The following is a 57671-nucleotide window of genomic DNA, read 5'->3' as shown; positions in this document are numbered from 1 at the left end:
CGACGCAGAAGATCAGCGTGCAGGCCTGAACCAACGGGAAATCGCGGTTGCTGACGGCGTCGACCATCAGGCTCGCGAGGCCCGGATAGTTGAAGATCGTCTCGACGACGATCACGCCGCCGAGCAGATACGACAGGCTCAACGCGATCGCATTGGCGATCGGGCCGATCGCGTTCGGCAACGCATGGCGCAGCACGACGCGCGCGGGGCTCGCGCCCTTCAACACGGCCATCTCGACATACGACGCGCTCAGTTGCTCGATCACCGCGGCGCGCGTCATCCGCGCCATCTGCGCGATCACGACCGCGCACAGCGTCAGCACCGGCATCGCATACGCACGCAGGAAATCGTGCAGGCTTTCGATCGGGCCGCTGTACGACAGCGCGGACAGCCAGTGCAGCTTCACCGCGAACACGAGCACGGCGACTGTCGCGATCAGGAATTCCGGCGTCGCGACGAGCGACAGCGTGCCGAGGCTGATCACGCGGTCGATCGCCGACTCGCGCTTGACCGCCGCGAGGATCCCGAGCAGCAATGCGATCGGCACCGACACCGCGGTCGTGATCGCCGCCAGCGTGAGCGACTTCGGCAGGCGCCCGCCGATCAGCTCCGACACCGGCATGTCGCCGGAAAACGACCGGCCGAAGTCGCCGTGCAGCAGCCCGCCGAGCCAGTGCAGGTAACGCACGTGCGCCGGCATGTCGAGACCGAACTGCTGGCGCAGCGCGGCGACCGTCTCCGGCGTCGCCGACTGGCCGAGCGCGGCCTGCGCGGCGTCGCCCGGCAGCAGGTTCGTGATCGTGAAGATGATCGCGGATACGATCAGCAGCGTCAGCGCGGTGACCGCGATGCGCCGGCCGATCAGCCCGAGCAAAATTCGATTCATGGAGTCGCACTCCCGGAAAAGCCGCGTGCGGCCGGCGCGATGATTCGCACCGGCCGCGCGACGGCGGCCAGCCACAATGTCATGCGTTCCACCACACGTTCTCGGCGAACGTGAAGCCCATCATCGGCCCGGTGGGGATCGAGCCGAGGCCCGCGAGCCGCTTGTCGTAGCCGTCGAGGAAGCTGATGAACGCCGGAATGCCGACGCGGCCCTGCTGCGCCACGATCACCTGCATGTCGCCGTACATCTGCTTGCGCTTCGCGTCGTCGGTTTCCGAACGCGCGGCGAGCAGCAGCTGGTCGAACTTCGCGTTCTTCCAGCCCGACTCGTTCCACGGCGCATCCGACTTGAAGAACTGCGTGAACAGCACGTCGGCGCTCGAGCGCGGGTTGATGTTGCCGAAGGTGAGCGGGTGCTTCATCCAGTGGTTCGACCAGTAGCCGTCGGGCGACGCGCGGTTGACCTGCAGGTTCAGCCCGATCTTCTGGCCGGCCTGCTGCAGCAGCACGGCCATTTCGATCGACCCGTTCGCGTCGGACGTCGCATAGACCGGCGGCAACGTGGCGCCGAGCGCGCCCGCCTTCTTGAACAGGAACTTCGCCTTGTCCGGATCGTGCGCCCGCTGCGGCAGCGACGCGTTGAAGTAGCGGTGCCCCGGCGGAATCGGCTGGTCGTTGCCGATCACCGAGTAGCCGCGAAACACCGCCGTGCGGAGCTGCTCGCGATCGAACAGGTACTTCATCCCTTCGACGAAATCGGGACTCGAGACGATCGGGTTGTCGCTGCGCATGATCAGGTCGGTATAGAGGCCCGACTTGGTTTCCTTCAGCGCGTAGCCCGGCGTCGACGAGACCCGCTGCGTCGAGCGCGGATCGATCGCGTTGATCAGGTGCACGTCACCCGACAGCAGCGCGTTCAGGCGCGCGGCGCTGTCGCTGATGCCGATCAGCTCGATCTCGTCGAGATACGGCCTGCCCGGCTTGAAGTAGCTGTCGTTGCGCACGCCGACGGTCGACACGCCCGGCTTGAACGACTTCAGCTTGTACGGGCCGCAGCCGATGCCGGTCGAGAAGTCGGTCGTGCCGTCCTTGACGATCACCAGTTGCGGCGTCGCGAGGATCACCGGCAGGTCCGCGTTCGCGCTGGCGAGCGTGAGCGTGACTTCGTCCGGGCCGCTCGCCTTCGCGTCCGCGAACTGTTCGGCAAGCGTCTTGACCTTCGACGCGGTGGCCGCGTTCTTGTGGCGCATCAGCGAAAACACCACGTCGGCCGGGCCGACCGGCTTGCCGTCGTGGAACGTGACGCCCTTGCGCAGCTTGATGATCCACGTCTTCGCATCGGTCGTCTGCAGCGACTCGGCGAGGTTCATCTGCGGCGTCAGGCTCGCATCGAGCTGCGTGAGGCCGCTGTAGAACATGAAGAAGCGCGTGTAGTCCGCGCCCGTCGAGCCCTTGGCCGGGTCGAGCGTATCGGCCGTCGAGCCGGCTTCGTTCGCGACCCGGATCTTGCCGCCGCGCTTCGGCGCGGGCGCGGCGAATGCAGAGCCGGGGGTCATCAGCAGTCCGCCGGCGCCGGCGGCCATCATGCCGCTCGCCGCCATGACCTTCATCATGTCGCGGCGCGTGAAGCCGCCCTTGCCGCCGTTGTCGATATCGTCGCTCATCCGAACTGCTCCTGGCTGTGGAAAGTGGGGTCCTGGGTCCAGCGTGGTTCTCGAATCCCGCCGCGCCCGCTTGCTGGTGGCGGGCGCAACGTCGTACACATGCAATTCATTTAAGCATCGCCAAAATGCGGTTTGTCGCGATTCGGGCGGCCCGCACGATACGAATCGACCGTTTTGAGCGGCCCGCGCAGCATGAATTGCTGCGTGCACGCACGTGTCGCCGTTGGCCCGGCGGCGTGTCGCGGTGGTTGCCGAACCCGTGTCGATGCAGGAAATCGTAAGGCCGCGGCCGCCGCAGATTGCGCCGACAAAATTGCCCGTTCGGCATCCGGCGCGCGTTTGGCTCACGCAAACCGCACGTTTGTGTCGAATGCGTGCGCGCCTGCCCACGACGGCCGAAACGAGCGGCACGTTGCGGCAGATCGCCGCATGCACGGGCGTCGACGGTGGGGATCGCGACGGGACGTCGCGCAGGAAAGTTCAGAAGAATGCCGCTCGATCGGAACGGCCTGGCGGGAAGACGGGAAGCAGGCGGGACTGCCCGGAAACCGGACGCGTGCAGCCGTCAGGCGCCGCGCCCGCGTGCGGCGACGCGTGCGTCGCCGGCATGTCGCCGCGCACGTCGGGCAGGCGCCGGCGCGACGCCCAGGAGGCAGGGTGATACGCCGGCCGCGAGCGGACGGCGCGAAGCCGTCACGCAGCGAGCCGGAATACCGATACGGCGGCCCGCAGCCGCGCGGCCTGCTCGTCCAGCGACGAAGCGGCCGCAGCCGCCTGCTCGACGAGCGCGGCGTTCTGCTGGGTGACTTCGTCCATTTGCGCGACCGCCAGCCCGATCTGTTCGATGCCGGTGCTTTGCTCGGCCGATGCCGCGGAAATCTCGCCCATGATGTCGGCCACCCGGTCGATCGACCGGACGATCTCCGTCATGCGCGCGCCGGCCGTCTCGACGAGCCGGCTGCCGCTGCCGGCCCGCTCGACCGACGCGTCGATCAATCCCTTGATGTCCTTCGCGGCCGCGGCGCTGCGTTGCGCGAGCGAGCGGACTTCCGACGCGACGACGGCGAACCCGCGCCCCTCCTCGCCGGCCCGCGCGGCTTCCACCGCGGCGTTGAGCGCGAGAATGTTGGTCTGGAAGGCGATGCTTTCGATGACGACGGTAATGTCGGCGATCCGCACCGATCCGTCCGAAATCTGCCGCATCGTTTCGACGACCGCCTGCACGGCGGCGCCGCCGAGTTCCGTCGCATCCTTCGCCTGGGCCACGAGCGCATTCGCCTGGCGCGCGTTGTCGGCGTTCTGTTTGACCGTGGACGTGATCTGCTCCATGCTCGCCGCCGTTTCCTGCAGCGATGCGGCCTGCTGCTCCGTGCGCTGCGACAGATCCAGGTTGCCTTGCGCGATCTCGCCGGTGCCGGTGGCGATCGAGTGGGTCGTGGTCTGGATCTCGGCGATGGTGTCGGTCAGCCGCGCCTTCATGTCGCCCAGCGCGACGAGCAGACTGCCGGGCGCGGCGTGCGCCGTATCGAACGGCACGTCCAGTTCGCCGGCGGCGATGCGGGCGGCGATCTGCGTCGCATGCGCGGGCTCGCCGCCCAGCGTGCGCCTGACACTGCGCAGCACGCCCCATGCGATGGCCGCGAGCGCCGCGGCGATGACGAGCGCGACGGCGCCCAGCACCATCGCGAGCCGGGCAAACGCCGCGTTGATGTCGTCGTAGAAAAATCCGGTGCCGATCCACCAGTTCCAGTCCGGAATCGCGACCACGCCCTGCAGCTTCGGCTCCAGGTCCGCGTCAGGGCTGCGCTTGATCAGCACGTCGACGAGCGCGAAATGCGCCTGCGCCATCCCCGCGCGGTACGCGTCGCTGTCGGTCAGGCCGCTGGTCGTGCGGTTGCCTTTCGCGCGCGTGCCGATGAACTTCGCGTTCGGGTGGACGAGGTTGACGCCGTCGGACGTCGTGACCCAGAAGTAGCTCTTCGAATTCGCGTTGAGCGCCGCCAGCGCGGCCTTGGCCTGCTGCTGCGCCTGCTCCTGCGTGAGCGTGCCGCTCGTCTGCATCGCGCGATACGAATCGACCAGGTGCTCGGCCTTGGTCAGCAGAATGACGATCTCTTCGCGGCGGCTGTCGATCAGCGCGTCGCGCAGCGTGTGCAGCGACAACGCGGCGAGCAGGACGACGCCGAGCAGCGCCGCGGCGACGAGCATCAGCAGTTTGGTGGACAACTTCATGCGGGGGCCTCGAAATATTAACCGTTCGGTACATATATCGGCCCGGGCGGCCCCGGCTTGAACGACTCGATATCGGTAATTACCCTCGTTTCGTGCGCTGACCGAACGCGCCGGGACGCGACGGCATCACGGCCGCGTCCCGGCGCTCGATGAATCGGCCGGCGCAGCCGGCTTACAGCCCGAGCTGCGTCGCGAGCTGGCCGATGTCCGACACTTCGTAATAGTTGTAGAACGGCGTGCCGGGCTCGTGACCGCGGTTCACGAACGCCTTGTGCTTGATGCCGAGATCCTCGGCCGTCATCAGGTCGTAGCGCAGGCTCGACGACACGTGCAGCACGTCCTCGGGCTTGCAGCCGAGCTTGTCGAACATGTATTCGAAGCCTTGCATGCGCGGCTTGTACGACTGCGCCTGCTGCGCGGTAAACACCGCATGGAACGGCGCGCCGAGCTTGTCGACGTTGCTCATGATCTGGTCGTCCATCGCGTTCGACAGGATCACGAGCTTGTACTTGCTGGCGAGCCGCGACAGGCCGGCCGGCACGTCCGGATGCGGGCCCCACGTCGGCACCGCATGATAGAAAAGCTCGGCCTCGGCTTCGTCGAACTTCACGCCGACCCGTGCGCACGTGCGGCGGACCGCGTTGACGACGACGTCGCGGTACGGCTTCCATGCGCCGAGCACCTCGTCGAGCCGATAGGCGGCGAACGCGCGCACGAAGGCCTCCATCGTGGCCGGCGACAACCGATCCGCATAGATTTCGCGCGCCGTCTCGGCCATCCGGAAATGGGTCAGCGTGCCGTAGCAGTCGAAGGTGATGTACTTCGGTTCAAACTGGATCATGGTGACGTCCTGTCGGTGTGAAGCCCCGGCAGGGCCGGGGACGGGCTGGGTTTAACGAAATTGAATCAGGGCAAAAAATCCGTCGCACGTCGTTCGATGCCGCCCGAAACGCACGATCGCCGCGTGTTGCGCGCCCTGCACGGCACGATCTGCGGTGCGCGCCTGTGCAGTGCGCGCCGGCCGGCCGGCGGGTCTCGCGACACCGCCACGCGCATGCGCGGCACGGCCGCCGCGCGGTGCGGCGCGGCAACCGCCGCCGCGCCATCCTGCTCCCATCGTACCGGCGTTCATCCAGCACAAGCTGTCGGAATGACGGGCCCGGCCGGCACGACGCGCGCGTTCGTCCGCGCCGATCGAGCCGGTTTGCATCGATCTCGCGCGGCCGCCCGCCGACGCCGGAAAACAGGCGAATCGTCCTATCCGCGCCGGTGGGTCGCTGGCAGAGTCGATAGGTCATTTCTACCCATCCGGAGTCCGGCGTGGCCGACCTCAATCCTTCCCGCACGCTTACCTATCGCCCGTTCGTCGACACCGACCTGCCCGCCGCGCACCGCCTGTCGGAAGCGGTCAAGTGGCCGCACCGCCTCGACGACTGGCGCTTCGCGTTCCAGCTCGGCGGCGGCTTCGTCGCCGAGGACGCATCCGGCGTCATCGGCACCGCGCTCGGCTGGCGCTTCGACGATTCACACGCGTCGCTCGGCATGGTGATCGTGTCGCCCGAGCACCAGGGTCGCGGCATCGGCCGCGAACTGCTCACGCGTGTCGTCGACAGTCTCGGCGCACGCACGATATTCCTGCATGCGACGCCGTCCGGCGAACCGCTCTATGTGAAGTTCGGCTTCGAGGCGATCGCCACGATCGACCAGCACCAGGGCGCCGCGTTCCAGCCGCCGCTGATCTCGCTGCCGCCGGGCGAGCGCCTGCGCCCGCTCGGCACGAACGACGGGCCGCGCCTCGCGGCGCTCGCGTCGCGCGCGGCAGGCTACGAACGCGGCGCGGTGACCGATGCGCTGCTCGACGTCGCGAACGGGATCGCGCTCGATCGCGACGGCGAACTGCTCGGCTTCGCGCTGTTCCGCCGCTTCGGCCGCGGCCATGTGATCGGACCGGTGATCGCGCCGGACGCGCTGCGCGCGCAGGCGCTGATCAGCCACTGGCTCGCGCTGCACGAAGGCATGTTCGTGCGCCTCGACGTGCCGGGCGACAGCGGGCTGTCCGACTGGCTGCAGGGGCTCGGCCTGCCGCGTGTCGATACCGTCGTCGCGATGGCACGCGGCGCGGCGCCCGCGCGCGATCCGGCGCTGCGCGCGTTCGCGATCGTCAACCAGGCGCTCGGCTGAGCGGGACGCACGATGAGCTTCCTGTACAAGGCCGACCCGGTGCGCGGCGCGCAATGGGCACAACGCTTCGCGCAACGCGCGCCCGACCTCCCGTTCCGGATCTGGCCGGATCTCGGCGATCCGCACGACGTGCGCTACCTCGCCGCGTGGCAACCGCCGGACGATCCGATCGCGCTGCTGCCCAACCTCGAGGTCGTGTTCTCGGTCGGCGCCGGCATCGATCAGTTCGATCTATCGCGCGTGCCGGCACACATTCCGGTCGTGCGGATGATCGAGCCCGGCATCGTCGAAGGGATGGTCGAATACGTGACGCAGGCGGTGCTGACGATCCACCGCGACCTGTTCGACTATGCGGCGCAACAGCGCGTGCAGGCATGGTGCGAGAAGCCGGTGCGCGCGGCCGCGTCGCGGCGCGTCGGCGTGCTCGGGCTCGGCACGCTCGGCCAGGCCGTGCTCGACACGCTGCGGCGCTTCGGTTTCCCGTGCGCGGGCTGGAGCCGCACGCCGCGCACGCTCGACGGCATCGACTGCTACGCGGGCGACGCGGCGCTCGACGCGTTCCTGGCCCGCACCGACATCCTGATCTGCCTGCTGCCGCTCACCGACAGCACGCGCGGCCTGCTCGGCGCACGCGTGTTCGACGCGCTGCCGGCCGGCGCGTCGCTCGTGCAGGTCGGGCGCGGCCCGCAGCTCGATGCGGCCGCGCTGCTCGCCGCGCTCGACAGCGGCCGGCTCGACAGCGCGATCCTCGACGTGACGGAGCCCGAACCGCTGCCGGCCGGCCACCCGTTCTGGACGCATCCGCGCATTCGCATCACGCCGCACATCGCGAGCGCGACGCGGCCCGACACCGCGGTCGACGCGGTGCTCGAGAACCTCGCGCGCCATCGCGCGGGACAGCCGATGATCGGCATCGTCGATCGCGCGCGCGGCTACTGACGCGCTCGCCCGGCCCGGCGGGGCGCGCAGCAGAAAATGCCGAAGCGCCCCGTGCAAACGCCGCGACCATACGTTTCGGGCGACAAATTGAAGACGCGTGCGGAATTCTCGCCCGGTAGCATGGACTCACCGCTGACACCCGACGAGAGTCCCGCCCTGCCATGAACCAAGCCGCGCTGATCGAAGCCGATCGTCAACACCTGATCCACCCCGTCGTCAACTATCGCGCGCACGAAGCGCGCGGCGTCACCGTGCTGGAATCCGCCGACGGCGTGTTCCTGCGGGACGGCGACGGCCATACGCTGCTCGACGCGTTCTCGGGCCTGTGGTGCGTGAACGTCGGCTACGGCCGCGACAGCATCGTGAAGGCCGCCGCCGAGCAGATGACGAAGCTGCCCTACGCGACCGGCTATTTCCATTTCGGCTCGCAGCCCGCGATCGAGCTGGCCGAACGGCTCGCGGCGCTCGCGCCGCCGTCGCTGAACCGCGTGTACTTCACGCTCGGCGGCTCGGATGCGGTCGATTCCGCGGTGCGCTTCATCACGCACTATTTCAACGCGACCGGCCGCCCGTCGAAGAAGCAGATGATCGCGCTCGAGCGCGGCTATCACGGTTCGTCGTCGATCGGCGCGGGGCTCACCGCGCTGCCCGCGTTCCACCGCCATTTCGACCTGCCGCGCGCGGACCAGCACCATATTCCGTCGCCCTACCCGTATCGCCACCCGCTCGGCGACGATCCGCAGGCGCTGATCGCCGCGTCGGTCGCCGCGCTCGAAGCGAAGGTCGCGGAACTCGGCGCGGACAACGTCGCCGCGTTCTTCTGCGAGCCCGTGCAAGGCTCCGGCGGCGTGATCGTGCCGCCGGCCGGCTGGCTGAAGGCGATGCGCGACGCATGCCGGCGCCTCGGCATCCTGTTCGTCGCCGACGAGGTGATCACCGGCTTCGGCCGCACGGGGCCGCTGTTCGCGTGCGAGGCCGAGCAGGTCGATCCGGACCTGATGACCGTCGCGAAGGGCTTGACCGCCGGCTATGCGCCGATGGGCGCGGTGCTGATGTCCGACGAAATCTACGAAGGCCTCGCGGGCAGCCGCGCGGAGTCGGCCGTGGTCGGTCACGGGCATACGTATTCCGCGCACCCGGTGAGCGCGGCGATCGGCCTCGAGGTGCTGAAGCTCTATCACGAAGGCGGGCTGCTCGCGAACGGCCAGGCGATGGCGCCGCGCTTCGCGGCGGGGCTCGATGCGCTGCGCGCGCATCCGCTCGTCGGCGACGCGCGCTCGGTCGGCCTGCTCGGCGCGCTCGAACTGGTGTCCGACAAGGCGCGCAAGACGCGCTTCGACGCGGCGCTGAACGTGCCCGACCGGATCGCGGCGGCCGCCTACGCGAACGGCGTGGTGTTTCGCGCATTCGGCGACGGCGTGCTCGGTTTCGCGCCGGCGCTGAGCTTCACGGCGGGCGAGTTCGACCTGCTGTTCGAACGCGTGCGCAAGACGCTCGACGACGTGCTGGCCGACGCGGGCGTGCAGCGCGCGCTCGACGCCGCGCACGCGCAGCCGGCCTGAGCCGGCCGAGGGAAAGCCGGGCTTGTGGCGGCCATCGTTCGACTCTAAAGTAACCGGACATTCCATTTTTCCGCTCTCACGTGAACATGACGGACAGCAAGCTGGATCGCATCGACCTGCGCATCCTCTCCCAGTTGCAGAAGCGCGGCCGCATGACCAACGTCGAACTGGCCGATGCGGTCGGGCTGTCGCCCAGTCCCTGCCTGATCCGCGTGAAGCGGCTCGAGAAGGCGGGCTACATCGGCGGCTACGGCGCGCACATCCAGCTCGAGAAACTCGGCGACGTGCAGGTCGTGTTTACCGAGGTCACGCTGGCCGACCACCGCCGCGAGGACTTCGACCGCTTCGTCGCGGCGATCCGCAACGTCGACGAGATCGTCGAGTGCCATCTCGCGAGCGGTGGCTACGACTATCTGCTGAAGTTCATCACGCGCAGCGTGAGCCATTACCAGACGATCGTCGAAGGGCTGCTCGAGCAGAACATCGGCATCGAGAAGTATTTCAGCTACGTGATCATCAAGTCGCCGTTCGTCAAACGGCACTACCCGCTCGAATCGCTGTTCGGCGAACGTCACTGACTACCGCAGCGTGCGGCACCCATGAGCGTGGCAGTTCGCTGTCCGCGCGGGGATAGTCGCGCGCCCGCGCCGCAGCCGTCGTCACCGAATCGCTTCATCCAAGGACCTGTCATGCCGCTTACGCTTTCCCGACCCGAACTCGTTCGCACCGCCAACCTGATCGACGGCGCGTGGCGCGACGCACGCGACGGCCGTCGCTTCGACGTCACCGATCCGGCCACGCTCGACACCGTTGCCCACGCCCCCGACAGCGACGCCGCCGACGCGCGCGCCGCGACCGACGCGGCAGCACGCGCGCTGCCCGCTTGGCGCGCGACGCCCGCTCGCGACCGCGCCGCGATCCTGCGTGCATGGCACGCGGCGATCGTCGCGCATACCGACGATCTCGCGAAGCTGATGTCGCGCGAACAGGGCAAGCCGCTCGCCGAGGCGCGCGGCGAAGTCGCCTACGGTGCGTCGTACGTGCAGTGGTTCGCCGAGGAAGCGACGCGCACCTACGGCGACCTGATTCCGCAGCAGCAGCGCGGCAAGCGGCTGAGTGCGGTCAAGGAGCCGATCGGCGTCGTCGCCGCGATCACGCCGTGGAATTTCCCGCTCGCGATGATCGCGCGCAAGATCGCGCCCGCGCTCGCGGCCGGCTGTACGGTCGTCGCGAAGCCGGCGGAAGACACGCCGCTCACCGCGCTCGCGCTCGCCTTCCTCGCGCAGGAAGCCGGCGTGCCGCCCGGCGTGCTGAACATGATCGCCGCGTCGCGTGAGCGCGGCATCGACGCAGTGGCCGACTGGCTCGCCGACGGCCGCGTGCGCAAGATCACGTTCACCGGATCGACGCCCGTCGGCAAGCTGCTCGCACGCGAATCGGCGGCGACGCTGAAGAAGCTGTCGCTGGAGCTCGGCGGCAATGCGCCGTTCATCGTGTTCGACGATGCCGAGCTCGACGCGGCGGTCGACGGGCTGATGGCCGCCAAGTTCCGCAACGGCGGGCAAACCTGCGTGTCGCCGAACCGCGTGTACGTGCAGGCCGGCGTCTACGATGCGTTCGCCGCCAAACTCACCGCCCGTGTCGCCGCGCTGAAGGTCGCGCCGGCGACCGACCCGGCCGCGCAGATCGGCCCGATGATCAACGCGCGCGCGGTCGACAAGATCGCGCGCCACGTCGGCGACGCGATCGAGCGCGGCGCACGCGTGCTCACGGGCGGCAAGCGCCTGCCCGAACTCGGGCCGAACTATTACGCGCCGACGGTGCTCGGCGACGCCACCGCCGACATGCAGCTGACCTGCGAGGAAACCTTCGGGCCGATCGCCGCGCTGTTCAGGTTCGACACGGAAGACGAAGCCGTCGACGCCGCGAACGACACGCCGTTCGGGCTCGCCGCGTATTTCTATACGCAGGACCTGCGCCGCATCGCGCGCGTGTCGGCACGGCTCGAAACGGGCCTCGTCGGCATCAACGAAGGCGCGCTCGCCAGCGAGGCCGCGCCGTTCGGCGGCGTGAAGGAGTCGGGCTACGGCCGCGAAGGCTCGCGCTACGGCCTCGACGATTACCTGTCGATCAAGTACCTGTGCCAGGGCGGGCTCGAGTGAAGCCGCGCCGCCGCGCTTATCCGCGGCGGTTACGCAGTCATTGCACGACGCGCCACTGGGAGGCCCCGCTCGCACACGTTTGCGGCGCCTGCGCGCAGTCATCGCCTCGCATGCCGGCCTCGATTTCCGGGCACACCTGCCGTTAACCCGGATTTGACCAGCGCCGCTGCCGTCGCAGCCCGCTTCCCGTACGAGCGCGAGCCATGCCTGCATCCCCTTCGATCGAGAAAATTGCCGACTGGGCCGGCCGCCACCACCTGATCGTCGGCGTGCTGGGCACGCTGATGTCGGTCGCGGCGCTCGGCATCAGCGCGGTGACGCTGTGGGCCGCACGCAGCGAAGTCGTCGAACATGCGCACGAGACGTCGCGCAATGTCGCGGCTGTCCTCGTCAGCGAGATCGCGCGCACCGTCGAAACGTCCAACAACGCGCTCGTGTCGCTCGCCGCCGATCTCGGCAACCCGGCGATCGTGCGCCTGAAGGCCGGCTTGCGTCACGACGTGCTGTTCGAGCGCACGGCCGCGCAATACGTGACCGGCATGGGCGTGACGGACCGCGACGGGCGGCTGATCGACGGTTGTTGCGGCCCGACCCACAACTGGGACTTCAGCGATCGCGACTACTTCAAGGTCCATCGCGATTCGGACAACGTCGGCCTGTACGTGTCCGAGGCGTACCGCGCGCGTTCGCGCGGCGGCACCGAATCGATCGCGCTGTCGCGGCGCATCGAACGGCCGGATCATGCGTTCAACGGAATCGCGGTGGTCGCCGTCGATCTCGCCTACTTCGATCAGCTGCTGTCGCGGTTGAATGTCGGACCGCACGGCGTCAGCGCGATCCTGCGCGCGGACGGCACGATCCTCGCGCGCAATCCGCCGTTGACCGATCACCAGATGGTGCGGCTGCGCCGGTCGAAGTCGTTCGAGCGGATGGTGAGCCGCGAAGCGGGCTTCTATGCCGCGCGCTCGAGCATCGACGGGACGTTGCGGCTGTACACGTACCAGCGGGTACCCGGCACGCCGCTGATCGCCGTGGTCGCGCCGGCCGAGCGCGACGTGCTGGCCGGCATCACGCGCCTGACGTGGACGGCAGGCGTGTCGGCGTCCGTGATCGGCGCGCTGTTCTGCGCGGTGGTGTGGCTGCTCGCCTTCGCGCTGCGCGACAACCTGCGCAAGCAGACGCTGCTCACGGACCTCACGCGCACCGATCCGCTGACGGGCCTGCACAACCGTCGCGCGCTCGATGCCGCGCTCGCCGACGAATGGGAACGGCTGCAGCGCGGCAGCGACGGCAGCCTGTCGGTGCTGTTCATCGACGCCGATCACTTCAAGCAGTACAACGACCGCTACGGCCATGCGCAAGGCGACACCGCACTGCGCTTTCTTGCCGAATGCATCCGCGCGCATACGCGACGGCGCGGCGATCTCGCCGCACGTTACGGTGGCGAGGAATTCGTCGCGGTGTTGCCCGACACGGACGAGCGCGGTGCGCAGCAGGTCGCCGAAGCGATTCGCGGCGCCGTGGAGCGCAACCGGCTCGACGGGTTCGACGCGACGATACCGGCCTTCACGGTCAGCATCGGCTGCGCGACCGGCCATCGCGCGCGGCCGCCGTCCATGCATGCGCTCACGCATCAGGCCGACCTCGCCCTCTATGCGGCCAAGCGCCAGGGCAGAAACCGCGTGTGCGTCGCCGACGTGGAATCGCTCGCGCAACCGGCGTGAGCGCCGCGGTTCCGGTCTGCTGATTCGACCGCGCACGCTTGCGCGGTTTGCGCGTCGCCGTCAACTATCGGGCTGCGCCGACGACCGGATCGCTTCGTCCGGCATGTTCAGCATCACGAATTCACCAAATAGTGAGAATTCGTGCGCGTCGACCGCGCGCCGCAACAAATCCTTAACCGCCACGTCACGATCGCCCACGACAATCCGCCATCTTCGACCCTCAGGATGGAGCCTTGCATGTTGGTATTACGGAGCCGTTTCCCGCTGCACGTCGCAGCGCTGTCGAGTGCGTTCGTTCTGGTCGCCTGCGGCGGCGGTGACGACGTCGCGTCGACGAACCCGACCATCGCGGCCGTTCCGGCGCCGCCGGCGGACCTCGGCTTCGTCGACAGCGCCCCCGTGCCGAGCGTGCCGGCCTTCGTCGACAACATCGCGACCAACCAGCGTGGCGACGCGCGCTATGCGACGCTGTCGACCAACGCGGCCGTACGCGTGGTGAGCCGCTTCCTCGACCTGTGGCAGCCGTCGACGATGCTGGTCGATGCGGGCGTGAGCGCGCCGGCCAACGGCGCGTTTCCGGCGATCTCTGCGTCGACCTGCTCGGGCCTGCCCGGCAGCGGCACGCCGTGCGGCACGATCCTCAACGACACGGTGCTGGCGGCCAATGTCCAGTATGTGGTCAACGCAACGACCGCACGCACGCAGCAGCAGGCCGACGCCGCCTACTTCGACGACCGGCGCGGCAAGGGCTACAGCGTGACCGACGGCATGGGCCCGATCACCAGCGCGTGGCGCACGGCCGCGCAGCAGACCACCAGCATCACCAGCGTGCCCGCCGACGCGACGACGGTGCTGTACAACGACGCCGGCAACAACGTCGGCGTCGGCAGCAGCACGAACGCCAGCTTCGGCAAGGTCGTCGACCTGCTCAACGAAATGGGCAACAACGCGTCGACCGAACCGTCGAAGCGCTTCTACAAGTATGCGCGGCCGTATCGCTGGAGTTCGAGCGTCGTCGTCGCGCCGACGCTCGTGCCGGCCGAAAGCACGACGCCCGCGACCGACGGCGGTTTCATCAGCGGCCACCAGGCCGAAGCGATGCGCGATGCGATGACGATGGCGTGGCTCGTGCCGGAGCGATTCCAGGAGATGGTGAGCCGCGGCCTCGAACTGGGCGAGAACCGGATTCTCGCCGGCATGCACTCGCCGCTCGACGTGATCGGCGGCCGCATGCTCGCGCTGGCGGTCAGCGCGGCGAACCTGAGCGCGTATGCGAGCGATGCGCAGGCCGCGTACAACCAGGCCCACCAGGCGCTTCAGCAGCTCACGGGGACGACCGGCACGACGTTCGCCGCGTTCGCGCACTCGGGCACGCCGGCCAACGACCGGTTCGCCGATTACACGGCGAACAAGGCGGCCTTCGCGCGCCGCCTGACGTACGGCTTCGGCGCGATCGAGTCGACCGACGCGCCGCCCGTCGTGCCGAAGGGCGCGGAGATTCTGCTGCAGACGCGCTTCCCGTACCTGAGCGCCGACCAGCGGCGCGTCGTGCTGAAAACGACCGAGCTGCAGTCCGGCTACCCAGTGATGGACGATGCGGAAGGCTGGGGCCGCCTGAACCTGTTCGCCGCGGCCGACGGCTATGGCGCGTTCAACGGCAACGTGATCGTGTCGATGGACGCGTCGCAGGGCGGACTCAACGCGGCCGACCAGTGGCGCAACGACATCGCGGGCGGCGGCAAGCTGACGCTGCAAGGCACCGGCACGCTGACGCTGGCGGGCAACAACCGCTATGCGGGCGGCACGCAGGTCAATGGCGGCACGCTCGCCGCGGCCTCCGCGTCGGCGTTCGGCAACGGCGACGTGTACGTCGGCGCCGGTGGCAACGTCCGGATCGCGGCGAGCGTGCCCGTCACGATCGCGACGCGCTATACGCAGCTCGACAACGCGACGCTGGAGCTCGACATCGACGGCAACGGCGGCGGGCGGCTGCGCGTGGGCGGGCAATTGACCGTTGCGGGCGGCACGCTGCACGTGAAGTTCGTGAACGGCTATGCGCCGAAGGCCGGCGATACGATCGCGCTGATCGACGGCGCGGCGGGCGCGGCGAAGTTCTCGACGGTCACGGTCGATGGGTTCAAGGCGACGCCGGTTTATACGGCGACGGGCGTGTCGGTGAGGTTGTCCGCGTCGTGATCGTTGCGCGGCGCGTACGACGTCGCTTTCATCTTGCTCTTTGGGGGTGACTTGAAAGCGGCGTTCGCCGCGTGGCTCGGCCAGCGACGGAGCGCGCGCATGCCCAGGCGTGGCACGCGCATTGCTACTTGCGACGGATATCCACGGACTTCCGGGCATCGACGTGAAAGGCACAACCGGCGAGATACACATCGGCATCTCAGGCTGGCGCTACGACGGATGGCGCGGCACCTTCTATCCGAAAGGCCTGAAGCAGGCCGCCGAGCTGCAATACGCGTCCGGCCGGATGCAGACGATCGAGATCAACGGCACGCACTACAGCCTGCAATCGCTCTCCAGTTGGCGGCGCTGGTACGACGAAACCCCGCCCGGTTTTACGTTCAGCGTGAAAGGCTCGCGCTATCTGACCCACATGCTGCGCTTTCGCGACGAAACGGCGACGACCGCCTGCGCGAATTTCTTCGCGCAGGGGCTCCTTGCGCTGAATGACAAGCTCGGGCCGATCCTATGGCAATTTCCGCCATCGCTGCGTTTCGACCCCGAGCATATGGAACATTTCCTGAGCCTGCTGCCGCCCGACACCGAAGCCGCGCTCGCCCTCGCGCAACAGCACGACCGCAGGGTCAGGACTCCGTATCTCGAGATCGACCGCAAGCGCAAATTGCGTCACGCTGTCGAAGTGCGTCACGCGAGCTTCGTGGATCCGGCGTTCGTGAAGCTGCTGCGCCGCCACAAGGCCGCGCTCGTCGTGTCGGACTCAACCGAGGCGTGGCCGCAGTTCGAGGATCTGACCGCGCGCTTCGTCTACATGCGGCTGCACGGCACGGAAACGAAGTACTCCGGCGAGTATTCCGATGCGTCGCTCGATCGGTGGGCGCGCAGGATCACGTCGTGGCGCGGCGGCGCGCAGCCCGCCGATGCGCACCTTGCAGCGCCGGACCTGGCGCCGCCGCGCGCGCAGCGGCGCGACGTGTACTGCTATTTCGACAACGACGTGAAAACGAAAGCACCGTTCGACGCTGGGCGCTTGATGGAACGCCTCGGCCTGCATCCGCACGAACCGCTGCCGGAGAAAGCGGCCGCCGCGCGACGGCAATCCGAGCGAGAACCCGAACCGCAAGGAGAAAAATGATGACTCTGCTTATCTACCTGGTCGGATGGATCATTTTCATCGGCGGCGTGGCATGGGGATTGATGACGCTGCACGTGTCGCAGCACATCATCGAGATCGTCGCCGTCATCCTGTTCGGCATCGCGGTGATTACGGGCGCGGTACGCGCACGTACCCGCGACCGGACGTAGCGCACGCGCGCCGCCGCGGTATCGCGAACCCCGCACCGCGCGCGGCGCGGTGTCACGGTTGCGCGTCGATATAGGCAGCCAGTTCTTGCGGGGTGCCCGACGGAAACGCGCTCTTGAGGTGATCGAGAAACGCGGACACGCGCGCGCTCAACAATCGCCTGGAAGGATACAGCGCCCACAGTGCGATGTCCGGCCCCGGCACGTCGCCCCAACTGACGAGGGTGCCGGCGGCGAGATCGCGGCTCACCAGCGACACCGGCAGGCAAGCGGCGCCCAGCCCGAGCCGGACCGTATCGCGCACCATGATCAGCGACGACAGCCGGGCCACCGGCTCGATCGCGATACGTGACGTCGCGGCCGGGCCCGTGACGTCCCATGCGGCGCGCCTGTCGTCGGTGCCGCGAACGACGGCCGGTGCGGCCGCATCGCCGCTCGGCCGTGCCAGCGCCGGCGTCGCCACGACGACCAGCCGGTCGCGCAGGAACACGCGTCCGATCAGGCTCTCGTCCGGGTCGGGGTTCACGCGAATCACGAGGTCATACCCTTCGTCGATCATGTCGACGGGGCGGTCTTCGGTCGTGACTTCCACCCGCACGTCCGGATATTTCAACGCAAACGTCGCCACCAGCTTGCCCATCGCGAAGTGCGAAAAGAGCATCGGCGCGCTGATGCGCAGCCGGCCGTGCGGCCGCTCGCCGCGCGATGCGATCGCCGATGCGCTGTCGGCCAGCTCGGCGAGCAGCGCACCCGTGCGCTCGTAAAGTGCGCGCCCTTCCTGCGTGAGCGTCACGCCGCGCGAGCCGCGCTCGAACAGGCGCAACGCGAGACTGTTCTCCAGTTCCGTGACGCGGCGCGACAGCGTGGCCTTCGGGCGCCCGGCCGCGCGTGCGGCTTCCCCAAAGCTGCCATGACGGGCGACGAGATTGAAATCGGCGAGGGCGAGCAGGTCCATGTGTTCCACCTGTGAGACACCGAGTCTATTTAACACATCTTCCGGATCATGTGTGGATCACCTAACTTACGTGGGCAGTCACCCCACCCTTACTCTCAGGAGCGAACATCATGACCCTTCTCGTTACCGGCGCCACCGGCCGTGTCGGCCGCCAGGTCGTCCATCAACTCGTCAAGCGCAGCGCCGACGTGCGCGTGCTGGTGCGCGAGCCGTCCAAAGCCGATTTTCCGGCGGCGGTGAATGTCGTTCAGGGCGACATGCTCGACATCGACTCGCTGCGCACCGCATTCTCCGGCGTGCGCACGCTGTTCCTGCTCAACGGCGTGGCGGGCGACGAATTCACGCAGGCGCTGATCGCGCTGAATCTTGCGCGTGAGTCGGGTATCGAGCGCGTCGTCTATCTGTCGGTCTTCGATGCCGACCGCTTCGTCAACGTGCCGCATTTCGCGGTGAAATCCGGCGCCGAGCGGATGATCGTGCAGATGGGGTTCAGCGCGACGATCCTGCGGCCCGCGTATTTCATGGACAACGAACTAATGATCAAGGACACAATCGTCGATCACGGTGTCTACCCGATTCCGATCGGCAGCAAGGGCGTCGCGATGGTCGACGTGCGCGACATCGCGGAAGTCGCGGCGATCGAGCTGATCCGCCGCAACGACGCGCCCGGCAAGCTGCCGGTCGAGACCATCAACCTGGTCGGGCCCGACACGCTGACGGGCCCGGAGCTGGCGTCGATCTGGTCGGCGCTGCTTGGCCGTCCGGTGGCCTACGGCGGCGACGATCCCACGGCGTTCGAAAGCAATTTCGCGACTTTCATGCCGAAATGGATGGCCTACGAGATGCGCCTGATGGCCGAACGCTACGTCAGCGACGGGATGGTGCCTCAGGCCGGCGATGTCGAGCGCTTGACCGCGATCCTCGGCCGCCCGCTGCATGCGTACCGCGACTTCGCGGCCGCGCTCATCCGCTGAGCGCGGCGCGGCGCGGTGCGACGCCGTCGTGCGGCGTAACGGCGGCGTCAATATAATCGGCTGGGCCCCACATATCGATGAATCGGCAACGTGCCGGTTTCGATCCTGCCTACCACCACTGGATCTGGAGACGAGATGACCCTTCCCGCCGCTGCGTTCGCCGAATCGTTCGACCTCGAGGCTGCCTTCGCCGATGTATCCGAATACTGGTCGCCCAAGGTCGTCGCGCAGGTCAACGATCAGTACGTGAAGGTCGCGAAGGTTCGCGGTCAGCTCGTGTGGCACGACCATGCGCATGAAGACGAGCTGTTCTTCGTCGTGCGCGGGCATCTGAGGATCGAGTATGAAGGCGGCCGCGTCGTCGACTTGCCCGCCGGCTCGATGCACGTGGTGCCGCGCGGCACGCAGCATAACCCGGTCGCCGACGACGAATGCTGGATCGTGCTGATCGAGCCCGTGCAGACGAAGCACACCGGCGATGTCGAGTCACCGTTGACGCGCACGATCGACGAGCAACTGGGTCAGGTTCGCTGAATTCAGCGGCCGGCGCGGACGCAGCGGCCGGACGATGCGATGTACGACGCCCACGCCCGCGTCAACCGCGAGCGGCCCCGACCCCGTCGAGTTCGCGCACCGCGTCGTCCGGCAACACCAGCGCGCCGGCAGCGAGATTCTCGCGCAGATGCGCGACCGACGACGTTCCCGGAATCAGCAGGATGTTCGGCGCGCGGCGCAGCAGCCATGCGAGCGCGGTCTGCATCCGCGTCGCGCCGAGCCGCGCGGCCACCGCGTCGAGCGTCGACGACTGCAACGGATTGAAGCCGCCGAGCGGAAAGTACGGTACGTAGGCAATGCCGTCGCGACCCAGCGCATCGATCAGCTCATCGTCGTCGCGATGCGCGAGGTTGTAATGATTCTGCACGCATGCGATGTCGCAGATCCGCCGGCCTTCGGCGATCTGCGCGGCCGTGACGTTGCTCAGGCCGATGTGTCGCACGAGGCCCTGCCGCTGCAGTTCGGCGAGCGCAGACAGCGGCGCCTCGATCGAGCCTTCGGCCGGCCCGTGCACGTCGAACATGATCCGCAGATTGACGACGTCGAGCACGTCGAGACCCAGGTTGCGCAGGTTGTCGTGCACGGCGGCCGCCAGCGCGTCGGCGGAGAACGCCGGCAGCCATGAACCGTCGTCGCCGCGCGTCGCGCCGATCTTGGTCACGATCAGCAGATCGTCGCGATACGGATGCAATGCTTCGCGAATCAGCTGGTTGGTCACATGCGGACCGTAGAAGTCGCTGGTGTCGATGTGATCGACGCCCGCTTCGACGGCTTCGCGCAACACGGCGAGCGCCGCGTCGCGATCCTTCGGCGGCCCGAACACGCCCGGCCCGGCCAATTGCATTGCGCCATAACCGAGGCGGTGAACGCGGCGGCCCGCCAGGGAAAACGTGCCGGATTGAATGACGGGGGACATGATCGTGCTCCTGTATGAACGGGTGAATCGCAGGTTACGCCGCGGGGCGCTGCACGATAAGCGGTCATAATGCGCACAACCTGTACGAAAAGGCGAACAATGCAAGTCGATCTCGGCGATCTGAACGCGTTCGTGGCGGTGGCGCGCGCGAAGGGCTTCCGCGAGGCTGCGCGCGTGGCCAACGCCAGTGCATCGGGGCTCAGCGAAGCGGTGCGCCGGCTGGAGGCGCAACTGGGTGTGCGGCTGCTGCACCGCACGACGCGCAGCGTGTCGCCGACCGAAGCCGGCGCGCGTCTGTTCGCGCGGCTCACGCCGGCGCTGAGCGAGGTGGAGGCGGCGCTCGACGTGGTGAACACGTTCCGCGAGAAGCCGGTCGGCACGCTGAAACTCAACGTTCCGATGAGCGCGGCGCGGCTCGTGCTGCCGTCGATCGTCCCGCGCTTTCTCGATGCGTATCCGGAGATCCGGCTCGAGGTCGTGGCCGACGAAAGCTTCGTCGATATCCTCGCGGCCGGCTGCGACGCCGGCATTCGCTACGACGAGCGCCTCGAACAGGACATGATCGCCGTGCCGATCGGCCCACGTTCGCAACGCCTCGCGACCGCCGCGGCGCCCGCCTATCTCGACCGGCGCGGCCGCCCCGCCCATCCGCGCGACCTGCTCGATCACGCATGCCTGCGCGGCCGCTTCGCGAGCGGCGCGATGCCGGCGTGGGAATACGAGCGCGACGGCGAAGTGGTGCGCGTGGAGCCGTCGGGCCCGCTCGTCGTGCAGATCGGCGGCGCCGTCGATCTCGTCGTGGACGCGGCCTGTGCGGGGCTCGGCATCGTGCATCTGTACGAAGACTGGCTGCGCCCGTACTTCGCGAGCGGCGCGCTCGAGCCCGTGCTCGACGGCTGGTGGCGGCCATTCTCAGGCCCGTACCTGTACTACCCGGGGCGGCGCTTCGTACCGGCTCCGCTGCGCGCGTTCGTCGACTTCATCAAAGCCGACGCGGGATAGAAGGGATAGAACCGCACCTCACCGCCGGTTCGAACGCGACACCACGTCGATCCACACCGCCAGCACCAGCACCGCGCCCTTGACGATCATCTGCCAGTACGCGTCGACGTCGAGCATCGACATCCCGTTGTCGAGGCTCGCCATCACGAGCGCACCGATCAGCGCGCCATAGACGGTGCCCGACCCGCCGCGCATCGACGTGCCGCCGATGAAGCACGCGGCGATCGCGTCGAGTTCGCCCATCGTGCCGGCCGACGGCGAGCCGGCCGCGAGCCGCGCGGTGTTGACGATCCCCGCGAACGCGCACATCAGCCCCATCAGCGCGAAGATCGCCAGCTTCACGCGATCCGTATCGACGCCCGACAGCCGCGTCGCCTCCAGGTTCGAACCCACCGCATAGATGCGTCGGCCGAACACGGTCTGCGTCGCGATCCACGAGAACGCGCCGAGCAGCGCAAGCAGCAGCAGCACGGGCACGGGGATGCCGCCGTAGCGGTCGAGCATCGCGACGAACGCGAACAGCACGGCCCCGGCGCCGACGATCTTCGCGGCGTCCTGCCACACCGGCGCGACCGCGAGCCGGTAACGGCGCCGCGTGCCGCGCTGCCGGACGACCAGCAGCGCGACGAGCGCGAACAGCAGCAGCGCGAGGCCGTCGCCCGCCACGCGCGGCAGGTAGCCCTGGCCGATGAACACGAAGCCGTCGGACACCGGCGCGATCGTCGAGCCGCCCGTCACGCCGAGCAGGATCCCGCGAAATGCGAGCATCCCGCCGAGCCCGACGATGAACGACGGCACGCGACGGTAGGTCGACCACCAGCCGTTGAACAACCCGACCAGCACGCCGAGCGCGAGCACCGCCGGCACCGTCACCGCGACGGGCCAGTGACGATTGACGTCGAGGATCGCCGCGACGCCGCCGAGCAGCCCGAGCAGCGAACCGACCGACAGGTCGATCTCGCCCGCGATGATCACGAACACCATCCCGCACGCGAGCATTCCGGTGATCGACATCTGCCGCAGCAGGTTCGACACGTTGCGCGGCGTGACGAACGCCCCATCGGTCAGCACCGAAAAGAACACCCAGATCGCCGCGACCGCGAACAGCAGCGCGAGCACCTTGTAGCGCACGAATATCTGGCGCAACGGATGGCCGTGCGTGCGGCGCGTGTCGGCGTCCGGCGGCACGGCGGAAGAGGAAGACAGTTCGGTATTCATGGGTTACTCGCTGCAATGGGTTCGGCCGGACGCCGCGCTGGTGTCAGTGCGGCGCCGAGGATCTGTTCCTGCGTGAGGCCGTCGTTCACGAAATCGCCGCGCAGCTCGCCTTCGCCGATCACGAGCACGCGATCGGCCAGCCCGAGCACTTCCGGCAACTCCGACGACACGACGATCAGCGCGACGCCGCGTTTCGCGAGCGCAAAGATCAGCCGATAGATCTCCGCCTTCGCGCCGACGTCGACGCCGCGGGTCGGTTCGTCGAGGATCAGCACCTGCGGGTCGGCCAGCAGCATCCTGGCGAGCACCGCCTTCTGCTGGTTGCCGCCGGACAGGCTCGCGATCGGCAGGAACGGATGCGCGGCGCGCACCGACAGCCGCTGCATCTCCGTGCGGATCGCATCGAGCTCGGCGGCTGCGTCGATCCGTCCGCGCGTCGCGAAACGGCGCAGCACCGACAGCGTGATGTTGTGGCCCACGCCAAGCTGCGGCACGATCCCGTGGCGCTTGCGGTCCTCCGGCACCATCGCGATGCCCGCGCGGATCGCGTCGGCCGGCGCGCGGATCGCGAGCGGCCGGCCGTTCATCCGCACGCTCGCCGTGCTCGCGCCCGGATACGCGCCGAAGATCGCCTGCATCAACTCGGTGCGGCCCGCGCCGACGAGCCCGGCGACGCCAAGGATCTCGCCGCGCCGCACGCTGAACGATACGTCGTCGACGCGCTTGCGGCGCGGGTTCGCGACGTCGTGACAGGTCACGTTGCGTGCTTCCAGCACGACGTCGCCGATCTCGTGCGGCTCGCGCGGATACAGGTTGCGGATCTCGCGGCCGACCATCATCGCGATGATCCGGTCGGTCGTCAGCGTACTCATCGGCTCGGTCGCGACATGGCGGCCGTCGCGGATCACGGTCACGGTGTCGCATACCGCGTCGACTTCGTCGAGCTTGTGCGAGATGTACACGCACGCGACACCGCGACGCTTCAGGTCGCGCACGATGTCGAGCAGGATGCGCGTCTCGGCGGCGCTCAGCGACGACGACGGCTCGTCGAGAATCAGCAGCTTCGCGCGCTTGTTCAGCGCCTTCGCGATTTCGATCAGCTGCTGGTGGCCGCCGCCGTAGTTCATCACCGGCTGCGCGACGTTGATCGCGTCGATCCGCAGCTCGCGCAGCAGCGCTTCCGAACGCCGCACCATCTCCGCATAGTGCATGCGCCCGCCGGGCAGCGTGATCTCGTTGCCGAGAAAGATGTTCTCGGCAACCGACAGCTCGGGCACGAGCATCAGCTCCTGATGAATGATCACGATGCCCGCGCGCTCGGTGTCGCGCACGCCGGATGCGACAAGCGGCGCGCCTTCCCAGCGGATCTCGCCGTCCCACGTGCCGTGCGGGTAGACGCCCGACAGCACCTTCATCAGCGTCGACTTGCCGGCGCCGTTCTCGCCGCACAGGCCGACGCACTCGCCCGGACGCACGGTCAGGTCGATTCCGTCGAGCGCCTTCACGCCGTCGAATGCCTTGACGATGCCGCGCATCGTCAGCAAGGGTTCGGTCATACGTTCATCGCCTCGCAGTGAGCACGCGGCCGCCCGTCTGGCCGGCCGCGTGCATCGCCGCCGTCGTGCCGTTACTGGCTCGCCAGCTGGGCCTGGGTGTAGAAGCCGTCCTTCACGACGACGTCGACGTTGCGCTTCGTCAGCAGCGTCGGCTGCAGCAGCACCGTGTCGACCTTCTTCTTGCCGTTGTCGTATTGCGCGTTGAACGCGGGCTTCGCGCCCTTCGCCAGATCGACCGCGAGCTTCGCGGCTTCGCTCGCGATCAGCTTCAGCGGCTTGTAGACCGTCATCGTCTGCGTGCCGGCGATCACGCGCTTGACCGCCGCGAGATCCGCATCCTGCCCGGACACCGGCACCTTGCCGGCCAGATGCTGCGCGGCGAGCGCCTGGATCGCGCCGCCCGCGGTGCCGTCGTTCGACGCGACGATCGCGTCGATCTTGTTGTTGTTCGCGGTCAGCGCGTCCTCGACGATCCGCAGCGCGGTCGACGCGCTCCACTCGGGCACCCATTGCTGGCCGACGAGCTTGATGTCGCCGCGGTCGATCGCCGGCTTCAGCACCTTCAGTTGTCCTGCGCGCAGCATCTTCGCGTTGTTGTCGGTCGGCGCGCCGCCGAGCAGGAAGTAGTTGCCCTTCGGCTTCGCGTCGAACACGCCCTGCGCCTGCAGTTCGCCGACCTTCTCGTTGTCGAACGAGATGTACGCGTCCACATCCGCATCGAGGATCAGACGGTCGTACGACACGACCTTGATGCCGGCCTTCCGCGCTTCGGCGACGACGTTGCCGAGCGTCTTCGAATTGAACGGCACGATCACGATCACGTCGACGCCGCGCGAGATCAGGTTCTCGATCTGGGAAATCTGCCGCGCCTCGCTTGCGTCGGCCGACTGCACCGACACCTTCGCGCCGAGCTTCGTCGCGGCCGCGACGAAATAATCGCGATCGCGCGACCAGCGCTCGACGCGCAGGTCGTCGATGCAGAAGCCGATCTCGGGCTTGTCCTTGCTCGCCTGCGCGGGCGGTGCGCCCAGCGCGAGGATCGCCAGTGCGGCGGCGCCGGCAAGCGAGCTCAATACGGTACGACGCGTCACGGATTTCATGTCTCCAACTCCTTGTTATTGGACAACCTCACGAACGCCGGGCGGCCGCCGGAATGCGCCGCCCGCATCGAGTCACTGCAACGCGCAGGCATTCAGCACGTCATGCGCCCGTTGCAAACACCGGTTCGAGCGCGCGGTAAAGCGCGCGAAACGTCGGACGCCGCACGTCGCGATACCACGCATGCCGCGCGAGGTCGGGCTCGCGCACCGCGACGATTGGCGGCTGCGGGCACACGTCGTCGAGCGACGCATCCGGTTCGAGCGCGAGACGCGCAAGGCGCGCGGCGCCCAGCGCCGGCCCCACTTCGCCGCCCGCGCGCAGCGTCAGCGCGCGGCCGCTCAGGTCGGCGAGCATCTGCGTCCAGTACGCGCTGCGCGAGCCGCCGCCGATCACCGTGATGCTGTCGGGCGCGAGCCCGGCCGCATGCAGCGCGTCGATGCCGTCGAGCAGCGCGAAGCCGACGCCTTCGAGCGTCGCGTTCGCGAGATCCGCACGCTGCGTGTCGGGCGTGAGCCCGTAGAACACGCCCTTCGCATTCACGTCGTTGTGCGGCGTCCGCTCGCCGCTCAGGTACGGCAGGAACCACGGGCGGCTCGTGCGCGCGTTCGTCTCGGCATCGTCGAGCAGCGCCGCGACGCCGCCATAACCGGCCAGCTGCGCGCTGAAGTCGAGGCAGCCGGCCGCGTTCAGCATCACCGACATCAGGTGCCACGTATCGGGCAGCGCGTGACAGAAGCTGTGCACCGCTGATTCCGGATTCGCGCGAAACCCGTCCGACACCGCGAAATAAACGCCAGACGTGCCGAGCGACAGCAGCGCATCGCCAGGCCGCACGATGCCGACGCCCACCGCGCCGGCCGCGTTGTCGCCGCCGCCGGCCACCACCGGGATCTCGCGCAGCCCGAGCGCGCGCGCGACGGCCGGCAGCAGCGTGCCGGTCACGCGGTTGCCCTCGAACACGGTCGGCATCTGCGCGCGCGACAGCCCGCATGCGGCCAGCAGCGCGTCGTCGTAGTCGCGCTTCGCGACGTCGAGCCACAGCGTGCCGGCGGCATCCGACGGATCGGTTGCGAACGCACCGGTCAGCCGGTAGCGCAGATAGTCCTTCGGCAGCAGCACGTGCGCGATGCGCGCGAACACGTCGGGCTCGTGACGGCGCACCCACAGCAGCTTCGGCGCGGTAAAGCCGGGCATCGCGATGTTGCCGGCCACCGTGCGCAGCGCGGGCGCGCGCCGCTCGAGTTCCGCGCACTCCGCATCCGCGCGGCCGTCGTTCCAGAGAATCGCGGGGCGCAGCACGTCGCCATGCGCGTCGAGCAGCGTCGCGCCATGCATCTGCCCGGTCAGCCCCAGCGCGGCGATGTCATGCGGATCGATGCCGGCCGCGCGTGCTTCATCGACGAGCGCGGCGAGCGCGCCGGATGCCGCGTCCCACCAGTCGCGCGGCGCCTGTTCGGACCAGCGCGGCCGCGGCCGGCTCACCGTCAGCGGGCGGCTCGCGCTCGCGCGCACCGCACCGTCGCGGTCGAGCAGCACCGCCTTCACGCCCGACGTGCCGAGATCGAGTCCGATATACATGGCGTCAGCGCAGCCCGTAGATCGCCTGGTTCACGATGTTCTCGAGCCGCTCCTGCGCGCCGCTCGCATGCCGCGGGTCCACGCCGCGCGCGAGCGCGTCGTCGGCGAGCGACTGCAGCGTATAGCCGCCCGACAGGATCTTCTGGCCGAACGCATCGTCCCACTGCGCGTAGCGCTGCCGGCGCAGCGCGTCGAGCCGGTCGTTCTCGACCAGCACCGCCGCGCGTTCCAGCGCGAGCGCAAGCACGTCGATCGCGCCGACGTGGCCGTAGAACAGGTCTTCCGGATCGACGCTCTGGCGGCGCACCTTCGCGTCGAAGTTCATCCCGCCGGTGGTAAAGCCGCCGTGGCGCAGGATCTCGTAGAACGCGAGCGTCAGTTCCTCGACGCTGTTCGGAAACTGGTCGGTGTCCCAACCGTTCTGCGGGTCGCCGCGGTTCGCGTCGACGCTGCCGAACACGCCGAGCGCGAACGCATTCGCGATCTCGTGATGGAACGAATGACCGGCGAGCGTCGCGTGGTTGGCCTCGATGTTCACGCGGATCTCGTTCTGCAGTCCGTACTGCACGAGAAAGCCGTGTACGGTCGCGACGTCGTAGTCGTACTGGTGCTTGGTCGGCTCCTGCGGCTTCGGCTCGATCAGCAGCGCGCCCTTGAAGCCGATCCGGTGCTTGTGCTCGACGACCATCGACAGGAAGCGCGCGAACTGCTCGCGCTCGCGCTTCAGGTCGGTATTGAGCAGCGTCTCGTACCCTTCGCGGCCGCCCCACAGCACGTAGTTCTCGCCGCCGAGCCGGTGCGTCGCGTCGAGCGCGTGGCACACCTGGGCCGCGGCCCACGCGAATACATCGGGGTTCGGGTTCGTCGCGGCGCCCGCCGCGAAGCGCGGGTGCGAGAACAGGTTCGCGGTCCCCCACAGCAGCCGCACGCCGCTCGCCTGCTGGCGCTCGCCGAGATAGTCGACCATCCGCGCGAAATTGGCCGCGTACTCGCGCAGGCTGTCGCCCTCCGGCGCGACGTCCGTGTCGTGGAACGTGTAGAACGGCGTACCGAGCTTCGTGAAGAATTCGAATGCCGCATCCGCCTTCAGCCGCGCCCGCTCGAGTGCGTCGCCCGGTTGCTGCCAGGGCCGCTGGAATGCGCCCTGCCCGAAGATGTCGTGCCCCGGCCATACGAACGTGTGCCAGTAGCACACGGCAATCCGCAGATGCTCGGCCAGCGTCTTGCCGAGCACGCGCTTGTCGACGTCGTAATGGTGGTAGGCCAGCGGGTTGTCCGACTGCGGACCTTCGTAACGAATCGCGGGAATGTGTTCGAAATACGACATGGTGTCTCCGTGCAGGCTCTTGTTGCAGCGCAACGCGCGTCGCGGCGACGCACGCGGCCGAATTCGGTTGACTGGATCGTGCCCGTGCGCCTGCCGGCCGGCAATTGCGAAATTGCGCAGCATGCTTAACGTTTCTTGCCAGTTGCTGCGCGCGACGCGCGTTCCGTCCTACAATCGCCGGACACCAGAACAACACGCGCCGCCGCCCCGGGCGCGCCCCCGGAGACAACGGCACGACGCGCCCGGCGCGCGTGCCCCGACACCAGATGAACCGCGCCCCTTCCGCCCAGACACCGCACCGCATCGCGCTGCTGTTCAACGCGAACAAGGTCTACGACCGCGAGATCATCAGCGGCATCGGCCAGTACCTGCACACGACGCGCGTCGTGTGGGACCTGTTCCTCGAAGACGACTTCCGCTGCCGGCTCGCCGGCATCGAGCGCTTCGACGGCGACGGCATCATCGCGGACTTCGACGATCCGGCCGTCGCCGACGCGCTCGCCGGCTCGCCGCTGCCGATCGTTGCGGTCGGCTCGTCGTACGAGGATCCGGCGCAGTATCCGGACGACGTCCCATATATTGCGACCGACAACCCCAAGCTCGTGTCGCTCGCCTATACGCACCTGATCGGCGCGGGGCTCGCGCATTTCGCGATGTACAGCCTGCCGGTCGCCCAGGAGAACCGCTGGGCGCAGCAGCGCGAGCTCGCATTCGACCGGCTCGCGCGCGCGGACGGGCTCGACGCGCCGATCTACCGCGGCGTGTCGACGAGCGCGTCGGGCTGGGATCACGCGATCGAGCAGCTGATCGGCTGGCTGCATGCGCTGCCGAAACCCGTCGGCGTGATCGCCGTCACCGATGCGCGCGCGCGGCACCTGCTGCAGGCGTGCCTGATCGCCGGCATCGCGGTGCCGGAACAGGTCGCGATCATCGGCATCGACAACGATCCGCTCACCCGCACGCTGACGCGCATTCCGTTGTCGTCGGTGATCCAGGGCACCGAGGAAATGGGCCGCACCGCCGCACACCTGCTGCACCGGATGCTGCGCGGCGCGCGTTTTCCGGGGCAGCGCATCCTCGTGCCGCCGGTCGGCATCAACGTGCTCGAATCGACGCGCCACCAGCCGCTCGCGAGCCCGCACGTGATGCGCGCACGGCATTTCATCCGCCAGTACGCGTGCCAGGGGATCAAGACCGAACAGGTCGCCGACTATGTCGGGGTGTCGCGCTCGCTGCTCGAAGAACACTTCCGGCGCGAACTGCAGCGCACCGTGCACCAGGAAATCCTGCGTCACAAGCTCGAGGCCGCCCAGGCGCTGCTCGCGGCCCGCAATGCGTCGAGCGCGGAAGTCGCGATCCGCTGCGGCTTCACGTCGCTGCAATACATGTATGCGGTGTTCCGCCGCGAACTCGGCTGCACGCCGCGCGAATACCAGGAACGCACCGCGCCCGCCCACTGAATTCACCGCCCACGAGCGAACCCACTCATGCACATCGATACCGCCACTTCCCGCCCGGCAGCCGAGCTCGGCCGCATTCCGTCCGAGCCTTGGGGCACGCCGCCCGGCGGCGATCCGGTGCGGCGCTATACGCTGCGCAACGCGCACGGGATGCGCGTCGTCATCAGCGATCTCGGTGCGACCGTCGTGTCGTGGCTCGCCCCCGACCGCACCGGGCGCTTCGCCGATATCGTGCTGGCCCATGACACGCCGGCCGATTACATCGACTCGGGCGCGTACCTCGGCGCGACGGTCGGCCGCTGGGCGAACCGGATCGCGGCTGCGCGCTTCACGCTCGACGGCGTCGACTACACGCTCGACCGCAACGAGAACGGCAACCTGCTGCACGGCGGCGCGAGCGGCTTTCATCGCGCGCGCTGGGACGTGATCGACGACCACGGCGGGTTGACGCTGCGGCTCGATTCGCCGGAAGGCGATGCCGGGTTCCCCGGCAACGTGCGCGTGCAGGTGCGCTACACGCTCGACGACGACGGCACGCTGACGATCGACTATACGGGCGTGACCGATGCGCCCACGCCGTTGAACCTGACGAATCACAGCTACTTCAACCTGAGCGGACGCGCGGGCAGCGACGTGCGCGGGCATCTGCTGCAGATCGATGCCGATGCGTTCGTCGAAGTGGACGACGCGCTGATCCCGACCGGCACGGCCGACGTGACGGGCAGCGCGTTCGATTTCCGGCAGAGCGCGCCGATTGGCGCGCGCCTCGACTGGCCGCATGCGCAGCTCGCTCGCGGGCGCGGCTTCGACCACTGCTACGTGCTGCGCGACCCCGGGCGCGGCGTGCGGCCCGTCGCGGCGATCTACGATCCGGAAAGCGGCCGGGAGCTCGCCGTGTCGACGGATCAACGCGGGCTGCAGCTCTATACGGGCAACTATCTGGACGGCGTGCGCGCAAGCGGCGGCGTGTCGTGCGTGCAGCACGCGGCGCTGTGCGTCGAAGCCGGGTTCTTTCCGAACCAGGTGAACATGAACGCGTTGCGCGACGAAACCATCCTTCAGCCGGGCGACACCTATCGCCAGACGACGCGGTATCGGGTCGGCGTGCGGGGGTAGTAGATCCATCGGACCGCATCGCTTACGAACGCCGCAATCTCCAGACAACCATGCACACCCGTCAACATGCCTGCTCCGAGACCGATCCCACCGCATGCACCGATAACGCTGATTCGGGCCTATTTGAGCTTGGGTCGGTGGGTCGAGGATGAAATGCGGTCGACATTGCAGTTCTCAAATGTTCGCCGACACGCCGCCAATAGGCCAGCGTCATGGTTTCGTTATTGTTGAAATCGGCCGCGAAGAGGGCAGAATCAACGATCTTGGCCAATTGGACTTCGCCGTCTTGCAATGCCTTGACATAGGGTTTCGCCACTTCAGCCAGGGTAAGGATGCGCTGGAAGTATTGTTCGCCCGCGCGAGGATTGCCTGGTTCGAATCCCTGTGTGACCGTATGCTCCAGAGCGCTTTCCCAATCGATCGTGCCGGCCAGCAACAACAGGAAGCCGTTCAGATGCACGTCGCGAAGATAGTGATCGCGCTTATCTTCCGTGAAGGTACGGAATATCCGCTCCCGGATACGGCTTCCTTGCAGCAGCGCCAAGGACTGCCGGCGCCCGAGTTCGGCGAGATGGATTTGCAAGGCCTTTTCACGCTCTGCTCGCTTCGGCAAGTATTCCTCTCTAAGCGAGTCCGTCGCGGCCATGACGTACAACAGCGTGTCCAACGCTTCCGAAAGAAAAGACGGCCCCCCCGATCGGGAGATAATCGGGAGAATATCGAAAAACGACTGCTGGTTGGGCCACCTATACATATTGGATAATGCCTGTGTCATCACGTCCGGCTTCAGCCGCCACAGTCCCAGGCCCTTCTGATAAAGCGCTTCGATAGACCCGCACCGATCGTCGATTGCGACCTTACCGAGCTTTTCCCAAAGCAAAATATAGTTACCGCCATTCAGCGAAAGCTCGGGCCCTCGATTTATCGCCATTTCTTCCATGAACTGAGGCAGCAATAAAAGCTCGGCAAGTTCTTGGACATGAACCTCCTCAACCGGCTCATATCTTCCAAGGGCATCAACGGCTTCCTTCCGGGCCTCGGGATTCGGCGCCCGCCGCGCTTCCGTAATCACGAAATACGCACGGAACCACTTGACCAGCGAGCGATCGTTGCTAGGCTTCGGAGTACTGGTTCGCATCACCTTCACGATATTCGTTGCGATGACGTTCCAATTCTCACTCCTGCTCAACGGCAGCAGGGAGTCTGGTGCCCCCCGTCTCATCGCCTTCGCACGCAGGATGGCCAGCACGCGGAAAGCGTCAGAGGATGTGGCACTACCCATCCAGCGCGTGAATTCCAGCGCGAACATTTTCAATGCGCTGATGCCGCTGGCATTGCGCAAGAGTTGCAGCGCCTCGCCCAACGAGCCCGACTCGAGAATCCGTTGCCACTGCGGCACGAGCAAATGATTCATGGCCAGGTCCGGATTCGACGAACCATAGCGAAGTTGCGCAAAGTACGTCATCAGGCTCAGTTTGCTGCTTTCGTTCGCGGTAACGTGCTTCTTGCTTCCGCTGCCCAGTTGATCGATCAAGTTCTGGTGTTCGGCAAGTTCATCACTCTTTTCGGACACCGATATCACGCCGTCTCGACCCCCAGACACCACAAAGGCTGCCAGCACATCGAGCGGAATCGACGGATGCCGGTAATAAAGCACCACCAGTTCATTGACAAAACACACCATTCGGCGAATCGAGATTTCTGCATCGCTGCGGTACCGACGACCGAAAAACTCGACGATACAATCCTCGGCTTCGTTTTCCAGCAAGCGGCCGAAAGCCTCCCGCAATCGTTTTCTGAGACTCTGCTGCCAGGCAATCAATGTCGGCGGCGGAATATCGATCCTCAGTTGAAACAACTTCTCGGCCAGCCCCACTTCCATGTTCGCACCACCGGATGCGACCGTTTTTTCCGTTTCGATTGTGCCCTCAGCCGGTGCGTTCTCGGTCGGTGTACCACCAGCCGTGGCTTTGTCAGCCGGCGCTTCGATTGCGGCATCGGACCACGGCACAAGCACCCACATGCGCTCATACCAATCCGAGCCGACGACCTGCTTGTTTTCAACGAACGATTTCAGAAACCCCCAGGCGGCATTGCGCTCCTCCTCGCTCAGGCGATCGAGATTGTCGAGCACGATAATCAATCGACGCCGTGTATCGCCGGCGAGCGCAGCCTCAATGATGCGATGGAAGTAATTGGCAAATTCGATGCTGGTCGGCACCGGATCCTCGGTCGCGTCCACGGTCTCGGACACGACCCCCTTATTGGCCAGCACCGATGCCAACCCGTTGAAAAAAAGTATCCAGACGCCGATCCCCACAACCGCGGCCAGAAGTGCCAACCGCGCCATATCCGGTGTCATGAACGGCGGCAGCAACGCGAGCTTGCCGGCCGCGAATGACTGCACCGGCGCCAATCGCTTGGTCAGTTCCGGCAACAGCGGCTTGATCACGCGATGCCACAGCGGATCTTTGATCGCCCAGGCCACGCCCGCAGTAACGACCAATCTCCCCAGCCAGCCCACTTTGACCTTGGCTTGGCGCCTCGACACTCGACGGCGCCCCGCCAGTCGTTCGGCGAACGTATTCCAATTCGTCCCCCGAGCGGTCGTCTGCTGCCCGGCATCGCCGAGGCGACGACACAGGCTGCGAAGCCAGGTTCGAAAAGACCCATGCAACCATATCGACTGATCGTATCGAGGTCGATCGCTCAGGCTCGTCAGGAGGTCGGACAGAAACGCGCGGCGCAACGGATCACCGGAATGCGCCCAGGCGTCATAGAGAAACACATGCGCATCGATCGGCCCATCGCCGTGCCTGCCCAAGCCGACCCAAGCAGCTCCGCGGACAAGAAGCCTTTTGGGCAAAGCAATGCAGCGACGCCAACCGGCTCGCTCGTGAGTATCGGGCTTCGCTTCCTCTGTCAGCGCCTTCTCGAGCAGGCGAATGAAGGTTGACTTACCCGTCCCCCAACTGCCGTTGATCGATACAGTCATGCCGCCGGTCGTATGGACCAGCATGCGATGGATGGCCTTGACCAAGTCGTTAAACGACCCGATATCATCAACTGACGACGGCGTGTCTCTGATCAGTTGCGGCCACTGTTCTTTCTGCTCTTCCGCCTTGCCCTGCGTGGTCTGCTTCATCTTGTTATGTGCTGGATTGCGTTCTTCGATCTGGTCACCTGCCCAGCCCCGGGGCAGTCTTTCTGACAATCGGTCGTCAAGCCCCTCATTGGACCGCATCATTTTGACCGCCCTCGATGAATTCCACCACCTCGTCCTTTGCATCTCAGGCGAAACATGCGCTCAACACGGACCAGGCACAGGCATCCCGAACCCGGTGCAACCGTGTACGGTCGCATCATTTCAGTGACGGGCTGACACCGGCTATTGCCTAACGAAAGCACAAATCCGCGTCCAGATTCATTCTCCACTTGTCAAATTCGTTTCGCCCGTCGACATCATCATTGTGGTTCACAGCTGTGCAAAGGCTCTAGTCGGATTGCCTGTCTCGTGCAGCGAGGCAATACTCAAGCAATGCGATTGCTCGATCCATTTCTTGAGTGAGACCGTAACTCAGCATGTTGACAAAATGGAAAGACGGCACAAGCAACGCAAAATCCTTAATCCATGGATCCAAATGGCTCCACGTTGGAATCATCAACATTACGAAGGCGACCGTCGCCGGGAAAAATCCAATCTTGTCGAGCGATCCAGCAAGCATCATCCCGCGCCGCTCGAACGCGAGTCGTTGGTGACGATAGTGCGCCAATACGTATTCGGTTGCCTCCCGGTCGCATCTGTTCAGCTCGAGCACCATTACAAAATCTAGCTTGATAGCATCATCCAAAGCTTCGATCAATGGAGTAAACGGTGCGCGATAGATTGTTCGAAAAAAAGGGATCGACTGAACCATGGGGGATAGGAGTAGCGCGATTCCCAGCAGCGTAACCAGGATGCACATGACGAGTACCGTCTCGGTCAGCGGATGGCTGTCCCAGACACGACCAAGAAGCGCGAAAACTGCACATTCGGCCAAGCCAACCAACGCGAGATTACGAACCCATCCTTCCGCATTTTCAACGCGCACCGCCCATCTGCTCTTCGACTTCTCAGGCCGCTTTCTGGTTGTGAGTCGTGCCACAACGCCCTTGACTTCTTCGATATCGCGCCAATGAATTATCGGGTCAACGCGTTTATCCATGTCAACTCCACCATATCGCCATCGTAATTTATTAAAACAAAATAATCGATTATTAACAAAACCGCTTAAATATTTAAATTCGACAAAAAATCATACTGATTCACCGTCGCTTCGAGCGAGTCACGGGTAGGCGAAGCACCTTAACATCAAGCGGTGTTCTTGCACTACACAAAACCATTTCAATCGCCTACACACTTGAGGACCGTTGCCGTTAGCTCACATACGCCCCGACAGAATCCGACACACGCGCTCGACACTATGTCCAGTCTCATCATAAGTCGCTTGCCGATGGTCGTGGACTGGCAATCCAGTTCTCTCTTTACTTGTGCGTCTGAACGGAAGCATATCTCTGTAACCAGCGCAAGTTATCCTTCCTGTTATAGGGCTGCGGTCCGCACGCCCATCGCCAGATAGTAGGCAACGCACGCGTTCTTTGCATCGGCATCGGCGGCTGCGCTACGCTCGTTCTCGCCTCGTGTCGTCTCGTATCGAGGCTGAAATTTAAGCGCTTAAACTGCCGATGCCCGCGATCAGGCAATCGACCGACCGGGCCAAACACTGGAGGATGACAATGAATAGAAGATCGATGTTGCGCTGGAGTGTCTCGACCGCCGCACTCGCCTACGTCAACCTGGCCGGCGCGCTGCCGGCCGTCGCGCAAGGCGTTGGGCGCGGCGCCGGCGGCGTCCCGTTCGCGATGGGCGCGGACGTGTCGACGCTGCCGGAGCTCGAAGCGCACGGCGCGCAATATTTCGACCGCGGGCATCCGCGCGACTGCCTGAAGATCCTGCACGCGCATGGCGTCGATTCGATCCGCATCAAGGTCTGGAACGATCCCGGCAACCCGGACTTCTTCCCCGCGAACCAGAGCGATGCGGCCAGCTACAACAATGCCGCACACGTCGTGGCGCTCGCGAAACGTGCGGCCGCGCTCGGGATGCGCATCCTGATCGACTTCCACTACAGCGACTGGTGGGCCGACCCCGGCAAGCAATACCCGCCGCATGCATGGGCCGGCAAGAATCTCGCCGAGACATGCGCGCTGCTGTCGGCCTATACGACCGACGTGCTGCGCCAGCTGCAGCGCGCCGGCGTGCGGCCCGAGTGGGTGCAGATCGGCAACGAGATCACCGGCGGCATGCTGTGGCCGCTCGGCCGCTACGACCAGTGGGACAACCTCGCGCAGCTGCTGAAGACGGGCCGCGATGCGGTGAAGGCCGTCGATCCGCGCATCAAGGTGATGCTGCACATCGACAGCGGCGGCGACAACGCGAAAAGCCGCTGGTGGTTCGACAGCGCGACGCAGCGCGGCGTGACGTTCGACGTGATCGGCCTGTCGTATTACCCGCAGTGGCAAGGCTCGCTCGATGACCTGCGCAACAACGCGAACGACCTCGCGGTGCGCTACGACAAGGAGCTGATCGTCGTGGAAACCGCGTATCCGTGGACCACCAGCGACGGCGACTCGGAACCGAACGCGATGACCAACACGGGCTCGACCGCGTTCCCGCCGTCACCGGCCGGCCAGGCGCAATTCCTCGCGGCGGTCGTCGATATCGTGAAGGGCATGCCGGGCAACCGCGGCAAGGGCGTGTTCTGGTGGGAACCGGAATGGATCCCGACACCGGGCGTGGGCTGGAAGGTCGGCGCGGGTGATCAATGGGACAACAACACGTGGTTCGACTTCCACGGCAACGCGCTGTCGTCGCTCGACGCGCTCCGCCGGCGCTGACCCATCCCGGCGTCACGGCATCACCGCACTGGCGCCTTGCGCGTCAGTGCGGTGCGTCGAAGCGGCGCCGGGCAGGCGCTGCCGTGCCGCTTGCGTCATTCGCACCGCCCTGCTTGCCGCGCGCATCCCGCGCGAGCAGCGCGAATGCGACGAGCGCAAGCCCGCAGCACCCCGCGAACGTCGCGCGATAGCCGAACAGGTCGACACACGCGCCCGACAGCACGCCCGACGCGATCGAGCCGACCCGTGCGGTGCTGAAGAACATCGCGGTCGCGGTGCCGGGGCGCGTCGGCATCAGGTCGCATACGCGCGTCATCCCGAGGCAGGACGTGATCGCGACCACGCACGCGCTCAGCAGTTGAAGCGGCAGGATCATGTCGACCCGCGTCACCGCCGCGAGCCCGATGAAATACGCGGCGTGCACGGCCGCGCACGCGGTCAGCCAGCGTGCCTTGTCGAGTCGCGTCGACCGGACGCCAAGCCACAGCATCATCGGGATCTCGAGCAATGCGGCGAGACCCAGCGCGGCCGACACGTTCGTGGGCGTGCCGCCGAGCCCGCGCACGATGTACAGCGGCAGCACGATCATCGTCGCGTTCGCCGCGAGCCCGATCAGCGTGAGCGCGACGAGGGTCCGCAGCACGCTCGCGCGCGGCGCGACGACGATCGCCGTCGTATCGACGGGCGTCTTTGCGTCGTGGCCGACCGCTTGCACATGAACGGCTGCCGGCCGCCGCGCGGGCTCCGGAATCCGCGCGACGATCGCCGCGCACGCGACAAAGCCCGCGGCGGCCGCGAGAAAGAGCCCGGTAAAGCCCGTCTGCGCGAGGATCAGCGCGCCGAGCGCGGGGCCGAACACCCACGCGACCGACAGCATCGTGCGCAGCGCGGCCGATGCGAGTTCGCGCTGCGCATCGTCGTCGACCGGCAGCACCGCGCGCGCGAACGAAAAGATCTGCGACAGCGACACGGCACCCGCGCCAAGCAGGATCGTGCCGGCCGCGATCACCGGCCCGTGCGCGCGCAGTACGCACAGCAGCGCGAAACCGAGCGCGGCCGCAGCGAGCGATACGACGAGTAGCGGCCGGTGGCGGTCGCGACGGTCCGACCACCGCCCGGCCCACGTGCTCGCGACCACCCCGCTCGCCGCGATCAGCGTCATGAAGACGCCCGCGAGCAACGGCGACATCCCGGCCGCTTCCACGCCGAACAGCGACAGGTACGGCGCGGTAAACGACATCGCGACGCCGAGCATCAGCGCCGCCGCGGACAGCGGCACGAAATGCGCGATCCGCGCGAGGCGCGCGACATGCAACCGCGGCGACGGCAACGACTGCATCGCGTCAGTCCGGCTCGACCCATGCGGCGACATCGACCGCGCCGAGTTCGGGGCCGCCGAGCACGAAGCGGGCACCGTCCGGCGCGGGCAGCGTGCACGCGGTATCGCCGTAGTTGAACGCGAACACGACACGCCCGCGCCGGCACAAGCGCACGCCGTCAGGCAGCGCGCGCACCGGCAGTCCGGCGTCGCGCGCGCAGCGGCCGACGATCGCGCGCAACAGCGCGGGATCGAAGCACGCAGTCGCCATCGTCACCTGACCGTGCCGCACGAGCGCGGGCACGCCGTCGTCGCAGACAGCGAGCACGTCGATGGGGGTGCTCGCGTCGAGGTCGATGTGATCGCGCCATTTCAGCGCGTGGCCGTCGACACCGTCGAACGCGACGCGCGGCGCGAGCGACGGCCGCAGCGACTCGACCTGCGCGATCCGCACCGGCAGCACCTCACGCAGCTTGCCCGGCGCGAGGCCCGGCACGATCGCGAAGTCGGCGGTGCGGGACCCCGTGCGCGGCCCGAACAGCCAATGCGCGTTGCCGCGCGCGGCCTGCTCGACGACGCGATCCGGCACGACCGGCAGTGTCGGCGCGACGACCAGCGCATAGCGCGACACGTCGGCATCGGCCGCGACGATATCGACGTCGAGCCCCAGCTCGCGCAGCGCGCGATACCAGTCGAACGTGTGCTGCTGATAGTCGAAACCGGCACCGTGCGGCTGGATCCGGATCATCCAGTCGGCCGTGTAATCGAACAGCAGCGCGACGCGGGCCGGCTCACGCGCGCCGGCGACGAGCGCGGGGTCCAGGGCGGCCAGCTCGCGTGCGACACGCGCCACTTCACGGCCGCCCGGCGACAGCTGGTCATCCGGCGCATTGAGCCCCGAGTGCAGCTGCTCCTGCGCATGCGGATACTGCCGCCAGCGGAAATACGACACAAGCTCCGCGCCATGCGCGAACGCTTCCCACGTCCACAGCCGCACCGCGCCGGCGTGCGGCACCGGGTTGTACGGCCCCCAGTTGACGGGCCCCGCCTGTTGCTCCATCACCCACATCCGGCCGTTGCCGACACCGCGATACAGATCGTGCGAGAACGCCGACACGTCGGGATGGCCGGTGCGTGCCCAGCGCCGCTTGTCGGATTCATCGAGCGGCAGCACTTCGGTGCGCGGCACCGGGTAGCTATCCCACGCGGCGACATCGAGGCCGCCGCGGGCAAACGCGTAGTGATCGAACTCGGTGAAAAATCCCATGAAGTTGTGCAGCACGTCGCGGCCCGGCGCGTGCGGACGGATCGCATCGACCTGCGCCACATGGAACCGCGCGACCTCGTCCGATTGATAGCGCCGGAAGTCGAGAAGGTGCGCGGGGTTCGCGTCGGTCGGCGTATGGCGCGGCAGCTCGATCTCGTCGAAGCCGCGATATTCCATGCTCCAGAACACGTTGCCCCACGCGCGGTTCAGCGCACCGATATCGCCGTAGCGCACGGCGAGCCACGCGCGAAAGCCTTCGAGCGCCGCACGCGTATAGCTCGGCAGCGTGTTGTGACAGCCGAGCTCGTTGTCGGTCTGCCACGCGATCACGGCCGGATGCGCGCCGTAGCGCCGCGCCATCGCGTCCGCGATGCGCACGCAGTGCTCGCGATACACGGGGCTCGCGATATCGTAATGGCGACGCGAACCGAATTGCCACACCGCGCCGTCCGCGCCGACGGGCAGGATTTCCGGATGGCGATCGACGAGCCATTTCGGCGGCGACGCGGTCGGCGTGCCGAGTATGACCTTCAACTGCCGGCTCGCGAGCGTGTCGATCGCTTCGTCGAGCCATGCCCAGTCGTAGCGGCCCGGTTCCGGCTCCATCCGGCTCCACGCGAATTCGGCGATCCGCACGCGGGTCAGGCCGAGTTCGGCCATGCGCCGCGCATCGCGCGCCCATTGTTCGCGCGGCCAGTGTTCGGGGTAGTAGCAAACGCCGAGGTGCATCGTGGATTCCTTGCTGGAGAGTGGAAGGTGGGCGGCCATCAGCCTTTCGTCGCGCCGAACGTGAGCCCCGCGACGAAGTGCTTCTGCATCGCGAAGAACATCAGCACCGACGGCAGCGCGGCCAGCACCGAGCCGGCCGACACGATGTTCCAGGCGGTCGTCCACTGCCCCTTGAGCGCGGCAACGCCGACGGTGATCGGCGCCGCGTCGTCGCCTTGCGTGAGGCACAGCGCCCAGAAGTAGTCGTTCCACACGAACGTGAACACGAGGATCGCGAGCGCCGCGAGCGCCGGCCGCACGAGCGGCAGCACGACGCGCCAGTAGATCGCCCACTCCGACGCGCCTTCGACGCGCGCGGCCTCGATCAGCTCGAACGGCAGCTCGCGGATGAAGTTGCGCAGGAACAGCGTGCAGAAGCCGGTCTGGAACGCGGTATGGAACAGCACCAGCGCCCATACGGTGTTGTACAGGCCGACGCCGAGCATGATCTGCCGCACCGGGATCATCAGGATCTGGATCGGCACGAAGTTGCCCGCGACGAACAGCCCGAGCAGCACGAGATTGCCGCGAAACCGGTAGTTCGCGAGCGCGTGCCCGGCGAGCGACGCGAGCAGGATCGACGCGGCGACCGACGGCACCGTGATCAGGATGCTGTTCGCGAAGTAATGCAGCATCGGCGTCTGCGTGAGCGCGGCACCGTAGTTCTCGACCAGCGCGAACTGCTTCGGCCAGTCCCAGTAATGACCGGCCATAATCTCGTCGGTCGAGCGGATCGACGTGACGAGCACCGCGAGCAGCGGCACGAGCCACAGCGCAAGCGCGCACGGCAGCGACAGCCGGTACAGCCAGCGGGCGGGACGTCCCCAGCGGGATATTGGCATCGGATACATGTTCGACATCCTTAAGATTCGACGCGCACCAGCTTGCGCAGCTGCCACACGATATAGACGAGCATGATCGCGAACAGCACGACCGCGATCGCGGCCGAATAGCCTTCGCGGTAATACTTGATCGCCTGGTCGACCATGAAGTACGCGAGCACGGTCGAGCTGTCGAACGGGCCGCCGCCCGTCATCACCGAGATCAGGTCGAAGCTGCGCAGCGCGCCGATCACGGTCAGCACCACCGCCATGAAGGTGGCGGGCCGCAACTGCGGCAGGATCACGTGCCACAGCAGCGTGAAGCCGCGCGCACCTTCCATTCGGGCTGCCTCCACGATCTCGCCGTTGATGCCGGTGAGCCCGGTCAGGTACAGGATCATGCAGAACGGAATCTGCGGCCACAGCGCGGCGACGATCACGCCGTAGGTCGCATAGCGCGGATCGCCGAGCACCGGGATTCCGTGCCCGACGATCAGCTTCAGCAGCCCGAACGTCGGGTCGTAGAACCACGAGAACACCAGGCCGACGACGACACCAGGCAACACGAACGGCGCGAAGAACAGCGACTTCACGAGCCGGATCCCGTAGACGTTCTGGTTCAGGTACAGCGCGAGCGCGAGGCCGAGCGGCGGCGCGGCGAGGAACAGTGCGAGCCACAGCACGTTGTTCTTCAGCGCGACGTAGAACGTATCGGACTGCAGCAGCTCGCGATAATTGTCGAGCCCCGCGTACGTCATCGGCGTCATCCCGTCCCAGTGATGGAAGCTCAGCCAGATGCTGCTGACGATCGGATACAAGACGAACACGGTGAACAGCGCGAAACCCGGCAGCACGAACAGCAGCGCCGCGCGGTTGCGCCGACGCGCGAGCGACGCGCGCGCATGCCGCTCGTGGCCGGCTTCGCGGCGCGCGGCGCTTTCGGACAGGCTGGTTGACATTGTTGTGACCTTCGACGAAACGAGACGAAACGGGCATGACGTGACGACGCGGCCGGACCGGCCGCGTGCGTCGTTACTTCCGGTAGATGCGCTTGCGGGTCTGCTCGAGGCGCTGCAGGATCGCATCGAGCTGCGTCGGGTCGGACAGGAACTGCTGCATCGCCTTCATCCCCTCGTCCGCCATTTCCTTCGTCATGTCGCGGTCGTAGAACTGCGCGATGCCGCCGGGCGTCGACGCGAGCGTGCGGAAGCCGATCTTCGAGATCGGGTCCTGCGGCTCGGGCGCCTTGTTGTTCGACGGCAGCTGGCCCATCCCCTTCGCGAACTCGCCGCTGACCGCCGGTTGCCCCATGAACGCGAGCAGGCGACGCGCATCCGTCTTGTTGTGCGCCTTCGCCGGCACGATCAGCACGTTGACCGGACCGTCCTCCGCGAGGGGCACCGACGCATCGATCACCGGGAAGCGGAAGAAGCTGATCGGGTTGCGCGTCGCACTCAGCAGGCCCGCCGAATACCAGGTGCCCATCAGCGTCATCGCGGCCTGGCCGTTGACGATCAGCGGGCTCAGCGAATCGACGTCGTAGGACAGCGCGTTGTCGATGAAATACTTGTCGTCGATCAGCTTCTTCCAGGCCGCATACACGGCACGCACGCGCGGGTCGGTATAGGCGACGTCGCCCGCCATCAGCTTCTGGTGGAATGCATAGCCGTTGATCCGAAGGTCCAGGTAGTCGAACCACGCGGCGAGCGTCCACGCGTCGCGCGCCGCCACCGCGATCGGCGCGATGCCGGCCGCCTTCAGCTTGCGGCACGCATCGAGAAACTGCGTCCAGTCCGCCGGCTCGCCGTGAATGCCCGCCTTCTCGAACAGGTCCTTGCGGTAGAAGAGCCCATACGCGTCATAGCCGAGCGGCAAACTGTAGAGCTTGCCGCCGTAGGTCGACGACTGCTTCACGGCCGCATACGTGTCGTTCCAGCCGTTCTTCTGCCAGTCCGCGCTCAGGTCCTCGATCAGCCCGCGCTTCGCGAAATACGCGAGCCGCTCGCCGTTGTTCCAGCTCAGCACGTCGGGCGGATCGGTCGCGAGCCAGCCGGACATCTGCACCTTGTATGCCTCCTCGCCGACGTAGCTGACCTTCAGGTCGATGTCCGGATTCGCCTTGTGGAACTGGTCGAACACCGCTTGCCACGTCGCGCGCTGGTTGCCGCGCGCGGCGACGTTCACCTTGAGCGTGCCCGCATCGGCCGTCCCCGCGGCGAACGCCGCGGCAGTCGTCAGGGCAAGCAGCAGTCGGCTCGCACGAAGTCTCATCGTTGTCTCCTGGTATTGGTGTGATGGGTGCCGCGTCGCGCGCGGCGGATCGGCGCCGCGCCGCTATGCGAATGCCGCTTCGGCGTGGATGGCCGGCAATGCGATGCCGGCGTCGTCGAACAGGTGGCAGCACGACGGCGGCACGCTGAACGCATGACGCTCGCCGCGCCGCAACGCAGCCTGGCCCGGCAGTTTCGCGAGCAGCGGCACGCCGCCGGGCTGATCGAGATGCACGTACGCGGCTTCGCCCAGTTGCTCGACGAGCGCGACGTCGCGCACGATCGCCGGCAGGCCGGCATCGCCGAGCCCCGCGACCGTCAGATGCTCGGGACGAATCCCGAGCGTCACGCGCGCGCCGCCGCCGACGTGGCGCGGCAACGGGCGATCGCGCAGCGTCAGCGTTTCGCCGGTGCCGTCCAGACGCAGCCGGCAGCCGTGCGCATCGCCCGCCTCGACCACAGCCGGCAGGAAGTTCATCCGCGGCGAACCGATGAAGCCCGCGACGAAGCGGTTGGCCGGCCGGTGATACAGCTCGAGCGGCGCGCCGGCCTGCGCGATGCTGCCGAAGCGCGCGACGTCGTCGCCCGCGTGCAGCAGCACGATCCGGTCGGCCAGCGTCATCGCCTCGATCTGGTCGTGCGTCACGTAGACGGAGCTCGATTGCGTGAAGCGCGCGTGCAGGCGGGCGATCTCGACGCGCGTCTGGCCGCGCAGCGTCGCGTCGAGATTCGACAGCGGCTCGTCGAACAGGAACACGCGCGGCTCGCGCACGATCGCACGGCCGATCGCGACGCGCTGCCGCTGCCCGCCCGACAACGCCTTCGGCTTGCGATCGAGCAGTGCGTCGAGTTGCAGCACGCGCGCGGCCTCGGTCACGCGCCGGCGGATCTCGTCCTTCGGCGTGCCAGCAATGCGCAGCCCGAAACCGATGTTCTCGAACACCGTCATGTGCGGAAACAGCGCGTAGCTCTGGAACACCATCGCGACGCCGCGCTCGGCAGGCGGCGTGTCGTTCATGCGCGAGCCGCCGATCCGCAGCTCGCCTTCGGTCACGTCCTCGAGCCCGGCGATCATCCGCAGCAACGTGGATTTGCCGCAGCCCGACGGACCGAGAAACACGCAGAACTCGTGCGATGCGATCTCGAGGTTCACGTCGCGCAGCACCGGCGCATGGTCGCCGTAGCGCTTCGAGACATCCTTCAATGAAATGGCGGTCATCGCGCTCTCCTCCTCGGTCAGGCGCTTCGGAGCGAAAAATTTAACCGCTTAAATTTCGGTGGCGCAGTTCGCGCGGTTGGCCGTACCATGTCGTCTCCTTCATCTGTTGTGTCGAGAAATTAGCGTATCGCCTGTCCCTGTGCAACTTGTGGGACGTACTCCCAAAATATGAGCAGACACTTCCCCGCTCCACTTCCGTCGCGCAGCGTCGCCCGACCGGCCGCAGGTCGCGCATGGTGACGCTCGCGCAAGTCGCGCGGCGCGCGAACGTCACCGCGGCGACCGTCTCGAACGTGTTGCGCAATCCACAGAAGGTGAAGCCGGCGACCGTCGAACGCGTGATGGCGGCAATCCGCGAACTCGGCTATCGGCCGAATCTCACCGCGCGGGCGCTCGCCGAAGGCCGCACGTCGACGCTCGCGCTGATGCTGTCGAACATCACGAACCCCTTCTACCCGGAGTTCGTGCTGGCTGCCGAGCGCGAGGCGCGCAAGCGCGGCCATTACCTGCTCGTGTCCAATACCGACGACGATCCGGCGATCACGCGCAACTACCTCGAGCGGATCGCGGGAACGCTCGCGGCCGGCGCGATCGTGATGAACACCGATCTCGCCGAAGCCGAACTCGCCGACATCGCGCGGCACGGCGCGTCGATCGTGCTGTGCATGTGGGAGCACGTGCATGCGTCGCGCACGCTGCCGTGCGTGACCGTCGATTTCGCGGCGGCGGGTGCGCTGGCGGCCGCGCATCTTTCCGGGTTGCGGCATCGCGCGTTCGGCGCGCTCGTCGGCAAGGGCTCGGGCGGCCCGCAGTCGGTGCGGCTGCGCGGTTTCGCCGACGAACTCGGGGCACGCGGCCATCCGGCGGATGCGCTGACGACCGTGTCGGCGCACGATTCGATCGAAGGCGGCTACGAAGCGGCCGCCGCGCTGCTGCGCGAGAAGCCCGGCCTCACCGCGCTGTTCGCGACCAACGACCTGATGGCGATCGGCGCGATGCAGGCGGCCGCCGATCTCGGCCTGCGCGTGCCGGCCGATCTGTCGGTGGTCGGCATGACCGATATCCAGCTCGCCCACCAGTTCCGCCCTGCGTTGACGACGGTGCGGTTCCCGACGTCGCAGATCGCCGCGCGGGCGATCGCGCTGACGCTCGACATGATCGACGGGATCGAACCGGCCGCGGCCGTGCATACGATCGGTGCGCCGGAGCTTGTGGTGCGGGAGTCGACGGGGGTGGTGAGGGGGTGACGGGTCGGCCCGCCGGGACGGGCCATTCCGTATTGCCATCGGGAATTCTGCGTCGGGCGACGCAGTCCGGCCGGCATGAACACGGGGCGGCGGCAACGCGCCGCCGCCCCGCTTCCCGCCCAATCCGCTCAGAACTTGTGACGGATCCCCGCATGCACCATCACTTGCTTCGACGTCGACGACAAATCGGCCGCCCCGGGGATAACCGCCTGATCGAGCGACGAGCCGGTCGCGTCGCCGGCAACCCGCTGGTATGCACCCATCAGGTACACGTCGGTGCGCTTCGACAGGTTGTAGTCGGCCATCAGCCCGATCGAATGGATCTTCGGTTTCGCGCTGCCCGTGGTCGCGTCGTAGCGTACGGTCGTATATACATACTGCGCGCCCACGAAGAACGCCGGCGTGAACTGATACTTGCCGTTCACTTCGAAGTTCTGGTACTTGATCGCCGTGACCGTGCCGCCCGCGAGCGGCCCCGCGACGGGTTCGATCGTCTCGTCGCCGAACAGGTAGCCGACGTTCGCGGTCGGCCGCGTGACGTTGCTGTTCGTGTACGCGAACCCGAGCGTCGCGGGCCCTGCCGTGTAGTTGATCCCGGCCCCGAAGATCCGCAGCCGCGCGGACGCGAAGTTCGCATCCGCCCCGACCGACCCCGAACCCGCGATCGCGCCGCCGGCCGTCACGCCCGGGTTGTCCGCATTCAGGAATGCCGCGCCGACCAGCAGGCCGCCCTGCTCGTACTGTGCACCGACGCTCCACTGTCGGTTGTTCGCAAACCCGGTGTCGTTGCTGAAGCTGTACGTGCCGCCGAACGAGAAACCGGCAAAATCCGGGCTCGCGTACTTGACCGTGTTGTTCACGCGGAACGTGTTGCCGGTGTTGTCGTTGTCGAGCGGATGCGAGAACGGATAGACGCCCCAGCTGCCGTTCGCGGTCGTCGGCGCGAGATAGTCGACGACCGAGTCGTATTGCCGGCCGAGCGTCAGCGTGCCGAAGCGCGTGTTGCCGAGCCCGACGTAAGCCTGCCGCCCGAACATGCGGCCGCCCTGTGCGAGGGTGCCGCTGTTCACGTTGAAGCCGTTCTCGATCTGGAACAGCGCGCTGTAGCCGCCGCCGAGATCCTCGGTGCCCTTCAGTCCCCAGCGGCTGCCTTGCGCGAAGCCGCTCGCCATCTGCCACGCACTGTGGCCGCCTACATTGTTCGTATAGTCGATGCCGGCATCGACCAGCCCGTACAGCGTGACGCTGCCTTGTGCAAAGGCCGGCGCAGCACAGAGCGCCGGCATCGCGACGAAAATCAATCTCCAGTTCATTCGTTTTCCTTATTGATATGTTGATTCCAGGCCGCACGTCGAGGTGCGGCCAGGCTTACTTCGTACCGTAGATGTCGAAGTCGAAATACTTCTTGTTGATCTTCTGATACGTGCCGTTCGCGAGGATCGCCGCGAGCGCGCGGTTGAACGCGTCGCGCAGGTCGGTGTCCTGCTTGCGCAGCCCGAGGCCGTCGCCCTGCCCGAAGTACTTCGCGTCGTCGATCGCTGCACCGACGAACATGAAGTCCTTGCCCTGCGGCTTCTTCAGGAAGCCGTCGCTGGCCGCGATCGACGCCTGGAACGCCGCGTCGAGCCGCCCCGTCACGAGATCGGCGTACACCTGATCCTGGTTCTGGTACGACTCGATCTGCACGCCGGCCGGCTGCCAGTTCGCGATCGCGTAGTCGGCCTGCGCGGAGCCCTGCTCGACGCCGACCCGCTTGCCCTTCAGCGACGCGGCCGTCGGCAGCAGCGGCGAACCCTTGCGCGCGATCAGCCGCGCCGGCGCGTTCGAGATCCGGTTCGTGAACGCGATCTGCTGCATCCGTTTCGGCGTGATCGTCATCGACGAGGCAATCACGTCGAATTTGCGCGCGAGCAGCCCCGGAATCATCCCGTCGAAACTCGACTCGACCCACACGCAGCGTGCACGCAGCTCCGCGCACAACGCGTTCGTGATGTCGATCCCGAACCCGGTCAGCGTACCGTCGGGCAGCTTGTATTCGAGCGGCGGGTAGGTCGGATCGACCGCGAGGCGGATCTCCTTGCCCGTCCAGTCGCCCGCCTGCGCGGCCCCCGCGATCGTCGTCGCCGTCAGCGCCACCGCGAGCGCCGCCATCCACTGTTTCATTGCCCGTCTCCTTGCTTCCGTTGTTGAAGGTGAATCAATTCGTGTGTGCGCGTCACGCGAGATAGCGCTCGGCGAGCGCGATCCAGTAGCTCGCGCCGGTCGCGAGGCACGCATCGTTGAAGTCGTAGCCCGGATTGTGCAGCCCGCAGCCGGCCGCGCCGTCGCCGTTGCCGATCGACAGGTAGCTGCCCGGGCACGCGTCGAGCATGAATGCGAAATCCTCGCTCGCCGCGATCGGCCGCAGATGCGGAATCAGCGCGTCGTCGCCACCCCATTCGCGCGCCACGTCACGGGCGAACGCCGTTTCCGCCGCGTGATTGACGAGCACCGGATAGCCGTGGCGATAGTCGATCTCGGCCGTCGCGCCATAGCTGTCGGCCTGACCGTGCACGATCGCGCGAATGCGCCGCTCCAGCAGCGCGCGCACGTCCGGTGACAGCGCACGTACGCTCAGTTCGAGATCCGCATGCGGCGGAATCACGTTCGATGCGGTGCCCGCGTGGATCGAGCCGGTCGAGACGATCGCCAGTTCCTGCGGATTCACGTTGCGCGACACGACCGTCTGCAGCGCCATCACGATCGATGCACAGACAACCACCGGATCGATCGTCGTGTGCGGCGCCGCGCCATGCCCGCCGCGCCCGATCACCCGCACGCGCACCTCGTCGGCCGACGCCATCGCCGGGCCGTCGCAGAAGCCGAGCACGCCGGCCGGCAGCCCCGGCACGTTGTGCATCGCGAATACGGCATCGCACGGGAACTGCGTGAACAACCCGTCGTCGAGCATCCGCTTCGCGCCGCCGAGCCCTTCCTCCGCCGGCTGGAAAATCAGGTTCAGCGTGCCGCTGAAGCGCTCGCGCTCGGCCAGACAACGGGCCGCCGCGAGCAACATTGCCGTGTGGCCGTCGTGGCCGCACGCGTGCATCACGCCGTCGCGGCGGCTCGCATGCGGAAGCCCGGTGGTCTCGCGGATCGGCAGCGCGTCCATGTCCGCGCGCAGCCCGAGCCGCTTTCCGGCGCCGCGCGTGAGCGTGCCGACCACGCCGGTGCCGCCGAGGCCGCGCGTGACCCGATAACCCCATGTTGTCAGGCAGTCGGCAACGAGCGCGCTCGTTGCCTCTTCTTCGAAACCGAGCTCAGGATGCGCATGCAGCCGATGGCGCAGCGCGATCATCTCGGTCTCGATGGCCGCCATTTCAGGCGGAATGCGTGCTCGATCCAACCCTGATACTCCTCGATGCGTGCCGGTTGCCGATCGCCGGAATGGCAGATCGTGGCGAAATCGTAGGCAGCGAAAAAACCGGCGAACAGCCGCAGTTTCGTTATGATGACAACCTTTCGTTGTCGGGTATCGCACCCTCAGCACCATCAAAACCATGAGCACGATCAAGCTGCATCAGTTGCAGGCGCTCGTCGCGAGCGCGGAGGCCGGCAGCATCCGCGGCGCGGCGCGCACGCTCGGGCTGTCGCAGGCGGCCGTCACGCGCGCGCTGCGCGAGCTGGAGGCCAGCGAGCGCCTGCCGTTGCTGGTGCGCGCGCCGGAAGGCATCGGCTTCACCGAGTACGGGAAGACCCTGCTCACGCACGCGAAGCTCGTGCTCAAGCAACTGGAGCACGCGCAGAGCGATCTCGAGCGGATGCGCGGACGCGTCGAGGGGCGGCTGAGCGTCGGCGTGACGCCGTGGCTGACGATGACGTTCCTCGCCGAAACCGTGCTGCGGTTTCGCGAACGGATGCCCGACGTGCGGCTCGAGCTATACGAAGCGCTGATGGCCGTCGCGCAACCGCTGCTGCGCGACGGCAGCATGGATTTCGCGCTCGGCCACGTGCAGCCCGGCAGCGGCGCGCAGGAATTCGCCTTCGAGCCGCTGCTGCGCTACGACACGTCGGTGATGGTGCGCGCCGGCCATCCGCGCGAGCGCGCGAAGTCGGTGCACGACCTGCTCGATTGCGACTGGGTGCTGAATTCGTCGCCCGACGGTCAGGCCGCGCTCGTCGACTATCTGTTCACGCGGCACGGTGCGCAGATCGACGAACGGCGCATCGTGCGCGCGCAGTCGGTCGCGATGCTGCAAACGATGCTCGAACAGGCCGGCATGTGCACGTGGTGCCCGACCATCCTCGCGGCCGTGCCGCCGTTCGGCGAGCGGATGCGCGTGCTGTCGCTGAAGGAAACCTTCGAGCCGAGCGAACTCGGCATCGTCACGCGTCGCAGCAGCACGCTGAGCGACGCCGCGCGCTGCTTCATCGACTGCCTGCTGCAGACGATCCGCCGGCATGCGCGGTCGGCACGGAAGGAGGATCTCGCGCTGTTCCGCACGCTGACGCTGTTGATCTGACGGTGTACGGTGAGCCATGCGCGCAGGAAATGCACCGATCCGGCAGGCGCCGCACGCGGACCACATTGAAACCGGCCCGCAGTCTTCACCGAAACTTCGAGCGTCAGACGCCGACGTCCTTGTATAGCGCCGTGCTCGCCGTGTTTTCGGACGTCACGGGAAAGTTGAATCCGCATTGCCCGCACGGCTGTCCAAGCACTTCCTGCTCCCGCTCGAGCGGATACGGGCTGTCATCGGCGGTCCCGCAGCACGGGCAGACGCGGATGAGGCGCGTGTTCTTCAGCTCGAAATTGGTGATGATGTCCTCCATGATCGCGCCGGTGCGGACCGCCCATTCCTTCGCATGCTTGTGATACACGTTCGCATGCCAGTCGCGCAGCGCATCGAAGCTGGTCCAGAAGCTGACTTCGTTGAACCAGGCGGGATCGTCCGCATGCACCCACCACGTCAGGTGCATGAATCCGGGGACTTCCTTCAGGTGGTTGCGCACGTCCGCGAACACCATCTTGAACTTCTCGTAACCATCGGGGCTCGAGAAACGCACTCGCTGCATGCTCAGATAGACAGACATATTACGGGCTCCTGGTGATTGGATTGAAGGGCAGTCGCTCGTCGCTCGAACCGGCGTGTGCGGTTTGCGAGTGACGGACGGCCCAATATAGGCAGGCAAAAAAGCCCGCTGACGGTCCAAAGGCGGTGAATTCGAAGGAGCCAAGTCGAATGCCGGCCGGTGCCGCGGACGAAACCGGGCCGGCCCGCCGATCAGCCGCGCACCACGCGCGCCAGACGTTCGATGCCTTCGCGGATGAGCGCCTCTTCCATCGACGCATAGCCGAGCAGTAGTCCGGCCTTTCGGGGCGCGTGGAGGAAATACGGCGTCACCGGATAGATGCCGACGCCGGCCTGCGCGGCCGCGTCGATCAGCTTCGGAACGTCGCAGGACGTGCGCTTGTTGAGCCAGACCAGCGCATGGATGCCCGCGCTGATGCCCTGCACCGTGACGTGCTCGCCCAGGCATTCGTCCACCGCGCGCATGAACGCGGCACGCTTGCGGCCGCAGAGGCGCTTCTGCTCGACCAGGTAGCGGTCGAAATGGCCTTGCGAGATGAAGTCGCTCAGCGACGACTGCAACAGCAGCGGCGTCTGCCGGTCACAGACGTGTTTCGCGGCCAGCAGACTGGGCAGCAGGTGCCTCGGACTGACGATGTAGCCGATCCGAAGCGACGGGAAAAGCACCTTCGACATCGTCCCCACGTAGATGACACGGTCGCCGCTGTCCACGGCCTTGATCGACGCTTGCGGCCGCACGTCGTAGCGCAGCTCCGCGTCGTAGTCGTCCTCGACGACGAACGCATTGTGTTCGCCGGCCCAGTCGAGCAGTTCGCGGCGCCGCGTCGCGGAAAGGATCGCGCCGGTCGGAAACTGATGCGACGGCGTCACATAGACGGCCCGGCAGTGCGCGGAAGCACCCGGTAACTTCGCGGTCTGCAGGCCGTCCTTGTCGACGGGCACCGCGATGATCCGTGCGCCGGCCGCGGCGAATGCCTCCCGCGCGCCTTCGAAATGCGGCTCCTCGATGACCACGCCGTCCTCCGGATCGATCAGCAGCCGCGCGATCAGGTCGAGCGCCTGCTGTGAACCGTTCGTGATGACGATATCGTCCGGCCGGCACTGGATTCCGCGGGCCCGCGCCAGATACTCGGCTATCTCGGTGCGCAGCGCCGGATAGCCGCCCGGATGGCCATAGCCGATATTGGATGTGGCGCTGACGGTCGCGCGCCGCGCGACGATCCGCGACCACTTCGAAAACGGAAAGTCGTCCGTCACCGGCAGGCCGTACCTGAAGTCGTATTTCAGCTCCGGCCGCTCGAGGATCGGCGACGGTTCGAGACTCCGCAGGCGTCTCGCGAAATGGGACAGCACCGGAGCGGGCGTCGCTGCATGCATCGTGGGAGCTGCCGCTGCCGGCTTGCCGGCGAGGCGCTCCGCAACGACCGATCCCGCGCCGAAGCGGCTAACGATGCACCCTTCGTTCACAAGCTCGCTGTAAGCCGTCGTGACGGTGTTTCGGGAGACGCCGAGTTCTTTCGCCAGATCGCGCGTCGGCGGCAGTCGCGTGCCAGGTTGTGCCTTCGCGATCTCGATGCGCAACGCTCTAACCAGCTGGTCGACCAGCACCCCTTTGCCGTCCAGCGTAAACAGGACGCTCAAACTTTTTCTGCTTCGGCTTGATGGCTTCTCCACCGCTAGGGATCCTCTCGAACGCAAAGAAAGCGGCCGCGCTCGTCACGCCCGTCGTGTACCACGCGCTGCCGCCCGCCCGATCTTACTGCGCCGCAAACACTCGCCAAACACTCGGTTGCCCCTATGTCGCCGCGGCTCGCGATCCCGATTGTCGCGCCCCCGGCATCCCCCCGACTTGGCACCTTCGATCCACGCCGGCTTGGTCCCACAACGCCCGCTTTTGCCTGCTTATAGTGGTCTCGGACCGACGAAGCGGCCGGCGCACGCCTGCTCGATCGCCGGTGCCGACACATCGCCTGCCGGCGATCACTCACGTCACGACGACCCGATCGTCATCGCGTTCGAGCGGAGAAGCCATGTGGCTGGATAAAACAATCGACCGTCTTGCTGCAAGCGTCAAGGCCGTTTTCGTCGTTTACGGCGCGGCGCTCGTATGGCCCGCGCCGTACGAAACGCGGCCGGCGCGGCATCGACGATGAACCGACGGACGGCCGTGACGTGGTGATCCCGGGAGGCCGGCGGACGGCCTCGCGGTTCGCCCTGGCTATTCAATCTGACGACAGGACACCCCCATGATTTCCCTGGAAGAGTATGCACGGTATGACGGCCTGGGCCTGGCCGGGCTCGTCGCCAAAAATGACGTCACGCCGCAAGAGCTGCTGGACACCGCGTTCGCCGCCATCGACAAGGTCAACCCGGCCATCAACGCCGTGCTGCAGGTCCTGCGCGAGCAGGCAACCGGCACCGTGTCGGCCGGGATTCCCGCGGGCCCGTTCTCGGGCGTGCCGTTCCTGATCAAGGAAGCGGTGCTGCAGGCGAAGGACGTGAAGTGCGAGATGGGCTCCGGTCTCGCGAGAGGGCTCGTTGCACCGGCCGACTCCGAACTGATGACGCGATTCCGGCAATGCGGCCTCGTGCTGGCGGGCACGACGCAGACGTCGGAGTTCGCGTACAGCCCGTCGACAGAACCACGGCTGCACGGCGCGGTGCGCAACCCGTGGGATCTCACGCGTAGCGCCGGCGGCTCGAGCGGCGGTGCGGGCGCTGCCGTCGCCGCGGGCATCGTACCCGTCGCGCACGGCAACGACGGCGGCGGCTCGATCCGGATTCCGGCGTCGTGCAACGGGCTGGTCGGCCTCAAGCCGAGCCGCTTCCGGACGCCCTGGGGGCCGAACCACGGTGCGGAACTCGTATTCGGCGCAATCTCGGAGTTTGCGCTGACCCGCACGGTACGCGACGCGGCCGCCCTGCTCGATGCGGTGTCGGGCGCCGACGTCGGTGCGCCCGGACATCCGCTGCCGCAACTGGAGCCGTACGCCACCGCCATGACAAAACCGCCGCGGCCGCTGCGCATCGCGTGGTCGACGAAGACGGGATCCGGCGAGCTTCCCGACGCCGACTGCATGCAGGCCGTGCATCGGACCGTCCGCCTGCTCGAGGAACTCGGTCACATCGTGGTCGAGGATGCGCCCGTCTACGATTGGGAGCAGTTCCTCGATGCGACGCACGTCGTGTGGATGAGCTTCATCGCGGCAAGCGCGCAGCAACTCGCGCTGGCGACCGGTCGCACGCCCGGCCCGCACAATCTCGAGGCCGCGACGCTCGCGTCGTACGAAGAAGGGAAAAACTTCAAGGCCACCGACCTGATCGGTGCGCTGGGCCAGCACAACGCGGTCTGCCGGCAGGTCGGCGCGTTCTTCGAAACCGTCGATGTCTTCCTGACGCCCACCCTGGCCAGGCTGCCCCGGCCGCTGGGCGAGCTGAACCAGGATCGCGCGGGCATCGCCGCGTTCGAATGGACGAAGCAGGTGTTCTCCTATATTCCGTTCACGCCGGTCTTCAACATCACGGGGCAACCGGCCATGTCGCTGCCGCTGCACGTGACGGAAAGCGGGCTGCCGGTCGGGGTGCACTTCGCCGGTCGCTACGGGCAGGAAGCCACGCTGCTGCAACTGGCCGCCCAGCTCGAGCAGGCGCGTCCGTGGGCGACCCGGCGGCCGCCGGTGCATGTGGCGCGTTAGCGTTCGTGCAAAGCGCGATCGTGTCGATCGTGTAATGACAGCCGACGACAGGCGTCGTCGGCTTCGTTGTTTCCCCGGACCGCTCGGTCATCCCGCTGGCCCGGCAACTCTCCTGATATCGCCGGAAAGCAGTGGATCGAACCGGCATTTCCATCCAGATGCCGTTCTCCGAGGGTTTCCGCCGCGGTTCGAACGAACCGCGACGCGTCAGAAGACTGTCCGAATACCGACGCGGCCAAGCACCTGCGAGCGGGTCGACGAGATACCCGCCGACCCGGTGATGTACGCGTTGCCGAAGACGGTGCCCGCCGCATCGCCGCCCACATGCTGATAGACCGCCTGCGTATACAGGAACGTCCGCTTGGATAGCAGGTAGTCGAGCATCAGGCCGGCCTGATGCCAGCGCGGCGTTGCCTCGCCCGACGCCCCGTCGAACCGGCCGAGCGTATACGCATACATCGCGGCGAATACCACGGTCGGCGTGACCTGATACCTGACGTTTGCCTCGACGTTGTCGAACCGGAGCAAGGTTGCGCCGGCCGGCAGCGTGCCGAAATAGGTGGAAGAAACCGGATCGTTCAACACCGTGTGCGTATAGGTCAGGCCGAGCGTCGCTGGCCCCCAGTCATAATTTGCGCCAGCGCCCCACACACGCTGGCGCCGCGCGACGAAATTGGCATCGGTCGACGATACGGCGCCGGCGCCCGTCGCGCCCGGCGAGTCGGCCTGCAGATATGCAGCCGCGAGCGACAGCGATGATAGTTTGTACGCGATACCGAGGCTGAAACTGCGATTGTTCGCGAAGCTCGCCGTATTGCCGAACGCGTACACGCCGCCGAACTGCAGCCCACCATAGTTCGCGCTACTGAATTTCACGGCGTTGCTCAAGCGGAACGTTGCGACCGCATTGTCGTTGTCGTACGGATGCGCGAACGGCCATCCGCCATCGCGGCCATTGGCAGTCAGTGGCGCAAGGTAATCCTGAATCGAGTCGTATTGCCGGCCGAACGTCACGCTGCCCCATTGCGTGTTCTGCAAGCCGACGAACGCCTGGCGCCCGAACAGCATACCCGACGGCAGATCCCGGCCCGAATCGAGCACAAATCCGTTCTCCAGCGTAAAGATGGCCGCGTTTCCTGCACCGAGCGATTCGACGCCCTTGAGCCCCCAACGGTCACCCGCGGTCCAGCCGCTCTGCGTCTGCCACGCCTGCTTGCCGGCGGCGTTGTTCGTGAAGCCGATGCCCTGGTCGATCAGGCCGTACAGGGTCACGCTGTCCTGCGCGGACGCGTTTGTTACCGCACAGAACAACGTGCACAGCATTGCCGTTTTATGCTTCATGGATTCTCCAAACGAGCGGGTAATTTTTGTCTGTCGGTCATCGAGGCGCGGATCACCGCGCCGGGACGGCCTTCGTCGTGCGTCGATTGACGCGTACGAGTGCCAGGCAACCGAGCCACGCCAGCAAGCACATCAATGCGGAAACGAGCAGCATCGCCGTATAGCCCTTGCTGATCGAGATGATCCAGCCGGCAATCGCGGGGCCGACCATCAGGCCGACGCCGATGCCCGAACTGGAGAACGCGAGCAAGCGGCTGCTGTCGTCCGCCTGCGCAATGGCTTCCAGCATCGGCGGAAGCGCGAACGTCCACGCGAACTTGAACAGGATCGCGGACAGCGTGAACAGCGCGAGCGAGCGCACGTCGACCAGTCCGAAACACGACAGGAGCATCGCGCCCATGCCAGCCGAGATCAGGAGCGCCGCTTTCGCACGGCCGCTGAGCACGCCGACGAGGACCGAGCCAATCATCCCGGCCACGGTGGAAATCGCCAGCGCGGTGCCGATGCTCGCGTCCGTCAGAGGGATGCTGGTGCCGATTTGCCCGACGAACGTCCAGACGCTGGCCAGCCCGAAGTAGAACGCCGTCACGGTGCCGAGCCCGAGCAGCAGCAAGTGGAACGGCACCTTTGCCTGCACCGTCTTCCTCGCGCTCGCGGACGGCGGCGTGGCCGGGAGCCACTTGATGAACGGCAGCATCGACAACGCGAGCAGGACTTCGGCGACGAAGAATGCTTTCAGGCCATAGGCCTGGAACAGCATCGGCAGGACCAGGAGGCCGACGGTGCCCGACGCCAGCTGGCCGAGGATGAACATCGCATATCCGCGGGCCGGCCTCGACACCCGCCCCGAGAACGACAAGCCGAGCAGGCTGATCGAACAGCCGCCGAAGATCGTCGTGACGCCCTGCACGGCCATGAGCCCCTTGACATCGGGCAGGACGAAAATCGACGCGAGATAGCCAGCGACGAAGACGAACAGCGCGAAGTTGAAGAGCTTCACCCAGTTCACCCTCGGCATCACGTAGGTGCCGAGGATGCCGGCGACCGCGAACCCGCAAAACTCCAGTGAAAAGAAATTTCCCAGCTGTTCGGGGGTGAACGCAAACTCGTTGACGAGCTGGTTGCCGAGTGCCGGCGCGCACAGCAATACGCCGTTCGGAAAGATTCCGACCATGAACAGGGCGATCAACGGCAACCAATCCGTCGTGTCGCCCTGCATCACGCTTTCAGTATTCTGCATCTGCATATCGTTTCCTTGAATTAAACCATTTCGATAGGATTTCTAACTTCATGTCACGGACCCGTGAATCGATATCGGCGTGTGGACGGCGTTACTTCCCCCCCGCTTGTCCCGGGGCCCATTCCAAAGCGCGGGTGCCGGGCCGGATCCAACGTGAACGCAGCATATCGACGTCAAAAATTCATCGTTGGTCCAAACCGGCCACGGACCAGAGAGCCAAGCATGGCGGTGCAGCCTTCCGCCCGCACCCTGCCCACACCCCATCCGAAGCCGGTCGGGCCGTGGCGGTCAACGATTCCGTATACCTCCGCGCGGCAATGTTCTATACTGCCCCCCAGTATCCGGAAACCACGATCCCATGCCGCATTCCCCCGAAGAAAAGAAACGCGTGCTGACCCGCGTGCGCCGTGTGCGCGGGCAACTGAACGCGCTCGAGCAGGCGCTCGAGGAGGGAGCGGACTGTGGTCCGATACTCCAGCAACTGGCTGCCATCCGCGGCGCGATCAACGGCGTGATGGCCGGCGTGCTCGAAAGCCATTTGCGCGAGGAATTCACCCAGCTCGCGGACGCCCCGCGGCCCTCGTCCGGATCGATCGACGATATCGTGACCCTCGTTCGGTCCTACCTGCGCTGACCGACTGGGGATCGTCGAGGTCCGAGCCATTCGATGATTTTTTTAACAGGATTGCCATGAAATCACGTGCCGCTGTTGCGTTTGAGGCGGGTAAGCCGCTGCAGATCGTCGAAATCGACGTCGAACCGCCCCGCAAGGGCGAAGTGCTCGTCAAGATCACCCACACGGGCGTCTGTCACACCGACGCCTTCACGCTGTCGGGCGACGATCCCGAAGGCCTCTTTCCCGCCGTGCTGGGCC

49 protein-coding genes (2 of these 49 cut by a window edge) are annotated in these 57671 nt (G+C 66.7%); 22 read left to right on the top strand and 27 right to left on the bottom strand.

Translation table 11 applies throughout. The annotated features are described in order from the left end of the window. The 4 genes from SB771_RS28280 to SB771_RS28265 form a co-directional block, all read right to left on the bottom strand. Positions 1 to 886: the 5' portion of an ABC transporter permease gene (locus SB771_RS28280; RefSeq protein WP_126224582.1), read on the bottom strand. The gene continues 68 nt to the left of window position 1, outside the view; 886 of the gene's 954 nt are visible here — the first part of the coding sequence; the start codon lies at positions 884 to 886; the stop codon falls past the left edge of the window. A 79-nt stretch (positions 887 to 965) separates the two neighbouring features. Further along, positions 966 to 2549, bottom strand: coding sequence for an ABC transporter substrate-binding protein (locus tag SB771_RS28275; protein WP_165754440.1), 1584 nt, complete (start codon positions 2547 to 2549; stop codon positions 966 to 968). A 693-nt stretch (positions 2550 to 3242) separates the two neighbouring features. After that, the gene (locus tag SB771_RS28270) at positions 3243 to 4781 is read right to left on the bottom strand and encodes a methyl-accepting chemotaxis protein (protein WP_175661577.1); all 1539 of its coding nucleotides are present in this window, start codon (positions 4779 to 4781) and stop codon (positions 3243 to 3245) included. A 172-nt stretch (positions 4782 to 4953) separates the two neighbouring features. Beyond that, the gene (locus SB771_RS28265; protein WP_006749698.1) at positions 4954 to 5622 is read right to left on the bottom strand and encodes a haloacid dehalogenase type II; all 669 of its coding nucleotides are present in this window, start codon (positions 5620 to 5622) and stop codon (positions 4954 to 4956) included. Positions 5623 to 6101: 479 nt separating this feature from the next. Between SB771_RS28265 and SB771_RS28260 the strand changes: the two genes are divergently transcribed. From SB771_RS28260 to SB771_RS28235, 6 genes are all read left to right on the top strand, one after another. After that, entirely contained in the window at positions 6102 to 6962 is an 861-nt protein-coding gene (locus SB771_RS28260) for a GNAT family N-acetyltransferase (RefSeq protein WP_175661578.1), read from the top strand. Between the two features lie 12 nt (positions 6963 to 6974). Continuing rightward, a complete protein-coding gene (locus SB771_RS28255; RefSeq protein WP_175661579.1) occupies positions 6975 to 7901 on the top strand; it encodes a 2-hydroxyacid dehydrogenase in 927 nt (308 codons plus the stop codon). 161 nt (positions 7902 to 8062) lie between these two features. Next, positions 8063 to 9463 (top strand): aspartate aminotransferase family protein, encoded by a 1401-nt coding sequence (locus SB771_RS28250; protein WP_175661580.1) that lies wholly within the window; start codon positions 8063 to 8065, stop codon positions 9461 to 9463. 86 nt (positions 9464 to 9549) lie between these two features. Beyond that, a complete protein-coding gene (locus tag SB771_RS28245) occupies positions 9550 to 10041 on the top strand; it encodes an Lrp/AsnC family transcriptional regulator (RefSeq protein WP_006749694.1) in 492 nt (163 codons plus the stop codon). Positions 10042 to 10152: 111 nt separating this feature from the next. Beyond that, positions 10153 to 11625 (top strand): NAD-dependent succinate-semialdehyde dehydrogenase, encoded by a 1473-nt coding sequence (locus tag SB771_RS28240; protein WP_175661581.1) that lies wholly within the window; start codon positions 10153 to 10155, stop codon positions 11623 to 11625. A gap of 203 nt (positions 11626 to 11828) precedes the next feature. After that, positions 11829 to 13349 (top strand): GGDEF domain-containing protein, encoded by a 1521-nt coding sequence (locus tag SB771_RS28235; protein WP_175661582.1) that lies wholly within the window; start codon positions 11829 to 11831, stop codon positions 13347 to 13349. 60 nt (positions 13350 to 13409) lie between these two features. On the opposite strand, the gene SB771_RS28230 is transcribed toward SB771_RS28235, so the two are convergent. Continuing rightward, on the bottom strand, positions 13410 to 13547 hold the full coding sequence (locus SB771_RS28230; RefSeq protein ID WP_175661583.1) for a hypothetical protein: 138 nt from the start codon (positions 13545 to 13547) through the stop codon (positions 13410 to 13412). A 39-nt stretch (positions 13548 to 13586) separates the two neighbouring features. On the opposite strand from SB771_RS28230, the gene SB771_RS28225 reads away from it, so the two are divergent. From SB771_RS28225 to SB771_RS28215, 3 genes are all read left to right on the top strand, one after another. After that, positions 13587 to 15545 (top strand): phosphatase PAP2 family protein, encoded by a 1959-nt coding sequence (locus tag SB771_RS28225; RefSeq protein ID WP_175661584.1) that lies wholly within the window; start codon positions 13587 to 13589, stop codon positions 15543 to 15545. Between the two features lie 163 nt (positions 15546 to 15708). Then, on the top strand, positions 15709 to 16677 hold the full coding sequence (locus SB771_RS28220; RefSeq protein WP_175661585.1) for a DUF72 domain-containing protein: 969 nt from the start codon (positions 15709 to 15711) through the stop codon (positions 16675 to 16677). After that, positions 16674 to 16847: a hypothetical protein gene (locus tag SB771_RS28215; RefSeq protein ID WP_011661214.1), complete on the top strand. Its 174-nt coding sequence runs from the start codon at positions 16674 to 16676 to the stop codon at positions 16845 to 16847. The genes SB771_RS28220 and SB771_RS28215 overlap by 4 nt, the downstream gene beginning before the upstream one ends. A gap of 52 nt (positions 16848 to 16899) precedes the next feature. On the opposite strand, the gene SB771_RS28210 is transcribed toward SB771_RS28215, so the two are convergent. Next, on the bottom strand, positions 16900 to 17799 hold the full coding sequence (locus tag SB771_RS28210) for a LysR family transcriptional regulator (protein WP_175661586.1): 900 nt from the start codon (positions 17797 to 17799) through the stop codon (positions 16900 to 16902). Positions 17800 to 17909: 110 nt separating this feature from the next. On the opposite strand from SB771_RS28210, the gene SB771_RS28205 reads away from it, so the two are divergent. Together SB771_RS28205 and SB771_RS28200 are read left to right on the top strand one after the other, a co-directional pair. Continuing rightward, entirely contained in the window at positions 17910 to 18773 is an 864-nt protein-coding gene (locus SB771_RS28205; RefSeq protein ID WP_175661587.1) for an SDR family oxidoreductase, read from the top strand. 135 nt (positions 18774 to 18908) lie between these two features. Then, positions 18909 to 19307: a cupin domain-containing protein gene (locus tag SB771_RS28200; RefSeq protein ID WP_175661588.1), complete on the top strand. Its 399-nt coding sequence runs from the start codon at positions 18909 to 18911 to the stop codon at positions 19305 to 19307. Between the two features lie 61 nt (positions 19308 to 19368). Here SB771_RS28200 and SB771_RS28195 read toward each other — a convergent pair whose 3' ends face one another. After that, entirely contained in the window at positions 19369 to 20244 is an 876-nt protein-coding gene (locus tag SB771_RS28195) for an aldo/keto reductase family oxidoreductase (protein ID WP_279607328.1), read from the bottom strand. 99 nt (positions 20245 to 20343) lie between these two features. Here SB771_RS28195 and SB771_RS28190 point away from each other — a divergent pair, with 99 nt between their 5' ends. Continuing rightward, positions 20344 to 21246, top strand: a complete 903-nt coding sequence (locus SB771_RS28190; RefSeq protein WP_175661589.1) for a LysR family transcriptional regulator — start codon at positions 20344 to 20346, stop codon at positions 21244 to 21246. A gap of 18 nt (positions 21247 to 21264) precedes the next feature. On the opposite strand, the gene SB771_RS28185 is transcribed toward SB771_RS28190, so the two are convergent. The 5 genes from SB771_RS28185 to xylA form a co-directional block, all read right to left on the bottom strand. Then, positions 21265 to 22464 (bottom strand): sugar ABC transporter permease, encoded by a 1200-nt coding sequence (locus SB771_RS28185; protein WP_175661590.1) that lies wholly within the window; start codon positions 22462 to 22464, stop codon positions 21265 to 21267. After that, a complete protein-coding gene (xylG, locus tag SB771_RS28180) occupies positions 22461 to 24020 on the bottom strand; it encodes a D-xylose ABC transporter ATP-binding protein (RefSeq protein ID WP_175661591.1) in 1560 nt (519 codons plus the stop codon). The genes SB771_RS28185 and xylG overlap by 4 nt, the downstream gene beginning before the upstream one ends. 71 nt (positions 24021 to 24091) lie before the next feature. Next, positions 24092 to 25120: a D-xylose ABC transporter substrate-binding protein gene (xylF, locus tag SB771_RS28175; protein ID WP_175661592.1), complete on the bottom strand. Its 1029-nt coding sequence runs from the start codon at positions 25118 to 25120 to the stop codon at positions 24092 to 24094. 100 nt (positions 25121 to 25220) lie between these two features. Then, positions 25221 to 26699 (bottom strand): xylulokinase, encoded by a 1479-nt coding sequence (xylB, locus tag SB771_RS28170; RefSeq protein WP_175661593.1) that lies wholly within the window; start codon positions 26697 to 26699, stop codon positions 25221 to 25223. 4 nt (positions 26700 to 26703) lie between these two features. After that, entirely contained in the window at positions 26704 to 28026 is a 1323-nt protein-coding gene (gene xylA, locus SB771_RS28165; protein ID WP_175661594.1) for a xylose isomerase, read from the bottom strand. A gap of 266 nt (positions 28027 to 28292) precedes the next feature. On the opposite strand from xylA, the gene SB771_RS28160 reads away from it, so the two are divergent. Continuing rightward, entirely contained in the window at positions 28293 to 29486 is a 1194-nt protein-coding gene (locus tag SB771_RS28160; protein ID WP_175661595.1) for a XylR family transcriptional regulator, read from the top strand. Positions 29487 to 29513: 27 nt separating this feature from the next. After that, a complete protein-coding gene (locus SB771_RS28155) occupies positions 29514 to 30602 on the top strand; it encodes an aldose epimerase family protein (protein ID WP_175661596.1) in 1089 nt (362 codons plus the stop codon). A gap of 61 nt (positions 30603 to 30663) precedes the next feature. On the opposite strand, the gene SB771_RS28150 is transcribed toward SB771_RS28155, so the two are convergent. Both SB771_RS28150 and SB771_RS28145 read right to left on the bottom strand, forming a co-directional pair. After that, positions 30664 to 33747 (bottom strand): P-loop NTPase fold protein, encoded by a 3084-nt coding sequence (locus SB771_RS28150; RefSeq protein ID WP_175661597.1) that lies wholly within the window; start codon positions 33745 to 33747, stop codon positions 30664 to 30666. A 349-nt stretch (positions 33748 to 34096) separates the two neighbouring features. Beyond that, the gene (locus tag SB771_RS28145) at positions 34097 to 34807 is read right to left on the bottom strand and encodes a hypothetical protein (RefSeq protein ID WP_175661598.1); all 711 of its coding nucleotides are present in this window, start codon (positions 34805 to 34807) and stop codon (positions 34097 to 34099) included. Between the two features lie 571 nt (positions 34808 to 35378). On the opposite strand from SB771_RS28145, the gene SB771_RS28140 reads away from it, so the two are divergent. Then, positions 35379 to 36539, top strand: a complete 1161-nt coding sequence (locus SB771_RS28140; RefSeq protein ID WP_175661599.1) for an arabinogalactan endo-beta-1,4-galactanase — start codon at positions 35379 to 35381, stop codon at positions 36537 to 36539. A 43-nt stretch (positions 36540 to 36582) separates the two neighbouring features. On the opposite strand, the gene SB771_RS28135 is transcribed toward SB771_RS28140, so the two are convergent. The 6 genes from SB771_RS28135 to SB771_RS28110 all read right to left on the bottom strand — a co-directional run bounded on the left by SB771_RS28135 (position 36583) and on the right by SB771_RS28110 (position 44202). Then, the gene (locus SB771_RS28135) at positions 36583 to 37878 is read right to left on the bottom strand and encodes a sugar efflux transporter (RefSeq protein ID WP_175661600.1); all 1296 of its coding nucleotides are present in this window, start codon (positions 37876 to 37878) and stop codon (positions 36583 to 36585) included. A gap of 4 nt (positions 37879 to 37882) precedes the next feature. Beyond that, positions 37883 to 39853 (bottom strand): beta-galactosidase, encoded by a 1971-nt coding sequence (locus SB771_RS28130; protein ID WP_175661717.1) that lies wholly within the window; start codon positions 39851 to 39853, stop codon positions 37883 to 37885. Between the two features lie 38 nt (positions 39854 to 39891). Beyond that, positions 39892 to 40743, bottom strand: coding sequence for a carbohydrate ABC transporter permease (locus SB771_RS28125; protein ID WP_175661601.1), 852 nt, complete (start codon positions 40741 to 40743; stop codon positions 39892 to 39894). A gap of 11 nt (positions 40744 to 40754) precedes the next feature. Next, on the bottom strand, positions 40755 to 41672 hold the full coding sequence (locus SB771_RS28120) for a carbohydrate ABC transporter permease (protein WP_105832123.1): 918 nt from the start codon (positions 41670 to 41672) through the stop codon (positions 40755 to 40757). 73 nt (positions 41673 to 41745) lie between these two features. Beyond that, positions 41746 to 42984 (bottom strand): ABC transporter substrate-binding protein, encoded by a 1239-nt coding sequence (locus SB771_RS28115; RefSeq protein ID WP_175661602.1) that lies wholly within the window; start codon positions 42982 to 42984, stop codon positions 41746 to 41748. Between the two features lie 63 nt (positions 42985 to 43047). Beyond that, entirely contained in the window at positions 43048 to 44202 is a 1155-nt protein-coding gene (locus tag SB771_RS28110) for an ABC transporter ATP-binding protein (protein ID WP_175661603.1), read from the bottom strand. A 233-nt stretch (positions 44203 to 44435) separates the two neighbouring features. Here SB771_RS28110 and SB771_RS28105 point away from each other — a divergent pair, with 233 nt between their 5' ends. Then, positions 44436 to 45449 (top strand): LacI family DNA-binding transcriptional regulator, encoded by a 1014-nt coding sequence (locus tag SB771_RS28105; RefSeq protein WP_175661604.1) that lies wholly within the window; start codon positions 44436 to 44438, stop codon positions 45447 to 45449. A gap of 128 nt (positions 45450 to 45577) precedes the next feature. Here SB771_RS28105 and SB771_RS28100 read toward each other — a convergent pair whose 3' ends face one another. Genes SB771_RS28100 through SB771_RS28090 form a run of 3 tightly spaced genes read right to left on the bottom strand, consistent with a single transcriptional unit; the run spans position 45578 to position 48834 of the window. Further along, positions 45578 to 46762 carry a porin gene (locus tag SB771_RS28100; protein WP_175661605.1) on the bottom strand — a complete coding sequence of 395 codons (1185 nt, stop codon included), beginning with the start codon at positions 46760 to 46762 and terminating at the stop codon, positions 45578 to 45580. Positions 46763 to 46817: 55 nt separating this feature from the next. After that, the gene (locus SB771_RS28095; RefSeq protein WP_175661606.1) at positions 46818 to 47612 is read right to left on the bottom strand and encodes an ABC transporter substrate-binding protein; all 795 of its coding nucleotides are present in this window, start codon (positions 47610 to 47612) and stop codon (positions 46818 to 46820) included. Positions 47613 to 47664: 52 nt separating this feature from the next. Further along, complete coding sequence (locus tag SB771_RS28090) at positions 47665 to 48834, bottom strand: M20 aminoacylase family protein (RefSeq protein ID WP_175661607.1); 1170 nt, start codon at positions 48832 to 48834, stop codon at positions 47665 to 47667. On the opposite strand from SB771_RS28090, the gene SB771_RS28085 reads away from it, so the two are divergent. Beyond that, positions 48822 to 48992, top strand: coding sequence for a hypothetical protein (locus SB771_RS28085; protein ID WP_175661608.1), 171 nt, complete (start codon positions 48822 to 48824; stop codon positions 48990 to 48992). The two genes, SB771_RS28090 and SB771_RS28085, sit on opposite strands and share 13 nt — an antisense overlap. Further along, complete coding sequence (locus tag SB771_RS28080; RefSeq protein ID WP_011661190.1) at positions 48989 to 49951, top strand: LysR substrate-binding domain-containing protein; 963 nt, start codon at positions 48989 to 48991, stop codon at positions 49949 to 49951. The genes SB771_RS28085 and SB771_RS28080 overlap by 4 nt, the downstream gene beginning before the upstream one ends. 103 nt (positions 49952 to 50054) lie before the next feature. On the opposite strand, the gene SB771_RS28075 is transcribed toward SB771_RS28080, so the two are convergent. Beyond that, entirely contained in the window at positions 50055 to 50522 is a 468-nt protein-coding gene (locus SB771_RS28075) for an antibiotic biosynthesis monooxygenase family protein (protein WP_011661189.1), read from the bottom strand. Between the two features lie 191 nt (positions 50523 to 50713). Next, positions 50714 to 52162 (bottom strand): PLP-dependent aminotransferase family protein, encoded by a 1449-nt coding sequence (locus SB771_RS28070; protein ID WP_175705102.1) that lies wholly within the window; start codon positions 52160 to 52162, stop codon positions 50714 to 50716. Between the two features lie 389 nt (positions 52163 to 52551). Here SB771_RS28070 and SB771_RS28065 point away from each other — a divergent pair, with 389 nt between their 5' ends. Then, a complete protein-coding gene (locus SB771_RS28065; protein ID WP_279607327.1) occupies positions 52552 to 52674 on the top strand; it encodes a hypothetical protein in 123 nt (40 codons plus the stop codon). A gap of 93 nt (positions 52675 to 52767) precedes the next feature. Then, complete coding sequence (locus SB771_RS28060) at positions 52768 to 54216, top strand: amidase (RefSeq protein ID WP_175661610.1); 1449 nt, start codon at positions 52768 to 52770, stop codon at positions 54214 to 54216. A 207-nt stretch (positions 54217 to 54423) separates the two neighbouring features. Here SB771_RS28060 and SB771_RS28055 read toward each other — a convergent pair whose 3' ends face one another. Both SB771_RS28055 and SB771_RS28050 read right to left on the bottom strand, forming a co-directional pair. Continuing rightward, a complete protein-coding gene (locus tag SB771_RS28055; protein ID WP_011661186.1) occupies positions 54424 to 55557 on the bottom strand; it encodes a porin in 1134 nt (377 codons plus the stop codon). A gap of 52 nt (positions 55558 to 55609) precedes the next feature. Next, positions 55610 to 56797, bottom strand: coding sequence for an MFS transporter (locus SB771_RS28050; RefSeq protein ID WP_175661611.1), 1188 nt, complete (start codon positions 56795 to 56797; stop codon positions 55610 to 55612). A gap of 358 nt (positions 56798 to 57155) precedes the next feature. Between SB771_RS28050 and frmR the strand changes: the two genes are divergently transcribed. Next, positions 57156 to 57431, top strand: coding sequence for a formaldehyde-responsive transcriptional repressor FrmR (gene frmR / locus SB771_RS28045; protein ID WP_006753040.1), 276 nt, complete (start codon positions 57156 to 57158; stop codon positions 57429 to 57431). Between the two features lie 56 nt (positions 57432 to 57487). Next, positions 57488 to 57671 carry the 5' end (the start) of an S-(hydroxymethyl)glutathione dehydrogenase/class III alcohol dehydrogenase gene (locus tag SB771_RS28040; RefSeq protein ID WP_006753041.1) on the top strand. It continues 926 nt past the right edge of the window, so only the first 184 of its 1110 coding nucleotides appear in the window; the start codon lies at positions 57488 to 57490; its stop codon lies off the right edge, out of view.

This window comes from Burkholderia sp. SIMBA_051, assembly GCF_046534915.1.
Taxonomy (GTDB): domain Bacteria; phylum Pseudomonadota; class Gammaproteobacteria; order Burkholderiales; family Burkholderiaceae; genus Burkholderia; species Burkholderia ambifaria.
Note: the sequence above shows the minus strand (reverse complement) of the source record. Positions and strands in the feature narration are given on the sequence as shown.

Excerpts from the sequence above, each read along its gene's own strand:
- SB771_RS28275 (WP_165754440.1), bottom strand. The coding sequence starts at position 2,549 with ATGAGCGACGATATCGACAACGGCGGCAAGGGCGGCTTCACGCGCCGC.
- SB771_RS28270 (WP_175661577.1), bottom strand. The coding sequence starts at position 4,781 with ATGAAGTTGTCCACCAAACTGCTGATGCTCGTCGCCGCGGCGCTGCTC.
- SB771_RS28265 (WP_006749698.1), bottom strand. The coding sequence starts at position 5,622 with ATGATCCAGTTTGAACCGAAGTACATCACCTTCGACTGCTACGGCACG.
- SB771_RS28255 (WP_175661579.1), top strand. The coding sequence starts at position 6,975 with ATGAGCTTCCTGTACAAGGCCGACCCGGTGCGCGGCGCGCAATGGGCA.
- SB771_RS28250 (WP_175661580.1), top strand. The coding sequence starts at position 8,063 with ATGAACCAAGCCGCGCTGATCGAAGCCGATCGTCAACACCTGATCCAC.
- SB771_RS28245 (WP_006749694.1), top strand. The coding sequence starts at position 9,550 with ATGACGGACAGCAAGCTGGATCGCATCGACCTGCGCATCCTCTCCCAG.
- SB771_RS28240 (WP_175661581.1), top strand. The coding sequence starts at position 10,153 with ATGCCGCTTACGCTTTCCCGACCCGAACTCGTTCGCACCGCCAACCTG.
- SB771_RS28235 (WP_175661582.1), top strand. The coding sequence starts at position 11,829 with ATGCCTGCATCCCCTTCGATCGAGAAAATTGCCGACTGGGCCGGCCGC.
- SB771_RS28225 (WP_175661584.1), top strand. The coding sequence starts at position 13,587 with ATGTTGGTATTACGGAGCCGTTTCCCGCTGCACGTCGCAGCGCTGTCG.
- SB771_RS28215 (WP_011661214.1), top strand. The coding sequence starts at position 16,674 with ATGATGACTCTGCTTATCTACCTGGTCGGATGGATCATTTTCATCGGC.
- SB771_RS28210 (WP_175661586.1), bottom strand. The coding sequence starts at position 17,799 with ATGGACCTGCTCGCCCTCGCCGATTTCAATCTCGTCGCCCGTCATGGC.
- SB771_RS28205 (WP_175661587.1), top strand. The coding sequence starts at position 17,910 with ATGACCCTTCTCGTTACCGGCGCCACCGGCCGTGTCGGCCGCCAGGTC.
- SB771_RS28200 (WP_175661588.1), top strand. The coding sequence starts at position 18,909 with ATGACCCTTCCCGCCGCTGCGTTCGCCGAATCGTTCGACCTCGAGGCT.
- SB771_RS28195 (WP_279607328.1), bottom strand. The coding sequence starts at position 20,244 with ATGTCCCCCGTCATTCAATCCGGCACGTTTTCCCTGGCGGGCCGCCGC.
- SB771_RS28190 (WP_175661589.1), top strand. The coding sequence starts at position 20,344 with ATGCAAGTCGATCTCGGCGATCTGAACGCGTTCGTGGCGGTGGCGCGC.
- SB771_RS28185 (WP_175661590.1), bottom strand. The coding sequence starts at position 22,464 with ATGAATACCGAACTGTCTTCCTCTTCCGCCGTGCCGCCGGACGCCGAC.
- xylG (WP_175661591.1), bottom strand. The coding sequence starts at position 24,020 with ATGACCGAACCCTTGCTGACGATGCGCGGCATCGTCAAGGCATTCGAC.
- xylF (WP_175661592.1), bottom strand. The coding sequence starts at position 25,120 with ATGAAATCCGTGACGCGTCGTACCGTATTGAGCTCGCTTGCCGGCGCC.
- xylB (WP_175661593.1), bottom strand. The coding sequence starts at position 26,699 with ATGTATATCGGACTCGATCTCGGCACGTCGGGCGTGAAGGCGGTGCTG.
- xylA (WP_175661594.1), bottom strand. The coding sequence starts at position 28,026 with ATGTCGTATTTCGAACACATTCCCGCGATTCGTTACGAAGGTCCGCAG.
- SB771_RS28160 (WP_175661595.1), top strand. The coding sequence starts at position 28,293 with ATGAACCGCGCCCCTTCCGCCCAGACACCGCACCGCATCGCGCTGCTG.
- SB771_RS28155 (WP_175661596.1), top strand. The coding sequence starts at position 29,514 with ATGCACATCGATACCGCCACTTCCCGCCCGGCAGCCGAGCTCGGCCGC.
- SB771_RS28150 (WP_175661597.1), bottom strand. The coding sequence starts at position 33,747 with ATGAAGCAGACCACGCAGGGCAAGGCGGAAGAGCAGAAAGAACAGTGG.
- SB771_RS28145 (WP_175661598.1), bottom strand. The coding sequence starts at position 34,807 with ATGGATAAACGCGTTGACCCGATAATTCATTGGCGCGATATCGAAGAA.
- SB771_RS28140 (WP_175661599.1), top strand. The coding sequence starts at position 35,379 with ATGAATAGAAGATCGATGTTGCGCTGGAGTGTCTCGACCGCCGCACTC.
- SB771_RS28135 (WP_175661600.1), bottom strand. The coding sequence starts at position 37,878 with ATGCAGTCGTTGCCGTCGCCGCGGTTGCATGTCGCGCGCCTCGCGCGG.
- SB771_RS28130 (WP_175661717.1), bottom strand. The coding sequence starts at position 39,853 with ATGCACCTCGGCGTTTGCTACTACCCCGAACACTGGCCGCGCGAACAA.
- SB771_RS28125 (WP_175661601.1), bottom strand. The coding sequence starts at position 40,743 with ATGTATCCGATGCCAATATCCCGCTGGGGACGTCCCGCCCGCTGGCTG.
- SB771_RS28120 (WP_105832123.1), bottom strand. The coding sequence starts at position 41,672 with ATGTCAACCAGCCTGTCCGAAAGCGCCGCGCGCCGCGAAGCCGGCCAC.
- SB771_RS28115 (WP_175661602.1), bottom strand. The coding sequence starts at position 42,984 with ATGAGACTTCGTGCGAGCCGACTGCTGCTTGCCCTGACGACTGCCGCG.
- SB771_RS28110 (WP_175661603.1), bottom strand. The coding sequence starts at position 44,202 with ATGACCGCCATTTCATTGAAGGATGTCTCGAAGCGCTACGGCGACCAT.
- SB771_RS28105 (WP_175661604.1), top strand. The coding sequence starts at position 44,436 with ATGGTGACGCTCGCGCAAGTCGCGCGGCGCGCGAACGTCACCGCGGCG.
- SB771_RS28100 (WP_175661605.1), bottom strand. The coding sequence starts at position 46,762 with ATGAACTGGAGATTGATTTTCGTCGCGATGCCGGCGCTCTGTGCTGCG.
- SB771_RS28095 (WP_175661606.1), bottom strand. The coding sequence starts at position 47,612 with ATGAAACAGTGGATGGCGGCGCTCGCGGTGGCGCTGACGGCGACGACG.
- SB771_RS28080 (WP_011661190.1), top strand. The coding sequence starts at position 48,989 with ATGAGCACGATCAAGCTGCATCAGTTGCAGGCGCTCGTCGCGAGCGCG.
- SB771_RS28075 (WP_011661189.1), bottom strand. The coding sequence starts at position 50,522 with ATGTCTGTCTATCTGAGCATGCAGCGAGTGCGTTTCTCGAGCCCCGAT.
- SB771_RS28065 (WP_279607327.1), top strand. The coding sequence starts at position 52,552 with ATGTGGCTGGATAAAACAATCGACCGTCTTGCTGCAAGCGTCAAGGCC.
- SB771_RS28060 (WP_175661610.1), top strand. The coding sequence starts at position 52,768 with ATGATTTCCCTGGAAGAGTATGCACGGTATGACGGCCTGGGCCTGGCC.
- SB771_RS28055 (WP_011661186.1), bottom strand. The coding sequence starts at position 55,557 with ATGAAGCATAAAACGGCAATGCTGTGCACGTTGTTCTGTGCGGTAACA.
- SB771_RS28050 (WP_175661611.1), bottom strand. The coding sequence starts at position 56,797 with ATGCAGAATACTGAAAGCGTGATGCAGGGCGACACGACGGATTGGTTG.
- frmR (WP_006753040.1), top strand. The coding sequence starts at position 57,156 with ATGCCGCATTCCCCCGAAGAAAAGAAACGCGTGCTGACCCGCGTGCGC.